This window comes from Bradyrhizobium sp. AUGA SZCCT0105 (assembly GCF_018129565.1).
Classification (GTDB): Bacteria; Pseudomonadota; Alphaproteobacteria; order Rhizobiales; family Xanthobacteraceae; genus Bradyrhizobium.
Genome location: NZ_JAFCMK010000001.1, coordinates 1,191,838 through 1,249,508 on the forward strand (window position 1 = coordinate 1,191,838; position 57,671 = coordinate 1,249,508).

The 57,671-nt window shown below is 64.5% G+C and carries 47 protein-coding genes (2 of these 47 only partly in view); 28 read left to right on the plus strand and 19 right to left on the minus strand.

What is annotated here, in order from left to right:
* The 6 genes from JQ573_RS05545 to JQ573_RS05570 form a co-directional block, all read left to right on the plus strand.
* Nucleotides 1-44, plus strand: the final stretch of a protein-coding gene (locus JQ573_RS05545) for an ABC transporter ATP-binding protein (RefSeq protein ID WP_212311357.1). 1,033 nt of this gene lie to the left of the window's left edge; only the last 44 of its 1,077 coding nucleotides appear in the window; the start codon falls outside the window, past its left edge; the stop codon is at nt 42-44.
* Nucleotides 41-1,045, plus strand: a complete 1,005-nt coding sequence (locus JQ573_RS05550) for an ABC transporter ATP-binding protein (RefSeq protein ID WP_212311356.1) — start codon at nt 41-43, stop codon at nt 1,043-1,045. The genes JQ573_RS05545 and JQ573_RS05550 overlap by 4 nt, the downstream gene beginning before the upstream one ends.
* 71 nt (nt 1,046-1,116) lie before the next feature.
* Nucleotides 1,117-2,664, plus strand: a complete 1,548-nt coding sequence (locus JQ573_RS05555) for an ABC transporter substrate-binding protein (RefSeq protein WP_212311355.1) — start codon at nt 1,117-1,119, stop codon at nt 2,662-2,664.
* 3 nt (nt 2,665-2,667) lie between these two features.
* Entirely contained in the window at nt 2,668-3,624 is a 957-nt protein-coding gene (locus JQ573_RS05560) for an ABC transporter permease (protein WP_212311354.1), read from the plus strand.
* Nucleotides 3,621-4,505, plus strand: coding sequence for an ABC transporter permease (locus JQ573_RS05565; protein ID WP_212311353.1), 885 nt, complete (start codon nt 3,621-3,623; stop codon nt 4,503-4,505). The genes JQ573_RS05560 and JQ573_RS05565 overlap by 4 nt, the downstream gene beginning before the upstream one ends.
* Before the next feature lie 17 nt (nt 4,506-4,522).
* Complete coding sequence (locus JQ573_RS05570) at nt 4,523-7,828, plus strand: carboxyl transferase domain-containing protein (RefSeq protein WP_212311352.1); 3,306 nt, start codon at nt 4,523-4,525, stop codon at nt 7,826-7,828.
* Between the two features lie 342 nt (nt 7,829-8,170).
* Here the strand turns inward: JQ573_RS05570 and JQ573_RS05575 are convergent, their stop codons facing one another.
* Nucleotides 8,171-9,805, minus strand: coding sequence for an NAD(P)/FAD-dependent oxidoreductase (locus JQ573_RS05575; protein ID WP_212311351.1), 1,635 nt, complete (start codon nt 9,803-9,805; stop codon nt 8,171-8,173).
* A gap of 235 nt (nt 9,806-10,040) precedes the next feature.
* On the opposite strand from JQ573_RS05575, the gene JQ573_RS05580 reads away from it, so the two are divergent.
* The 9 genes from JQ573_RS05580 to JQ573_RS05620 all read left to right on the plus strand — a co-directional run bounded on the left by JQ573_RS05580 (nt 10,041) and on the right by JQ573_RS05620 (nt 20,764).
* On the plus strand, nt 10,041-11,264 hold the full coding sequence (locus JQ573_RS05580; RefSeq protein ID WP_212311350.1) for a cytochrome P450: 1,224 nt from the start codon (nt 10,041-10,043) through the stop codon (nt 11,262-11,264).
* A 120-nt stretch (nt 11,265-11,384) separates the two neighbouring features.
* Complete coding sequence (locus tag JQ573_RS05585; RefSeq protein ID WP_212311349.1) at nt 11,385-12,986, plus strand: GMC family oxidoreductase; 1,602 nt, start codon at nt 11,385-11,387, stop codon at nt 12,984-12,986.
* A 17-nt stretch (nt 12,987-13,003) separates the two neighbouring features.
* Nucleotides 13,004-13,453 (plus strand): hypothetical protein, encoded by a 450-nt coding sequence (locus JQ573_RS05590; RefSeq protein WP_212311348.1) that lies wholly within the window; start codon nt 13,004-13,006, stop codon nt 13,451-13,453.
* A gap of 91 nt (nt 13,454-13,544) precedes the next feature.
* Entirely contained in the window at nt 13,545-14,567 is a 1,023-nt protein-coding gene (locus JQ573_RS05595) for a S1C family serine protease (RefSeq protein WP_212311347.1), read from the plus strand.
* Nucleotides 14,568-14,796: 229 nt separating this feature from the next.
* Nucleotides 14,797-15,654 (plus strand): DUF3800 domain-containing protein, encoded by an 858-nt coding sequence (locus JQ573_RS05600; protein ID WP_212311346.1) that lies wholly within the window; start codon nt 14,797-14,799, stop codon nt 15,652-15,654.
* 111 nt (nt 15,655-15,765) lie between these two features.
* A complete protein-coding gene (locus JQ573_RS05605; protein ID WP_212311345.1) occupies nt 15,766-17,373 on the plus strand; it encodes an RNA-directed DNA polymerase in 1,608 nt (535 codons plus the stop codon).
* Between the two features lie 495 nt (nt 17,374-17,868).
* A complete protein-coding gene (locus JQ573_RS05610; protein WP_212311344.1) occupies nt 17,869-19,308 on the plus strand; it encodes a DUF1254 domain-containing protein in 1,440 nt (479 codons plus the stop codon).
* Nucleotides 19,309-19,351: 43 nt separating this feature from the next.
* The gene (locus JQ573_RS05615; protein WP_212311343.1) at nt 19,352-19,789 is read left to right on the plus strand and encodes a DUF2721 domain-containing protein; all 438 of its coding nucleotides are present in this window, start codon (nt 19,352-19,354) and stop codon (nt 19,787-19,789) included.
* Nucleotides 19,790-20,053: 264 nt separating this feature from the next.
* On the plus strand, nt 20,054-20,764 hold the full coding sequence (locus tag JQ573_RS05620; protein WP_249131227.1) for a hypothetical protein: 711 nt from the start codon (nt 20,054-20,056) through the stop codon (nt 20,762-20,764).
* A 750-nt stretch (nt 20,765-21,514) separates the two neighbouring features.
* Here the strand turns inward: JQ573_RS05620 and JQ573_RS05625 are convergent.
* From JQ573_RS05625 to JQ573_RS05645, 5 genes are all read right to left on the minus strand, one after another.
* Nucleotides 21,515-22,294 carry an alpha/beta fold hydrolase gene (locus tag JQ573_RS05625; protein ID WP_212311342.1) on the minus strand — a complete coding sequence of 260 codons (780 nt, stop codon included), beginning with the start codon at nt 22,292-22,294 and terminating at the stop codon, nt 21,515-21,517.
* A gap of 4 nt (nt 22,295-22,298) precedes the next feature.
* Complete coding sequence (locus tag JQ573_RS05630) at nt 22,299-23,594, minus strand: O-acetylhomoserine aminocarboxypropyltransferase (protein ID WP_212311341.1); 1,296 nt, start codon at nt 23,592-23,594, stop codon at nt 22,299-22,301.
* Between the two features lie 45 nt (nt 23,595-23,639).
* Complete coding sequence (gene pncB / locus JQ573_RS05635) at nt 23,640-24,944, minus strand: nicotinate phosphoribosyltransferase (protein WP_212311340.1); 1,305 nt, start codon at nt 24,942-24,944, stop codon at nt 23,640-23,642.
* Nucleotides 24,945-25,005: 61 nt separating this feature from the next.
* A complete protein-coding gene (locus JQ573_RS05640; RefSeq protein ID WP_212311339.1) occupies nt 25,006-28,539 on the minus strand; it encodes a molybdopterin cofactor-binding domain-containing protein in 3,534 nt (1,177 codons plus the stop codon).
* Nucleotides 28,539-29,006, minus strand: a complete 468-nt coding sequence (locus tag JQ573_RS05645) for a (2Fe-2S)-binding protein (RefSeq protein ID WP_176532812.1) — start codon at nt 29,004-29,006, stop codon at nt 28,539-28,541. The genes JQ573_RS05640 and JQ573_RS05645 overlap by 1 nt, the downstream gene beginning before the upstream one ends.
* 277 nt (nt 29,007-29,283) lie before the next feature.
* Here JQ573_RS05645 and JQ573_RS05650 point away from each other — a divergent pair, with 277 nt between their 5' ends.
* From JQ573_RS05650 to JQ573_RS05685, 8 genes are all read left to right on the plus strand, one after another.
* Entirely contained in the window at nt 29,284-30,732 is a 1,449-nt protein-coding gene (locus JQ573_RS05650; protein WP_212311338.1) for a 6-hydroxynicotinate reductase, read from the plus strand.
* Nucleotides 30,729-31,739: a UPF0280 family protein gene (locus JQ573_RS05655; protein ID WP_212311337.1), complete on the plus strand. Its 1,011-nt coding sequence runs from the start codon at nt 30,729-30,731 to the stop codon at nt 31,737-31,739. The genes JQ573_RS05650 and JQ573_RS05655 overlap by 4 nt, the downstream gene beginning before the upstream one ends.
* Before the next feature lie 16 nt (nt 31,740-31,755).
* Entirely contained in the window at nt 31,756-32,340 is a 585-nt protein-coding gene (locus tag JQ573_RS05660; protein WP_029078203.1) for an amino acid synthesis family protein, read from the plus strand.
* A gap of 28 nt (nt 32,341-32,368) precedes the next feature.
* Nucleotides 32,369-33,583, plus strand: coding sequence for an ABC transporter substrate-binding protein (locus JQ573_RS05665; RefSeq protein ID WP_212311336.1), 1,215 nt, complete (start codon nt 32,369-32,371; stop codon nt 33,581-33,583).
* Nucleotides 33,584-33,767: 184 nt separating this feature from the next.
* On the plus strand, nt 33,768-35,657 hold the full coding sequence (locus JQ573_RS05670) for an ABC transporter permease (RefSeq protein WP_212311335.1): 1,890 nt from the start codon (nt 33,768-33,770) through the stop codon (nt 35,655-35,657).
* Nucleotides 35,654-36,445, plus strand: coding sequence for an ABC transporter ATP-binding protein (locus tag JQ573_RS05675; RefSeq protein WP_092124897.1), 792 nt, complete (start codon nt 35,654-35,656; stop codon nt 36,443-36,445). The genes JQ573_RS05670 and JQ573_RS05675 overlap by 4 nt, the downstream gene beginning before the upstream one ends.
* Nucleotides 36,442-37,146, plus strand: a complete 705-nt coding sequence (locus tag JQ573_RS05680; protein ID WP_212311334.1) for an ABC transporter ATP-binding protein — start codon at nt 36,442-36,444, stop codon at nt 37,144-37,146. Before JQ573_RS05675 ends, JQ573_RS05680 begins: the two co-directional genes overlap by 4 nt.
* A gap of 15 nt (nt 37,147-37,161) precedes the next feature.
* The gene (locus JQ573_RS05685; RefSeq protein WP_092124899.1) at nt 37,162-37,617 is read left to right on the plus strand and encodes a MarR family winged helix-turn-helix transcriptional regulator; all 456 of its coding nucleotides are present in this window, start codon (nt 37,162-37,164) and stop codon (nt 37,615-37,617) included.
* 197 nt (nt 37,618-37,814) lie between these two features.
* On the opposite strand, the gene JQ573_RS05690 is transcribed toward JQ573_RS05685, so the two are convergent.
* From JQ573_RS05690 to JQ573_RS05700, 3 genes are all read right to left on the minus strand, one after another.
* Complete coding sequence (locus JQ573_RS05690; RefSeq protein ID WP_212311333.1) at nt 37,815-38,483, minus strand: hypothetical protein; 669 nt, start codon at nt 38,481-38,483, stop codon at nt 37,815-37,817.
* Between the two features lie 2 nt (nt 38,484-38,485).
* The gene (locus JQ573_RS05695; RefSeq protein WP_212311332.1) at nt 38,486-39,886 is read right to left on the minus strand and encodes a selenium-binding protein SBP56-related protein; all 1,401 of its coding nucleotides are present in this window, start codon (nt 39,884-39,886) and stop codon (nt 38,486-38,488) included.
* A 378-nt stretch (nt 39,887-40,264) separates the two neighbouring features.
* A complete protein-coding gene (locus JQ573_RS05700) occupies nt 40,265-41,461 on the minus strand; it encodes an amidohydrolase family protein (protein ID WP_212311331.1) in 1,197 nt (398 codons plus the stop codon).
* A 168-nt stretch (nt 41,462-41,629) separates the two neighbouring features.
* On the opposite strand from JQ573_RS05700, the gene JQ573_RS05705 reads away from it, so the two are divergent.
* On the plus strand, nt 41,630-42,403 hold the full coding sequence (locus JQ573_RS05705) for a ferredoxin--NADP reductase (RefSeq protein WP_212311330.1): 774 nt from the start codon (nt 41,630-41,632) through the stop codon (nt 42,401-42,403).
* Nucleotides 42,404-42,561: 158 nt separating this feature from the next.
* Here the strand turns inward: JQ573_RS05705 and soxA are convergent, their stop codons facing one another.
* The 8 genes from soxA to JQ573_RS05745 all read right to left on the minus strand — a co-directional run bounded on the left by soxA (nt 42,562) and on the right by JQ573_RS05745 (nt 50,122).
* Complete coding sequence (gene soxA, locus JQ573_RS05710; protein WP_212311329.1) at nt 42,562-43,335, minus strand: sulfur oxidation c-type cytochrome SoxA; 774 nt, start codon at nt 43,333-43,335, stop codon at nt 42,562-42,564.
* Nucleotides 43,332-43,652: a thiosulfate oxidation carrier complex protein SoxZ gene (soxZ, locus tag JQ573_RS05715; protein WP_212311328.1), complete on the minus strand. Its 321-nt coding sequence runs from the start codon at nt 43,650-43,652 to the stop codon at nt 43,332-43,334. Before soxZ ends, soxA begins: the two co-directional genes overlap by 4 nt.
* Nucleotides 43,652-44,116 (minus strand): SoxY-related AACIE arm protein, encoded by a 465-nt coding sequence (locus JQ573_RS05720; protein WP_212311327.1) that lies wholly within the window; start codon nt 44,114-44,116, stop codon nt 43,652-43,654. Before JQ573_RS05720 ends, soxZ begins: the two co-directional genes overlap by 1 nt.
* A gap of 3 nt (nt 44,117-44,119) precedes the next feature.
* On the minus strand, nt 44,120-44,569 hold the full coding sequence (soxX, locus tag JQ573_RS05725; protein ID WP_409334634.1) for a sulfur oxidation c-type cytochrome SoxX: 450 nt from the start codon (nt 44,567-44,569) through the stop codon (nt 44,120-44,122).
* Entirely contained in the window at nt 44,562-45,833 is a 1,272-nt protein-coding gene (locus tag JQ573_RS05730; protein WP_212311326.1) for an NAD(P)/FAD-dependent oxidoreductase, read from the minus strand. The genes soxX and JQ573_RS05730 overlap by 8 nt, the downstream gene beginning before the upstream one ends.
* Before the next feature lie 57 nt (nt 45,834-45,890).
* Entirely contained in the window at nt 45,891-48,098 is a 2,208-nt protein-coding gene (locus JQ573_RS05735; protein WP_212311325.1) for a xanthine dehydrogenase family protein molybdopterin-binding subunit, read from the minus strand.
* A gap of 10 nt (nt 48,099-48,108) precedes the next feature.
* Nucleotides 48,109-48,558 (minus strand): (2Fe-2S)-binding protein, encoded by a 450-nt coding sequence (locus JQ573_RS05740; RefSeq protein ID WP_212311324.1) that lies wholly within the window; start codon nt 48,556-48,558, stop codon nt 48,109-48,111.
* Nucleotides 48,559-48,712: 154 nt separating this feature from the next.
* Complete coding sequence (locus JQ573_RS05745; RefSeq protein ID WP_212311323.1) at nt 48,713-50,122, minus strand: MFS transporter; 1,410 nt, start codon at nt 50,120-50,122, stop codon at nt 48,713-48,715.
* Between the two features lie 679 nt (nt 50,123-50,801).
* On the opposite strand from JQ573_RS05745, the gene JQ573_RS05750 reads away from it, so the two are divergent.
* From JQ573_RS05750 to JQ573_RS05765, 4 genes are all read left to right on the plus strand, one after another.
* A complete protein-coding gene (locus tag JQ573_RS05750; RefSeq protein WP_212311322.1) occupies nt 50,802-52,544 on the plus strand; it encodes an iron ABC transporter permease in 1,743 nt (580 codons plus the stop codon).
* A 20-nt stretch (nt 52,545-52,564) separates the two neighbouring features.
* On the plus strand, nt 52,565-53,596 hold the full coding sequence (locus JQ573_RS05755) for an ABC transporter substrate-binding protein (RefSeq protein ID WP_249131228.1): 1,032 nt from the start codon (nt 52,565-52,567) through the stop codon (nt 53,594-53,596).
* A 15-nt stretch (nt 53,597-53,611) separates the two neighbouring features.
* On the plus strand, nt 53,612-54,715 hold the full coding sequence (locus JQ573_RS05760) for an ABC transporter ATP-binding protein (RefSeq protein WP_212311321.1): 1,104 nt from the start codon (nt 53,612-53,614) through the stop codon (nt 54,713-54,715).
* Nucleotides 54,716-54,835: 120 nt separating this feature from the next.
* Nucleotides 54,836-55,999 carry a GGDEF domain-containing protein gene (locus tag JQ573_RS05765; RefSeq protein ID WP_212311320.1) on the plus strand — a complete coding sequence of 388 codons (1,164 nt, stop codon included), beginning with the start codon at nt 54,836-54,838 and terminating at the stop codon, nt 55,997-55,999.
* A 27-nt stretch (nt 56,000-56,026) separates the two neighbouring features.
* Here the strand turns inward: JQ573_RS05765 and JQ573_RS05770 are convergent, their stop codons facing one another.
* Nucleotides 56,027-57,007: a tripartite tricarboxylate transporter substrate binding protein gene (locus tag JQ573_RS05770; protein WP_212311319.1), complete on the minus strand. Its 981-nt coding sequence runs from the start codon at nt 57,005-57,007 to the stop codon at nt 56,027-56,029.
* Between the two features lie 96 nt (nt 57,008-57,103).
* On the minus strand, nt 57,104-57,671 hold the 3' portion of the coding sequence (locus JQ573_RS05775; RefSeq protein WP_212311318.1) for an IclR family transcriptional regulator. Its footprint extends 221 nt past the window's final position; the window shows 568 of its 789 coding nt (coding positions 222-789); its start codon lies off the right edge, out of view — the gene reads right to left on this strand; it ends in the stop codon at nt 57,104-57,106.

Here is a 57,671-nt window from a genome sequence, read left to right on the forward strand (position 1 = left end):
ATCCGCCCGATGTGCCGATGGCTGCGAAGGTCGCGACGCAATGACCGCAGCATCCGCTGAACAGCGCGACGAGCCCATCGTCTCGGTGCGCGACCTCCAGGTCCGCTTCCAGACCTCGGACCGCCGCGCGACCGTGAAGGCGGTCGACGGCGTCAATTTCGACGTCCGCCGCGGCGAGACCTTCGGCATCATCGGCGAGTCAGGCTCGGGCAAGACCACGATCGGCCGCGCGCTGGTGTTTCTGCTCAACCCCAGCGCGGGCGCCATCCTGCATGACGGCATCGATCCGACGGCACTGTCGCGCCGGGAATTTCAAAATCATCGCCGCGACTACCAGATCATCTTCCAGGATCCGAACGCCGCGCTGAACCCGCGCATGACCATCCTGGCGTCGGTGCTGGAGCCGCTGGAACTCGCTCGTGTCGGCAGCCGCACTGATCGCGAGCGCCTAGCGCGGGAGGCATTGGAGCGGGTCGGCCTGCCGCAGGAGTTCGGCGAGCGCTATCCGCACCAGCTGTCCGGCGGCCAGAAGCAGCGCGTCGTGATCGCCCGCGCGCTGACGCTGAAGCCGAAACTGATCGTCTGCGACGAGGTGGTGGCCGCGCTCGACATGTCGATCCGCGGCGACGTGCTCAATTTGTTTGCCGATCTGCAGCGCGATCTCGGCCTGACCTATGTCTTCATCACCCATGATCTCGCCGTGGTCTCGCATATCAGCGAGCGCGTCGCTGTGATGTATCTCGGTCAGTTCGTCGAGCTCGGGCCCACTGAAGAGGTCGCCAAGCGGCCGTTGCATCCCTACACGATCGCATTGCTTTCCGCCGAGCCACGGCCGCTGCCGTCGGCGATGCGGCAGGAGAGCCGCATCGTGCTGCAGGGCGAGGTGCCGAGTCCGATCGATCCGCCGTCAGGCTGCCGCTTCCGCACCCGCTGCCCGCACGCGCAGCCGCTCTGCACCGAGCGTGTGCCGGAGTGGCGCGAGCTGAAGCCCGATCACTGGGTGGCCTGCCATTTCGCCGTCCGCCCCGATTTTTCGAACAACTAGAGCATGATCCGGAAAAGTGTGAAGCGGTTTTCCGACAAGATCATGCTCCAAACCAAACTGGAGACAACGCCATGACGATGACGACACGACGCGAGGCCATGGCGCTGATCTCGGGCGCGCTCGCGAGCACCACGCTCGGTGGCCGCGCGTTTGCGCAAGCCGCGCCGAAGAAGGGCGGCACCTTGCGGATATCAGCGCCGGCCAATCCGTCGAGCCTCGATCCGGCAACCGGCGGCGCCGGCTCCGACCACGCCTTCCTGTTCACGATGTACGACACGCTGGTCGAATGGGATTTCGAGACGCTGAAGCCGAAGCCGGGGCTCGCCGAAAGCTGGAAGTTCACCGATCCCAATACGCTGGTGCTCAACATCCGCTCAGGCGTCAGCTTCCATGACGGCACGCCGCTCGATGCCGAAGCCGTCAAGTTCAACCTCGATCGCAACCGCGGCGATGCGAAGTCGAACATCAAGGCCGATCTGCTCTCGGTCGACGCGGTCGAAGTCACCGGGCCGCAGCAGGTCACCTTGAAGCTGAAGACGCCGGATACGGCGCTGCCGGGCATTCTCTCCGATCGCGCCGGCATGATGGTGTCGCCGACGGCACTGAAGGCGGCCGAGGGCGGCGTCGTGACGCGCAAGCCGGTCGGCGCCGGCGCCTATGCCTTCGTCAGCTGGGCCGACGGCGAGAAGATCGTGGTCAAGCGCAACGAGAAATACTGGAAGCCGGACCGGCCCTGTCCTGACAGCATCGAGTTCTCGATCATTCCCGAGCTCACCACCGGCGCGCGCTCGGTCACCGCCGGGCAGAACGATCTGATCTATCAATTGCCGCCGCGGCAGAAGGCGATCATCGAGCGCGCCTCGAGCGTCAAGGTGGTGCACGGCCCGACGCTCTACGTGCTCCAGATCTTCCTCAACTGGGCCAAGCCGCCGTTCGACAACGTCAAGGTCCGCCAGGCGCTCAACTTCGCGATCGATCGCGAGTCCTTTGTCAAGGCCGCGCTCGCCGGCCTCGCCGAGCCCGCCTACATGAACCTGCCGAAGGCGCATTGGGCGTATGACGCCGAAGTCGCAAAACTCTATCCCTATGATCCCGACCGAGCGCGCAAGCTGCTCGCCGAGGCCGGCTTCAAGGAGGGCACCCAGATCGAGCTCGGCGGCTATCCGGACCAGGATTCGGTTCAGCGTCAGGAGATCCTGATCGAGCAATTGCGCAAGGCCGGCATCGGCGTGCGTTTCGTCAATGCCCCGATCGCGGAAGCTTCCGCGGCCTTCTTCGGTGCGGAGAAGAAGGGGGCGGGGCTGCTCTCGGCCTGGACCGGGCGGCCCGATCCGAGCCTGACCTACTCGCTGATGTTCACCAAGGACGCCTACTACAATGCCGGCCGCGCGCCGGTGCCTCCTGAGCTCGAAGCCGCGATCAAGGACTCGCGCGCATCGGAAGACATCGAGGTCAGGCGTAAGGCCTTCGCCACCGTGCAGCGGCTGGTGATGGAGAACGCCTTCGTCGTGCCGCTGGCGTTCCAGTTCGAGCTGGTCGCCATGAACAAGAAGGTGCAGGGCTATCGGCCCAATCTGCTGGGCAAGCCGAAATACGACGACGTCTGGCTCGAAGGCTGAACCATGGCACGACGGTCACCAGTCAAGGTCATCGGCAGCCGCCTCGTGCAGGCGCTGCCTGTGATCCTGCTCGCGACCTTCATGGTGTTCGCGCTGCTCAAGCTGGTGCCCGGAGACATCGCCGTGACGCTGGCGGGCGACAACGCGACCGATGCGCGGATCACCGAGATCAGGCAGATCTACGGCCTCGACCGGCCGTTCCTGGTGCAATATGGCGCCTGGCTCGGCCATGTCGCGCAGGGCGATCTCTCGCAATCGCTGTTGACCGGCGAGAAGGTTGCCGTCTCGATCGGCCGCGCCTTCCCGAATACGCTCTTGATCGTCGTGATCGCGCTGCTGCTGGCGCTGGTCACGGGCATTCCGATGGGCGTGATGGCCGCGATCAAGCCGAACGGCGGGGTCGACAAGCTGATCAGCATGATCGCCTCGCTCGGTGTCGCGGTGCCCGGTTTCTGGCTTGCGATGATCCTGGTGGCGGAGTTCTCGCTGAAGCTGAACTGGCTGCCGGCGACCGGCGCAAAATCCTTCAGCGCCTCGCCGATCGATGCGATCCGGCACGCACTGCTGCCTGCGATCGCGATCGCGGCCTATGGCATGGCCGAGGTCGCGCGCCAGCTGCGCGGTGCGTTGCTGGAGGTGCTGTCGTCGCAATATGTCCGCACGCTGCATGCCAAGGGGCTCTCGATGTCGCGGATTCTCTGGCAGCACGGCCTGAAGAATGTCGGCGTCAATCTGCTCACCATCATCAGCCTGCTGGTGAACCGCATGCTGGCGGCGACCGTCGTGATCGAGGCGGTGTTCGCCATTCCCGGTCTCGGCAGCCTGATCGTGCGCGGCGCGATCCAGCGCGATTTCCCGATCGTGCAAGGCGTCGTCTTCACCATGGTGGTCGTCGTGATCGCGGTCAATCTGATCACCGATCTCCTCTGTGCCGCGGTCGATCCGAGGATCGAGCAATGACCGACACCGCGCTCGCTCCGCTGAAGATGCCCGCAAAGCCGACCCGGCTTCGCCGTTTCCTGCGTTGGCTCGCCGGCGATCTCCGCGCCGCGCTGTCGATCCTGGTGCTTTCGGTGCTCGTGGTCGTCGCGATCGGCGCGCCCTGGATCGCGCCCTATGCGCCGACCGCGCAGGACGTCAACAACATGCTGGCGCCGCCGGGCCCGCTGCATCTGCTCGGCACCGACGATCTCGGCCGCGATATCTTCTCGCGCCTGATCTACGGCGCGCCGGCCACCGTCTATGCCAGCCTGCTTGCGGTCGGCGTCGCGGTTCTGATCGGGCTGCCCGTCGGCCTGATCGCCGGCTATTTCGGCGGCTGGATCGACGACATCATCAGCCGGATCATCGACACCTTCCTGTCGTTCCCCGCCATCGTGCTGGCGATCGCGGTCACCGGCGCGCTCGGCATTGGGCTTACCAACGGCATGATCGCGATCGGCATCACGATGTTTCCGGCGCTGGCGCGCATCGTCCGCGCCCGCACGCTGATCGTGCGGCAGGAGCTCTATGTCGACGCGTCGCGGGGTTTTGGCGCGCCGACCTGGCATGTGCTGTGGCGCCACGTGCTGCCGAATACGCTGCAACCGGTCATCGTGCAGGTGACGCTGCTGCTCGCCGCGGCGCTGCTGGCGGAGGCCAGCCTGTCGTTCCTCGGCCTCGGCATCCAGCCGCCGGACCCGAGCTGGGGCGCCATGCTGGCGCGCGCCTATCAATATATGGAAATCGCTCCGGAGCAGATGTATGCGCCGGGCCTTGCCATTCTCGTCGTCTCCCTGGCGTTCAATGCGCTCGGGGAATCCTTGCGTGTTGTGCTCGATCCGACCATGAAGGATCGTTGAGCTCAGGTGAAACCGTTATGTCGTTCAAGAAACTGCTGATTGCCAACCGCGGTGAGATCGCGATCCGCATTGCCCGCGCCGCGGCCGAGAGCGGTATCGCGACGCTCGCGATCTATCCCGCCGATGATGCCGCCTCGCTGCACGTCCGATCCGCCGACGCGAGCCACGAGATTCCCGGCCGCGGCGCGCGGGCCTATCTCGACATCGAGGCGGTCATCGCGGCGGCCAGAGCCACGGGCTGCGACGCGTTGCATCCGGGCTACGGCTTCCTCAGCGAGAACACCCAGCTGGCGCGGCGCTGTGCCGAGGAGAAGATCACCTTCGTCGGGCCGTCGCCGGAGGCGCTCGATCTGTTCGGCGACAAGGCCAAGGCAAAGGCGCTGGCCAAAAAGTGCGACGTGCCGATTATCGCCGGCACCTCCGGCGCAACGACACTCGACGAGGCAAAGGCCTTCTTCACCTCGCTCGGCGCGAATGCCGCCGTGATGATCAAGGCGATCGCGGGCGGCGGCGGGCGCGGCATGCGGGTGGTCGAGGATTTGGCGAAGCTCGATGAAGCCTATGCGCGCTGCCAGTCGGAGGCCAAGGCGGCGTTCGGCAACGATGCGGTCTATGTCGAGCGGCTGATCCGCAAGGCGCGTCATATCGAGGTGCAGATCATCGGCGATCGTCATGGCGCGATCAGCCATCTCTGGGAGCGCGAATGCACCATTCAGCGCCGCAACCAGAAGCTCATCGAGGTGGCGCCGAGCCCGTCGCTGAGCGAGAGCCTGCGTGCGCGCATCATCGAGGCGGCAAAGCAGCTCGCCTCTGCCGCGCGCTACGACAATCTCGGCACCTTCGAATTCCTGGTCGATGACGAGGCGGAGGAAAGCAAGGGCGAGGGCGCCTTCGCCTTCATCGAGGCCAATCCGCGGCTGCAGGTCGAGCATACCGTCACCGAGGCGGTGCTTGGCATCGACCTCGTGCGTTCGCAGCTTGCGGTCGCCGCCGGCGCCACGCTGGCTTCGCTCGGGTTGGCACAGGCCGCCGTTCCGCTGCCGCGCGGCTATGCGATGCAGCTGCGCGTCAACATGGAGGTGATGGACGAGAAGGGGGTGACAAAACCGACCGGCGGCACGCTCAATGTGTTCGACCTGCCGTCCGGACCCGGCGTCCGCGTCGATACGTTCGGCTATTCCGGCTACCGGACCAGCGCCGCGTTCGACTCGCTGCTCGCAAAAGTCATCGTGCATTCGCCGAGCCCGAAATGGACCGACGTGGTGCACAAGGCGGCGCGCACCCTGCGCGAATTCCGCATCGGCGGCGTCGCCACCAACATTCCATTCCTCGGCGCAATCCTGGCGCACCAGAGCTTTGCCCGGAACAAGATCAGCACCAACTTCATCGATACTCATGTCGCGGCGCTGGTCGGCACGGCCAGGGATCTCGCCGCGCCATTGGTCGAGGTCAGCGAGGTAGCCACGGCCACGGCCGTCGCCACGGTGGCGCCCGAAGGATCACTCCCGGTGCCGGCGCCGCTGCAGGGCACGATCGTCGCGATCGAGGTCGCGGAGGGCGATCTGGTTCGTCCCGGCCAGCAGATCGCGGTGCTGGAATCGATGAAGATGGAGCATCTCGTCACCGCGCCGCATGGTGGCCGGGTGACCAAGATCGCGGGCGGCCCCGGCGTCACCCTGATGCATGGCGAGCCGATCCTGTTCCTCGAGCCGGCCGAGGTCGACGGCCATGCTACGGCAGAAGAGGCTGCGATCGATCTCGATCATATCCGCCCGGACCTCGGCGAGCTGATCGCGCGCAAGGCGATCACGCTGGACGAGAACCGTCCGGCCTCGGTGGAGCGCCGCCGCAAGACCAACCAGCGAACCGCGCGCGAGAACATCGCGCAGCTCGTCGATGAGGGCTCGTTCGTCGAATACGGTTCGCTTGCGATCGCGGCGCAGCGCCGCCGCCGCAAGGTCGAGGACCTGATCAAGAACACGCCGGCCGACGGCCTGATCGCCGGTGTCGCCACCGTCAACGCCGGGGATTTCGGCGCTGACGGCGCGCGCTGCATGGTGATCTCCTACGACTACACCGTGCTCGCCGGCACCCAGGGCCATATGAACCACAAGAAGATCGACCGCATGCTCGGTCTTGCCGAGCAGTGGCGCATGCCGCTGGTGTTTTACGCCGAGGGCGGCGGCGGCCGTCCCGGCGATACCGACCGGCTCGGCATGACCGGCCTCGACGGCCCGTCCTTCGTGCAGTTCGCCAAGCTGTCGGGGCTCGTGCCCGTGATCGGGGTCGTTTCGGGCTATTGCTTCGCCGGCAACGCCGCGATGCTCGGCGTCTGCGACGTCATCATCGCCACCAAAAATGCCTCGATCGGCATGGGCGGTCCGGCGATGATCGAAGGCGGCGGGCTTGGCGTCTACCATCCCGCCGAGGTCGGCCCGGTCTCGTTCCAGTCGCCGAACGGCGTGATCGACATCCTGGTCGAGGACGAGGAAGAGGCGACCACGGTCGCGCAGAAATATCTGTCCTACTTCCAGGGCGCGGTGCAGGACTGGAAGGCGCCGGACCAGCGGCTGCTGCGCCGGGCGATCCCGGAAAATCGCCTCAGGGTCTACGACATCCGCAACGTGATCGACCTGATGGCCGACGAAGGTTCGGTGCTGGAGATCCGCAGGGATTTCGGCGTCGGCATGATCACGGCTTTCATCCGCATCGAGGGCAAGCCGTTCGGCCTGATCGCCAACAATCCAAAACATCTCGGCGGCGCGATTGACGCTGCGGCCGGCGACAAGGCCGCGCGCTTCATGCAGCTGTGCGATGCCTTCGACATCCCGATCGTCTCGCTGTGCGACACGCCGGGCTTCATGGTTGGCCCCGAGGCCGAGAAGACCGCGATCGTGCGCCACGTCGCGCGGATGTTCGTCACCGGCGCCAGCATCACGGTGCCGCTGTTTGGAATCGTGCTGCGCAAAGGCTACGGTCTCGGCGCCCAATCGATGATCGGCGGCGGCTTCCACGCCTCGTTCTTCACGGTGGCGTGGCCGACCGGCGAATTCGGCGGCATGGGCCTCGAGGGGTATGTCCGCCTCGGCTTCCGCAAGGAGATGGAGGCGATCGCGGACCCGGTGGAGCGCGAAAAGTATTTCCAGACCAAGGTCGCCGAGCTGTACGCCAACGGCAAGGCAGTCTCGATCGCCTCGGTGCTCGAGATCGACGAGGTGATCGACCCCGCCGATACCCGGCATTGGATCATGGCCGGCCTCCGCTCGGTGCCGAAGGTAGAGCCGCGGACGCATCGTAAGCGGCCGTGTATTGATGCGTGGTAGCGAGGGCGAAGCTGCGTCCCCAACCCAACTGTCATCGCCCGGCTCGACCGGGCGATCCAGTACGCCGCGGCCGATCGGCTCGATAACCACTGTCTCTGGAATACTGGATCACCCGCATGCGCGGGTGATGACACCGCATTTTTCGACGTCTTGAATTGCCAACCATCCCATCGTCGTCCTGGCGAAAGCCAGGACCCATTACCCCAAATATTGATTGTTGCGCGACGCTGGGGCCGCGATCCCGTTCATCACTGAATGCGGTGGTTATGGGTCCTGGCCTTCGCCAGGGCGACGGCGGTGGATGGGTAGGCGCCTCGCTTCATCGAGAGAGCGATCCCAAGCTCACCCCAACCTCAACTCCGCATATCCCTTCGCCGCCACCTCATCGCACCGCGCGCGATACGCCGGCGCGCTGCCGCTGTAGCGGGCGACGATGCGCCTCTGCTTGCCTTCGATGTTGCGGTTGATGCCGGTCATCCAGGAATCGACCTCGTTGGACAAAAGTCCGACACCGAGCGCCTTGACGTGATCGGTCCAGCCCGCGGTGCCCTCGGGGGTGGCGTCGAGGAAGGTCAGGCCTTTCTCCTGTGCGAAGCGGAGCAGGCCGGTGACCCAGTCGACGCTGTATTCGATGCTGCGCGGGATGTTGCCGAGCGCGGTGTGCGGGCCCATCAGCATCATCATGTTGGGAAAGCCGTCGACCATCAGCCCGAGATAGGTTTCCGGGCCGTGCGCCCACTTCTCCTTCAGCCGCGCGCCCTGCGCGCCGCGGAGATCGATCTTGTCGAAGCTGCCGGTGATGGCATCGAAGCCGGTGGCGTAGATGATGATGTCGAAGGCGTAGTCCTTGTCGGCGGTCCGGATGCCCTCGGGCGTGATCCGCTCGATCGGCGTCTGCTTCAGATCGACGAGCTCGACATTGTCGCGGTTGTAGACCTCGTAATAGAAGGTCTCGAGCGGCAGCCGCCGCGTGCCGAAGCCGTGATTCGTCGGGATCAGCTTCTCGGCGACCTCCGGATCCCTGACGCGCTCGCGGATCTTGCGCGCGACGAAGTCGCTGATCGTCGCATTCGCCTTGCGGTCGATCAGGATGTCCTTGAAGTTGCCTTGCCAGATGCCGAAGCCGCGCTCGCCGTAGAGCTTCTCGTAGAACGCCTCGCGCTCGGCGTCGCTGACCTCGAATGCGCCGCGCGGATCGGGCGTATGCACGAAGCAGGCGAAGGTCTCCTTGCAGCGCGCAAAGATCTCGGGATAGCCGGCCTTGATCCTGCGTTGCGTCTCCGCATCGATCTTGCCGTTGTGCAGCGGCGCCGCCCAGTTGGCGGTGCGCTGGAACACGGTGAGGTGGCCGACCTCGCCGGCGATGGTCTGGATGGTCTGGATGCCGGTCGCGCCGGTGCCGATCACGGCGACGCGCTTGCCGGCAAAATCCACCTTCTCCTTGGGCCAACGCGCGGTGTGAAACGACTGGCCCTTGAAGTCGTCACGGCCCTCGACGCGCGGCAGGGTGGGCGTCGACAACGGGCCGATTGCGGAGATCAGGAATCGGCAGCTATGGCGCGCGCCGTTCTCCAGTGTGACCTGCCAGCTTCGCGTGTCGTCCTGGTAGATCGCGGACGTGACGCGGCTCTCGAACTGGATGTCGCGGCGCAGATCGAACTTGTCGGCGACATAATTGCAGTAGCGCAGGGTCTCGGGCTGGCCGGCGAAATGCTCCGACCATTCCCATTCCTCGAGCAGCTCCTTCGAGAACGAGTAGCCGTAGGAGTAGCTCTCCGAATCGAACCGCGCGCCGGGATAGCGGTTCCAGTACCAGGTGCCGCCGACGCCGGTGCCGGCCTCGAACACGCGCACCGAGAGGCCGAGCTCGCGCAGCCGGTAGAGCTGGTACATGCCGGACAGGCCGGCGCCGATGATGATGACGTCGTAGTCCAGCGCAGCCGACTGCGGGCTGTTGTCCTGGCGCAATGCGGCCACCTGTCGTCGCTCCCTGATGGGTTGATTGCCGGCAAGGCTAGCCGGTCTTCTTGCCGCCGACAAACATCGAACAGCGGGGCTGCCATCGCGATTTGCCGGGTGCGCCGGCCTCTCCGCATTCCGCGCGGCGGATGCTCCGCCCTGCGGCTTTACTCAGCCGCGGGATTTCCTCTATCGTCGGCCCGACAAGGACGATCGCCCGCCAAGCGGCGACGGAACCAGTGGGAGTGAAGCGATGGGAGAGGCGCTGCGCACGCCGACGTCAACAGACGTCAGCAACCCCCGGCTTTATCAGGATGACACCTGGCGGCCGCTGTTCGCGCAGCTCCGCCGCGACGACCCCGTGCATTATTGCGAGGCCTCGGCCTACGGTCCGTACTGGTCGGTGACGCGCTACGACGACATCTTCGCGGTCGAGCTGGACCATCAGAACTATTCCTCGGCCTCCGAGCTCGGCGGTATCCAGGTCGCTGACCAGCCAAAGGGGCAGGAGCGGCCGAGCTTCATCCGCATGGACCCGCCCGGCCACACCGCGCAGCGCCGCACGGTCGCGCCGATCGTGGCGCCGTCGAACCTCGCCAATTTCGATGCCTTGATCCGCCAGCGCACCGCGGCCGTGCTCGACGCACTGCCGCGCAACGAGACCTTCGACTGGGCCGAGCGGGTCTCGGTCGACCTCACCAACATGATGCTGGCGACGCTGTTCGATTTTCCCGCTGAGGACCGCGCCAAGCTGACCTGGTGGTCCGATGTCGCGATCGCCAATGTCGAGTCCCCCGACGCGGTGGTGCATTCGGAGGCTGAACGCACCGCCGAGCTGGTCAAGATGGGAGAATATTTCCGCAAGCTTTGGGACGCGCGGATCGATGCGCCACCGACATTCGACCTGATCTCGATGCTGGCGCATTCGGAAGCGACGCGGAATCTGGAGCCGCGCGAGTTCATCGGCACGATCGGGCTTTTGATCGTCGGTGGCAACGACACCACGCGCAACTCGATGTCCGCCGGGCTGATGGCGCTGTGCGAGAATCCGGGGCAGTTCGAGCTGGTCCGCGCGAGGCCGGAGCTGATCCCGAACCTGGTCTCTGAGACCATCCGCTACCACACGCCGGTGCTGCACATGCGCCGCACCGCGCGCAACGATGTCGAGCTCGCCGGCCGCCGGATCAGGAAGGGCGACAAGGTGGTGATGTGGTACATCTCCGGCAATCGCGACGAGGACAAGATCGAGCGTGCCGATGAATTCATCATCGACCGCGCCAAGCCGCGCCAGCACCTCGCCTTCGGCGCCGGTGTCCACCGCTGCGTCGGCGACCGCCTCGCCGAGCAGCAATTGCGCATCCTCTGGGAGGAGGTGTTGGCGCGCGATCTGCGTTTTGAGCTGATGGGCCCGCCGCAAAGGCTCTATTCCAATTTCATCCGCGGTATACGAAGCTTGCCGGTGAGAATCGTGAATTGAGCTGCATCACCGCGTCATTGCGAGCGAAGCAAAGCAATCCATCGTGCGTCATGCGCAGAAGCATGGATTGCGTCGTCGCTCCGCTCCTCGCAATGACGGGAGAATCGCCAGGAAACAAGAATGAAGAACGATCCCGTTGACGTCCTGATCATCGGCGCCGGCGCCTCCGGCGCCGCAATAGCGTGGAGCCTCGCCGATACCAAGATGCACATCCTCTGCCTCGATCAGGGCGGTTGGATGAACCCTGCCGAATATCCGAGCACCGGGCGCGACTGGGAGGCGAAGTTCTACGGCGAGTGGTCGTCCAGCCCGAATGTCCGCAAGCGGCCCGAGGACTACCCGATCAATGACGACAATTCGCCGATCAAGGTCGTCAATTTCAACGCCGTCGGCGGCTCGACCGTGATGTACACCGCGCACTGGCCGCGGCTGCATCCGTCCGACTTCAAGGTGAAGACGCTCGACGGCGTCGCCGACGACTGGCCGATCGACTACGACGCGCTCACGCCTTTCTTCGAGGAGAACGATCGCATGATGGGCGTCTCGGGGCTGTCGGGCGATCCGCTGTCGCCGCTCAGCCATCCACCGATGCCGCAGCAGCCGCTCGGGCTATCCGGCCCGCTGATCGGCAAGGCCATGAACAAGCTCGGCTGGCACTGGTGGCCGTCGGACACGACGGTTGCGACGATGGACTACGAGGGCAGGGCGCGCTGCATTAACCTCGGCCACTGCACGCCGGCCTGTGCCCAGGGCGCCAAGGCCTCGACCGACATCACCTATTGGCCGCACGCGATCCGCGCCGGGGTCGAGCTCAAGACCCATTGCCGGGTGCGGGAGATCCTGACCAACGAGCAGGGCATGGCCTCCGGCGTCGTCTACTACGACAAGGATGGCGTCGAGCAATTCCAGCCGGCGGAGGTCGTCATCATCGCCTGCAACGGCGTCGGCACGCCGCGGCTGCTGCTCAATTCGGTGTCGGGAAAATTCCCGAACGGTCTCGCCAATTCGTCGGGCCTGGTCGGCAAGAACCTGATGTTCCACCCCTACGCGCAGGTCTACGGCTTCGTGAAGGAGCCGACCGACAGCAACCGCGCGCCGCCGACCTGCCTGTGGAGCAAGGAGTTCTACGATACGGATCTGTCGCGCGGCTTCGTCCGCGGCTACGGCATCCAGTTCGGTCGCGGTGCCGGGCCGGTGTTCGAGGCGGTCGCGAGCGAGCAGAAGGGCATCCTGCCCTGGGGTGGGGATCATCACCGCGTCTTCCGCAAGCTCAACGGTCATCGCCTCGCGGTGTCGGCGATCTGCGAGGATCTGCCGGAAGAGCATAACCGCGTCACGCTCGATCCTGTGCTGAAGGACAGCCACGGCATCCCGGCGCCGAAGATCGACTACACGATCAGCGCGAACAGCCGGAAGATGATGGACCACGGCCTGGCGCGGGGCCGCGAGATTCTCGAGGCCGCGGGCGCCACCGACATCTGCATCAACGATCCGATCCCCTGGGGCGGCTGGCATCTGCTCGGCACGGCGCGGATGGGCACCGATCCTGCGCGCTCCGTGGTCAACGAATGGGGCCGCTCGCATGACGTGAAGAACCTGTTCATCGTCGACGGCAGCATCTTCGTCACCTCGGGCGGCGTGAACCCGACCTCCACCATCCAGGCCCTTGCGCTCTACATCGCCGACCAGATGAAGCAGCGCCTCGCCAATTTGTTCGACTGAGACCGCCAGAGACCGACATGTCCGATAGCAAGCAACTGACCGCAGCCCAGCGCGCCGATCTGCGCACCGTCGCCGCGATGATCGTTCCCGAAAGCGCCGAGTACAGGGTGCCGGGGGCGGATGATGCCGCGATCCAGGCCGACATGCTCGCAACGCTGGGCCGCGATACGGCGCTGGTCGCGCAGGCGCTGGATCATCTGGCGCAGCTTGCGGGCAAGCCGCTTGCCGAACTCGACGAGGCCAGGCGCGATGCGGTGGCGCGGGAGTTTCGCAGCCATGGCGGCGCTGCCGCCGCCACGCTCGTCCGCGTCGTGCTGCAATGCTACTACCGCGACGACCGCGTGCTGCGCTCGCTCGGGCTCGAGCTGCGTGCGCCGTTCCCCAAGGGCCACGTGCTGCCGGACGGCGACTGGTCGCTGCTCGATCCGGTCAAAGCGCGCGGCGGCACGCTGCGGCGGGCGCCCTAGCCGATCGGGCAGGTGCAGGGCGGGGCCGGGGCGTAACCACTTGCGGCGGCGGGAACCGGTCACCATTTGAGGTGACCAAAGGACTCTCGCCATGCTGGATTTTACCTCAGATACCGCCGCTGACACGCCGTCATCGCGGGCGGCTGATGCTGCTCAAACCGATGACCGGGTGTTGCTCGACGCCTATTCCAATGCCGTGATCGACGTCACCGACCGCGTCGGTCCCGCCGTGGTCCGCGTCGAAACCGGGCCGAAAGTGCGCAATGCGCGCGAGCGCGGCGGGCTCGGTTCGGGCATCGTCATCTCGCCCGACGGGTTCGTGCTGACCAACAGCCATGTGGTCGGATCGTCGAAGGAGATCCGTCTGCGCGACACCGAGGGCTTCGTCACCGACGCCCATGTGCTCGGCGTCGATCCCGACACAGATCTCGCGCTGCTGCGGGCCGACGGCGCGCGCGATCTGCCCTATGCCTCGCTCGGCAACTCCAAGTCGTTACGGCGCGGCCAGCTCGTGGTCGCGATCGGCAATCCGCTCGGCTTCGAATCGACGGTGACCGCCGGCGTGGTGTCGGCGCTCGGCCGCTCGATCCGCTCGGTCAGCGGGCGGACCATCGAGGACGTGATCCAGACCGATGCCGCGCTCAATCCCGGCAATTCCGGCGGGCCGCTGGTATCGTCGAACGGCGAGGTGATCGGCATCAACACCGCGATCATCAACGGCGCGCAGGGCATCTGCTTTGCGGTCGCCAGCAACACCGCGCAGTTCGTGCTGTCGGAGATCATCCGTCACGGCTATGTCCGCCGCGCCTATATCGGCGTCGCCGGCCAGACCGCGCCGGTGCCGCGGCGCCATGCGGTGCTGGCCGGCGTCGAGAACAAGATGGGCGCGCTGTTGATGCAGATCGAGCCCGACAGCCCGGCCGCACGCGCCAGCCTGTTGCCGGGCGACGTCGTGATCAAGCTCGATGGCGTCGAGATCCACGGTGTCGACGATCTGATCCGCGCGCTCGATCACAGCCGGATCGACCGGACCCTGTCGATGGACGTACTGCGCCTCGGCCGCCTGCGCGCGATCGACATCCACCCGATCGGGAGGAAGCCCGCGAAGCAGTGAGGGGCGCCGAGTTTGCCATGCAGGAGGTGCACCCTCTCTCCTTGTGGGAGAGGCGCCAAGCTCCGCGATTCACATTATTGACAGCAGTATCAATATCTTAATTTATTTGGCCGGAGCAGGTGCCCTTTGGTGTCCTAAACAACTTCCCCGGTTTATCTGTTCACAGGCACAGCCACATTACCGCTTACGGATTGATCCGCCATCGAGTGACACGCCATAGTTGCGCGCCATGGCGACTCAAGCTCCAGACCCCTACTACGTCGCTTTCATCGACGAGGCGGGCGACACCGGACTGAAAGCGGTGCGCCCGATTGACCCCGTTGGCGCGACGGAATGGCTATGCCTTGGCGCGGTGCTGATTAGAGCCAAGCATGAATCCGAGGTGACTGACTGGGTTCGAACGATCCTATCCAAGGCGGGATGTAGTCGTGGTGATCTGCATTACCGGCATCTATCGGCCTCCCAGAAGAGGATCGCATTAGGCGAGATCGCTCAGCTTCCGTTGCGCGGCTTTGTGCTTGCTTCGAACAAAAAGAACATGCGCCGCCATAGCAATGAACGAGCCGAGCGCAGAGGAGCCCAGCAATGGTTCTACAACTACTGTCTACGTCTGCTTTTGGAGCGCGTAACAGACTTCTGCTTTCGGCACGCCGCAAAGGACCGTGAAAAGGGGCGTTTCCTGAAACTCGCGTATAGCGAGCGCAGCGTCCATTCCTATGCGCAAACGGCCGCCTATCACGAGCTTCTAAAAGTGCAGGCGAAAGCGGGCGCTCTCGTCCTTCAGAAGCGCAGGATCATGTGGGAAGTGCTGGACTGGCGTCTTGCCCAGCCCGTTTCGCATCTGGCAAGTCCAGGTGCCCAGCTTGCTGACCTCGTAACCAGTGCCTTCTACCAAGCTGTCAATACGCTTCCACCAACCAAATGGAACATTGAATTTGCGAGACTGGTGGAGCCGATCATGGCTAAAGAAAATGGGTCCTGCATGGACTACGGCGTAGCCCTACAGCCGACGCCAACGTGGAAGGCGAAGTTGAACGATCAGCAAAAGCAAATATTCGAATTCTATGGGTACAAGTTTTGGCCGTGAAGAGAGAGGCGAAACCCTTCGAAATCCAGGCGCCCGCATTTCCGAAGGACTCCATGCTTCAACGGCGGCAAGATAATTCGATGGCTCCCTTACCAAAATGCGGAATCTTTCATGTCGCTGAAGCAGGATTTACTCCGAGTTGGCTACTTCCCGGAGAACTTGCCCCCGCCATTCCACACCGAGCAGATAGCCCAATTCTACGCGGATAATCCCTCAAGCTATTTATCAGATCCGAAGCAGCCGCTTAGATCGGCGATTTACAATGCATCCAAACGCGGCGCGTCCCGCCGCACGTTCTCAGCTATTCATCCCATTACGGCTCACGATTTAGCAGAATTCTTGCAGCTGCACGCTCCCGAACTCGACAAGCTCTTCGCAAGTAATCCGTCGAGCTTGTCGGTGCCCACCCATACTCCGCAAGGAGAACGAGCTATCGAAATCTCGTCGCACAACCAATTGGAAGTTGAACGTCTGAATAGATTGGCCGGTTACAGATTTATAGCCAAAACCGACATCTCCCGGTTTTATCACTCGATTTATACGCATTCTGTTTCTTGGGCTTTTCACAGCAGGGACGTCGCCAAGAAAACGCGGAAGTTCGACGCTAAGGACGTCTACTTCAATCGACTCGATTTTACGTTACGACAAGGACAAGACGGTCAAACGATTGGTATCCCGGTTGGTCCTGACGCTTCGCGCTATGTAGCCGAATTAATCTGTACAAGTATCGATACTGACTTCCACTCTCGATTTGTCGACGCTGAGGTCGGCTTTATTCGGCACGTTGATGACGTGTGGATCGGGGCGCAGTCGCATTCGGATGTCGAACGAGCGTTGTGGACATATCGAAATTGCCTGCGCGAGTTCGAGCTAGATATCAATGAAAGCAAGACTCGCATTTACGGTCCCAATTTTCGTTTTACCGATGCATGGCCGTCCGATGTCGCAAATCGCCTCGAGGTTGCCTTGGGGGCGCCGAATCACCGGCGAGATGAGCGCCTAAGAGCTGCGCTTGAGTATGCGTTCGAGTTATCACTCGCTGATAGCGACGATGGGATACTGAAGTATGCAATTCGGCAACTTGATCGGTCGGACCATCAGTGGGACGAGTGGGCAACCCTTCAGCCATTCTTGATGCGTTCGGCAGTTCATTTCGGCCACACACTCGACTATGTCGTCCGTGTTCTAGTCTGGCGTAAACTGACGAAGGACGATCTAGACGAAGAGCGATGGTCCAGACTGATTAGGTCGATGCTGGATCATCATGGCCGGCTTGGCAATGACAGTGAGGTCTGTTGGCTGCTATTCGCGGCAAAACTCCTTCAAGTCGAAGTTCCAGACGCAATCGCAATCGCAATTGTTCGAAATTGTGGGGCGCTTTCCATTGTTTCGGTAATGAACTTTCTTGGCTATGGGAGTAAGTCAGTCTTCAATGCGATCTTTGAGCTGATAAATACGGAAAGCGCTGATGGAGCAATGTGGCCGGTATTCCTAGAGTGGTCGTCTAGCGGGTGGCTTCGAAACTCAGAAGTGAAGAACCTCCTTACGAACGATACTTTGAAGGCTATGTCCGAAAAGCAGGTATTTGTTTTTGATGCGGAGCGTCTTACGCGCGTTTTTAGCGGCATCGAGGAGTCCAAGTTTAGCGACATAGCTCACGCTATCGAGTTTCGGGTGAGTTCTTACGATGCGGAGCCTGAGGAAGACGTGGTCCTATAGCTCTGCTGGCTGGCTCAGAAGGCTGATGATCTCCAACATCGGTTTCCTCGCCGAAGCTTGACATTTTAAGAGTTGCGGAATCTTCCTCGCGCTGGTGGCTTCGTGTTTCCGACCGATCCCACAGACGTTGACTTAACTGGCCGTGTCTATCGCAAGTGGGTGATCCGCGTAGAGACGCCCCTGTTGATCTGGTTTTCGCTCGGCGCGGCCATCGCTTTTGTCATTCATCCGAAATAGTTTTGCCATGCTAGCGGTGAGCCTGGTGCAGCACTACCGAATGTCGGGATTGGCCGATAGCTTACGGTCTGCATGACCGCCGGGAACGTCGGCTCTGCGAAGTGAACCGGAAGTCCTGAGGTCCGACCGCCAAGGGCGGCTTGTGACCCTGAGCGGACATCGCCCACGGAAGAAGTGCGCCAGCACCCGTTGATATAAATCAAGGGCAATGGAACTCGGCCCGCTACTCTCGTCTGAACGAGGCTGGGAGAGCAAAACATGTCAATCGACCGTCGTCAGGCACTTGCCGGGCTGAGTGCTGCTGTTTCGACCCTTGCGATGTCTCGCGCCGCAAGCGCCCAGTCCGATGGTCCCGTGATTCGGGCGTTGGAAGCCGGTGAAGACTTCTGGCTCGCCCAGGACGCCTATATCTACGGATACCCGCTCCTGACGATGGAGATGACCCGCCGGATCATGACCAATGTTGCGTCGCCTGAGGGCACGCGCGGGCCGATGGGACAGTTTATCAAGCTCCGCAAGTACCCGGATGCCACCTTCAAGGATGTAACGGCACCCAATGCCGATACCCTCTACACGTCAGCATGGATCGACGTCGGCGACGAGCCCTGGGTCCTGAGCATGCCGGACATGAAGGACCGCTACTTTCTCTTCCCGATGCTCGATGGCTGGACCAATGTCTTCCAGGTACCGGGCAAACGCACGACCGGCACGACCGCGCAGACCTATGCGATCACCGGACCCGGCTGGAAGGGAACGCTGCCCGCCGGCGTCAAGGAATACAAATCGCCAACCAGCATCGTGTGGATCCTCGGCCGCATCTACTGCACCGGCACGCCGGAGGATTACGCAACGGTGCACGCCGCACAGGATCAATTCAAGTTGGTGCCGCTCAGTGCCTACGGCAAATCGTATACGCCACCGACGGGCAAGGTCGATCCTTCTATCGACATGAAAGTGGCGGTACGCGACCAGGTTAACGGCCTAGACGCTGTTGCGTACTTCACACTTCTTGCGCAACTGATGAAGCGCAATCCACCCGCGGCCGCAGACGCGGCTGAAGTTGCCAAGTTCGCAAAGATTGGTCTCGTTCCGGGCAAGGACTTTGATGCACGCGAATTCGATGCCGCATTCGCCAAGCGCATCCCCCAGATCGCCTTCGACCGCATCATGCTGCAGTTCAAGGTCAACAAGGCGATCCGGAACACGAATGGCTGGGCTTTCGATCAGGAAGCCGGCGTCTACGGCACCAATTATCTCAACCGCGCCCTCGTCACTGCGATCGGGCTTGGGGCCAATCGGATTCAGGATGCCTGCTATCCGACATCGCAAAAGGACGCCGACGGCAAGGACTATGTCGGCAGCAACAAGTACGTCATGCGTTTCCCAAAAGGACAGCTGCCGCCGGTCGGAGGCTTCTGGTCGCTGACGATGTATGACGAAAATTACTTCTTCGTCGCCAATCCCATCAACCGCCAGTCCATCAGCGCCCGCCAGAAACTCAAGACCAATCCGGACGGGTCGGTCGATCTCTACATCCAGCAGGGCAGCCCGGGTCCTGACAAGGAGGAAAACTGGTTGCCCGCACCTGCTGGCAAGTTCGTGCTGATGCTGCGCATGTACTGGCCGAATGAAAAGTCACCGTCGATAATCAACGGGAGCTGGAAACCGCCGCCGGTACGGAAGGTGACCACCACCTAGCGCCATTTCGACTTACCTCGATGACATGAAGGAGGCAGGCGCGATGCTGTTTCCCGATACGCCGTCTGTTGAGCAACTATCGCAGGTGATCGTTCAGGTTACTGCGCCTTCCTTTCTTCTCGGGGCTGTTGCAGGGTTTGTTTCCCTGCTCATGTCCCGCATGAACCGGGTGATCGACCGCATCCAAGTTCTTAATGCCCTTCCGGATGGCGAAGGTGCCAAGACCGTACCCAAGAAGGATATCCCTAAGTTGAACCGCCGTGCCGAGTTGCTGAACAAGGCGGTGCAGTACTCCGGGATCAGCGCGATACTGACTTGCCTGCTGGTGATCGTGGCCTTCATCAGCGCATATTATCAGCTGCGCCACGAATACGGCGTTGCGGTGCTGTTTGTTGTTGCGCTCAGCTTTTTCACGGCAGCACTGACAAACCTTGTCCGTGAAACGAGAATTTCCGTGCACGAATACGAAGCGATCCGGTAGTACGCGCGCACTGGCCCGGAGTGGACCGAACCTTGAAATGCGATCGGGTCCGCTTCTGGCCCAAAGCTGACGGTCCGGATGACCATCGAGAACGTCGGCTCTGCGGAGTGAACCGGAAGTCCCGAGGTTCGATCGCTATCGGCGGCTTTTGACCCCAAAGCTGACATCTATGACCGGGCAACTTTGACCTAAGCCATTAACCCGTCCAATAGGGTTTTCTCTTATCACGCCAGGGGCGGCGTTTCCTGACTTGGGCTTGGCAAAATGAGGGCTCTGCTCGCATGGCTGGTGATCGCCTCCGCGGCAGCATGTCTCTGCATCGACGCAGCCGCACTCGCTGACGTTCCCTATTCCTTTTCTGATCATCCTTCGCAGGACGGCCGCTGCCTCGGCGACCATGGCGTAGGCGAGATTGATCGCTCAGAGAAAGCCTGTCTGGAACAGGTTGGCGAATTGGCCCGACGCGTAGGTCCTGGTTTGCAGTTGACGTTCAGGAACGGGAAGACGCGAGTTTATCTGAACGAGGAAGCGAAGTGTCAGAGCACTGACGCCGATGGCTGCGTCAAATATCAACTGACCGGCTATTTTCCCGAGCACGATCTGTTGCTGATCGAAGTCGATTATTGGGAAGGTGTGAGTTGGCGGCTTGTATGGGCGGACACGGGCGACGATACAGGCATCGTTGCACCTCCGCACTATTCTCCCGACAAGCGCTGGCTGGCCTCCGTTGCCTCGGGGGAAGGTCCCTCCGGACCTCCCAACGGAATGGATATCGTTCCGAGTAAGCCAAATTCATCTCTCAAGGAATGGCACTATCGCACTCCCGACGATGGGCAATGGCTCTACGAATTCATTGGTTGGGACGGGAATACCAGGGTCAATCTTCTTGCGTCATCACTGGGAGCGCCGCAACGAACGTCGCCGACCTCTATCGAGCGCCGAAAGGGAGATTGGCATCTGAGAGAGCCACAATAACCGGCGCGTTTCGCACCTTCGGCTGTTGGCCCGAAGCTGCCACCGCCGCGTCCGTCAGGGAACGGTCACTATTTCTCCCGGAATGCGATCTGTTTGGCGTGATCGCTGTTCACCACCAGTATGGCCACCGCCACCCCTCATAGAGCCGCCAAGACGACACCAGGGGCGGCCCATATGGATCGACCCGGTCGTCTTCAGGGCGATAGCGATATCGTGGAACAATATAATAATCCCACGGAGTCGGCGTTATCACGGGCGTCGAGATCACGACCCTCGTTCGTTCATGAACGACTTGTGCCTTCCGCGTCCCGGCTTCAGCACCTGACGTCCCGAGGTTACACAGCACCAGGGCCGTTCCGAGAGCGCACGCGACGGTCATTATCTTCATCTTCATGCATCGGCCTCCTGAGCTGAGAGTGCAAAAGGACTCAACGCAAGGCAAGCTAATTCGCTCTTCGCGACGGACGCCTACGCTGTCGGACTGGGCGTTCGCGGTATTTCGGAATAATAGAAGATATCGCTGAGTTGCCCGACGTGTCAAGTTGCTTGTCAGAAGGCCGGCGGCCGCCCTGCTACTTTGCATGGGGTTGTTTTCGATATTTTGGGGGAGTGGCCGCTAAGGCACTTCGAACGCGAAAGCATCTGAGCGGCCTCAGGGAGCTCTATCCGCGGAGACAAACCCCTCATCTGGCGCGCTGCGCGCGCCACCTTCTCCACAAGGGGGAGAAGGGAAGAGGGATTTCGGCACCGCTACTGCAACGCCGCCAGCAGCTCGTCGGGCTGCTCGACCATCATCATGTGGCCGGCGCCTGGCAGCACCACGGTGCGGGCATTCGGCGTCGCCGCGGCGAGCGCCTTGCCGGCCTTGGCGGGGGTCATCATGTCGCGCTCGCCGAGGATGAAGGTCGCGGGCACCTTGACCGCGGCCGCAGCCGCGAGCGCGTTCTGGTAGGCGTTGCAGGCGTTGAGGTCGTTGTAGAGCACGCCGGGCTTGGCCTCCTGCAGCACCCGCTGCGCGCCCTGGTGCATCCAGAGGCCGGGCGCGAGGCTGCCGCCGAGCTCGGCCTTGAAGCCGAGGCCCCAGATCGAGACCATGTCGATCGCGGCGGTGTCATTGGCCTCGGCAGCCTTCAACAGATCGGGGCCGACCGTCATGGTCGCGGCGGTGCCAATCAGCGCAAGGCCGGACACCTTGTCGGGATGCCGTACCGAGGTCTCGATCGCGATCAGCGAGCCCATCGAGTGGCCGATCAGCCGCGCCTTCGACGCGCCGGCCGCCGTGATCAACGCCGCGACCCAGTCGGCCATCTCGGCGACGGTCGCAAGCGGCTTGCCGGCGGAGCGGCCGTGGCTGGGCAGATCCGGCGCCAGCACGGAATAGCCGTGATGGGCGAACCAGCGGCTGTGCAGCGCCCAGGTCGAGGAATCGAAGCCGGCGCCGTGGATCATCACGACAGCCGGCAGCGATGCATCGAACGGCTTGCCGCCGGTCGCGATGAAGGTGTCTGACCCGTTGACGGAAAGCTGCATGGCCCTAAGTCCTTTGCGAGGCGCGGAGCGCCTGGCCGAGATCGTCGATGATGTCCTGCGCGGTCTCGATGCCGACCGACAGCCGCACCAGCTCCTCGCCGATACCGGCGGCCTTGAGCTGCTCGGCGTCCATCTGCTGATGCGTGGTGCTGGCGGGGTGGATCACCAGCGTCTTGGCATCGCCGACATTGGCAAGGTGGCTGATCAGCTTCAGCTGCTCGATGAACTTCTTGCCGGCGGCGCGGCCGCCCTTGATGCCGAAGCTGACGATCGAGCCGGCGCCGCGCGGCAACAGCTTCTTCGCCAGCGCGTAGTCCGGATGCGTCTCCAGCGACGGATGCAGCACCCAGTCGACCGCCTTGTTCGTGGTGAGGAAGTCCAGCACCGCATGGGTGTTGCTGATGTGGCGATCCATGCGGACGCCGAGCGTCTCGATGCCCTGCAACAGCTGGAAGGCGTTGGTCGGCGACAGGCAGGCGCCGAAATCGCGCAGCCCCTCGGTGCGGGCGCGCATGATGAAGGCGGCCTTGCCGAACTGCTCGTCGAAGACGATGCCGTGATAGCCGGCATAGGGCTCGGTGAGCTGCGGGAATTTGCCGGACGCGCGCCAGTCGAACCGGCCGCCGTCGACGATGACGCCGCCGATCGCGATGCCGTGGCCGCCCATCCATTTGGTCGCCGAATTCATCGTGATGTCGGCACCGAGCTCGATCGGCTGGCTGAGATAAGGCGTCGCGAAGGTGTTGTCGATCAGCAGTGGAATCTTCGCATCATGCGCGATTTGCGCGACCGCGGGGATATCGAGCACTTCGAGGCCCGGATTGCCGATGGTCTCGCCGATCACGAGCCGCGTGTTCGGCTTGATCGCGGCACGGAATTCGTCCAGCGCGCGCGGCTTCACGAAGGTCGTGGTGATGCCGAAGCGCGGCAGCGTGTGCGCCAGAATGTTGATGGTGCCGCCATAGAGCGAGGCGGAGGCGACGATGTGGTCGCCGGCATTGAGCAGCGTCGCGATGGCAAGATGCATCGCGGCCATGCCGCTCGCGGTGCAGATCGCGCCGACGCCGCATTCGAGCGCGGAGATGCGCTCTTCCAGCACTGATGTGGTCGGATTGGAGATGCGCGTATAGATGTGGCCGGCGCGTTCAAGGTTGAACAGCGCCGCGGCATGGTCGGCGTCCTGGAACACGTAGGACGTGGTCTGATAGATCGGCACCGCGCGAGCGCCGGTTGCGGGATCGGGGCGCTGGCCGGCGTGCAGGCTCAGGGTTTCGAAGGCAGGCGGCTTGGGTGCGGGCATGCGAAACTCGTCGTGTCAGTCGATCGGAGTGATCGGTGCGTTGGTTTAGACGTGAACTGCGGTGCGAACGCGGCCGACATTGCCGAACACGCGCAGATAGCGCTCGACTTCGGACGGGATGCCGGTCGCCTTCTCCGGATTGTCGGAGAGTTTGACGGCCGGTCGGCCGTCGACCGACGTCACCTTGCACACGATCGAGATCGGGTCGAGCTCGGCGGTGCCGTCCGGCGCGCAGCCGACGAAATCGTTCGTGAGGTTGGTGCCCCAGCCGAAGCTGACGCGCACGCGTCCCTTGAAGTGATGGAACGTCTCCTCGATCGAGCCGACATCCATCGCGTCGGAGAACACCAGGAGCTTCTCCTTGGGGTCGCGGCCCTTATGCTTCCACCACTTGATGATCTCTTCGCCGGCGGTGATCGGCGGCGCGCTGTCGGGACGAAAGCCGGTCCAGTCGGCGACCCAATCCGGTGCATCGCGGAGGAACGGCTTGGTGCCGAAGGCATCGGGCAGCGCGATCAGCAGGTTGCCGCCATAGGCGTGGCGCCATTGGTCGAGGATCCGATAGGGCGCCCAGCGCAGCTCCTGGTCGTCGTCGGCGAGTGCCGCGGCCACCATCGGCAGCTCGTGCGCGTTGGTGCCGATCGCCTCGAGGTCGTTGTCCATCGCGAGCAGCACGTTCGACGTTCCGGTGAAGGACGGGCCGAGGCCTTCCTTCACCGCCTCGACGCACCAGCGCTGCCACAGGAAGCCGTGGCGGCGGCGCGTGCCGAAATCGGACAGCCGCAATCCGTCCAGCTTGCGCAGCCGCTCGACCTTGGCCCACAGCTTGGCCTTGGCGCGGGCGTAGAGCACGTCGAGCGCGAAGCGGCCGTAGGTCTTGGTCGCCGCGCGCGAGCGCAGTTCGTTGAGGATCGCGAGCGCCGGGATCTCCCACATCGTGGTGTGGGTCCACGGCCCGTGGAAATGCAGCTCATACTGGCCGTCGACCTTGTGCAGCTCGTATTCGGGCAGGCGGAAGGTCGAGAGCCAGTTGATGAAGTCGGGCGAGAACATCTGGGTCTTGCCGTAGAACGTGTTGCCGGCGAGCCAGATCAGTTCCTTCTTGGTGAAGCGGATGGTGCGGGCGTGGTCGAGCTGGGCGCGCAGCTCGCCCTCGTCGATGACCTCGGCCAGCCGGATATGGGTCGAGCGGTTGATCACCGAAAAGGTCGTCTGCGTGTCCGGGTAGCATTCCCGGATCATCTGCATCATCAACAGCTTGTAGAAATCGGTGTCCAGCAGGCTGCGCACGATCGGATCGAGCCGCCAGCCGTGATTATAGGTCCGGGTTGCAATATCTGTGACCGCCATGCCGGAACTGTAGCCTGCCGAACGGCGCCCGCCCAGTGGGTTTCGGGCGGAACATGGCAGGTCAGCGGGCTATATCCCGCCGGATACGGCCGACGGCTGTGGCAACATCGCTCCAGGCCGGCCTGCCCGGGGCGAATTGCTGCCGCAGGAAGTCGACGAGCTCGGCGACCTGGCCGTCGCTCATGCTGTCCTTGAAGGCCGGCATGTAGCCCAGATCGGTCACGGCCGGCTTGGCGATGCCGTGCAGGATCACCTGGATCAGATTGTCGGGGGCGTCGCTGTGCAAATTGCTGTTCAGCGCCAGCGACGGCCGGCTCCCGAACAGCGGCGGGCCGCCGACCTCATGGCAGACGGCGCAGGCGCCCTGATAGATCCGGGCACCGGTGGAGGCCGCGGTGGCGACGGCGGTGGCGGTTTCGAGCTTGCCGGCCACGGCATCGTGCGCGGACCGGTCGGCGGTCTCGTTGAACGAGGCGAGGTAGACCGCCATCGCGCGGATGTCCTGGTCGGGCAGTATAGTGAGCTCCTGCACGACCGGCGCCATCGGTCCCGCGGCAACGCCATGCAGGCGGGACTCGCCGGTGCGCAGATAAGTGTACAGCTCGTCCTCGCTCCAGGGGATCGGCGCCTTCGACAGCGACGTCAGCGCCGGCGCCTCCCAGCCCTCGGCGAAGCCGCCGGCGAGATAGGCCGCTTGCCGTTCGGCGCCCAGCGCATTGCGCGGCGAGTGGCAGGCGCTGCAATGGCCGAGACCCTCGATTAGATAGGCGCCGCGATTCCAGATCGCCGACTTCGATGGATCGGGTTGGAATGTGCTGGGCTGATGGAACAGCGCATTCCATCCCGCGAGCAGCGGGCGCAGGTTGAACGGAAAGGCCAGCGCGTTCGCCGACGTCTCGGCGCGCACCGGCGCCTGCGCCATCAGATAGGCGTACAGCGCCTGCAGGTCGGCATCGGTGGTCTTCGCAAAATGCGTGTAGGGAAACGCCGGATAGAGATGGCGCCCGTCGCGATGAATGCCCTCGCGCATCGCGCGCTCGAACGCGGGATAGGACCAGGCGCCGATGCCGGTGTCGATATCGGGCGTGATGTTGGTCGTGTAGATCGTGCCGAACGGTGTCTCGAGCGGCCGACCGCCGGCGTTCAGGGTGCCGTGCTCCGACGTATGGCAGACCGCGCAGGCGCCGAGCGCGGCGAGCTCCTTGCCCCGCGCGATCGTCGCGGCGGAATAGACCGAGGCATCGGGCCGCGCGATCGGCGCAATCGCGCGCCACGGCAGCACCGCCGCGCCGATTCCGATCGCCGCGGCGCAGAGCGCGGCAATGCCGGCGAGCACACCACCGCGCTTTACAAACGGATTTTGCCATCTGCTGAGGTCAGCCGCATGCGTGGGTGGTGCAAGCGGTACGGGCGCCACGGGATGCTCGCCGCGCAAGCCCTTCAAAATGCGTTCCGGCGTGAACGGCGGCTCGCGAAAGCGCACGCCGGTCGCATCATAGATCGCATTGGCGATCGCAGCGGCGCTCGGCACCGAGGCGGACTCGCCGACGCCGAGCGGCGGCTGGTCCTGCCGCGGCAGCATCAGCACATCGATCTCGGGCAGATCGGGGAATTTGATGATGGGATAGGCGCCCCATTCCCGCGCTGTGACAGCGCCGCGCTCGAACGAGACTTCTTCCATCAGCGCGCGGCTGGTCGACTGGATGACATTGCCTTCGATCTGGTGCCGCACGCCCTCCGGATTGATCATCAGCCCGGAATCCTGGCCGGCGACGACGCGGGTCACGCTGACGTCGCCGGTCGCCTTGTTCACGGCGACGTCGGCGATCCATGCCGACCATGCCGCGCCGTAGCCGGGAAACTTGCTGTGTACGTAGAGCGCATAGGCAAAGCCGCGGCCGCGCACGATATCGCCCTCGGCCTCGGGCTCCTGCCGCACCGGACGCGGCGTCCAGCCGGCGCGCTCGGCGACCGCGTTGACGAGGTCGATCGCGCGCTTATCCCTGAGATAGCGCAGCCGATATTCGATCGGATCGACCTCGGCCTCGGCGGCAAGCTCGTCGATATAGGATTCATGCGCGAACGTATTGGGCAGCGCCGAGACGCCGCGAAGCCATGAGGCGCGCACGATCGGCGGCATGTCGTTGGCGACGACGCGCATGTTCTCGTAGTCGTAGGGCGGGATCGCAGTGCGGTCGCCCATCTCGAACACGGCGGCTTCAGGTGCGATCCGCCCGGTGAGCAGCAGCGCCAGCGTAGGCGCGCCGTTGGAGGGATAGCGCGTGACGAAGTCGTAACCGGCGACACTGCCATCGGCGTTGAGGCCGCCGTTGACATCCATCAGCTGCGCGGTGCCCTTCGGCTCCCACGCGTGTTCCTGCTCGCGGGTAAGCTGGACGCGCACCGGGCGGCCGACCGCGCGCGACAGCAGCAGCGCATCGGCGGAGACATCGTCGGCACAGTTGCGGCCGTAGCAGCCGGCGGCCTCCATCCTGACGATGTCGATCTCGGATTCGGGCCGCTGAATTAGTAGCGCCAGATCGCCGCGCAGGATGTGCGGGTTCTGCGTGCCGGACCAGACCCGGATCGCTCCGTCTGCGTAATCGGCGACCGCGCAGGACGGGCCGATCGAGCCGTGCATCTGGTAGGGCCAGACGTAGGTCCGTTGCATCGGCTTGGCCGCCGCCTTGATCGCGGCATCGACGTCGCCTCTGTCGATCAGCTGGCGCGGCGTCGAGGGATTGGCGCGCAGCGCCTTCTCGATGTCGGAAAGATCGGTCAGCGCCGGTCCCGGCTTCCAGCTCACCTTGAGCTGCGCGGCGGCCTTGATCGCGTTCTCCTCGCGCTCGGCGACGACGCCGACGAAGTCGCCGATCCGCACCACCGCGACGAGGCCGGGAACATCCCGCACCGAGGCTTCATCGACCGCGATCAGGCTGGTGCCGACGAACGGGCCGGCATCCACGCCGGCGTAGGGCGGCCGGACGACGCGGCCATGCAGCATGCCGGGCACGCGCACATCGTGGACATAGACCAGCTCGCCGGTGGCCTTCGCCGGCAGGTCGACGCGCGGCACCGACTTGCCGACGACGGAATAGGCGCTCACGGCCTTGACGGGAACGTCGTCGGCGAGTTCGAGCCGGATGGTCTCATCCGCGATCAACTCGCCATAGCTGACGCTGCGGTTGTCGTGACCACGGATCAGGCCGTCCTCGATCGTGAGGTCGCCAGCCGGCAGTTCGAGCCGCTCCGCCGCGCGCGCGAGCAAAAAGTGCCGCGCCTGCGCGGCCGCCCTGCGCAGGGGAATGGCGGTGATCTGGATGGTCTCGCTTGCGATCGTCGCGCCCTGGTTCGGCACCACGGCGGTGTCGCCGAGGATCACGACCACGCGGACAAAGGAGACGTCGAGCTCTTCGGCGACGATCTGTCCGAGCGCGGTGCGGATGCCGGTGCCGAGATCGACATGGCCGTTATAGGCACTGACCGAACCGTCGGCCGTGATGGTGATGAAGGTCTCGAACGCGCCTTCCGCGCCGAGCACCGCAGGGCGAACGACGGACAGCGAGCCGCGCTTGCGTTGCTCCGAACCGGCCATCAATCGCGCGCCTCGAGCACGTGGCCGGCGGCACGCATCGCCGCGCGGATGATTTCGATATGTGCGCCGCAGCGGCAGAGATTGTAGCGCAGCGCTTCCAGCACCTCATGCTCGGAAGGATGGGGATTGCGCGTGAGCAGCGCCTTGGTGGTGATGATCATGCCGTTGAGGCAATAGCCGCACTGCGCGGCCTGTTCACGGATGAAGGCATCCTGCACCGGATCGGGATGCTCGCGGCTGCCAAGCCCTTCGAGCGTGACGATGTTGCGCCCCGCGCAGCCTTCGATCGGAATCACGCAGGCGCGCGCGGCGACGCCGTCGATCAGCACGGCGCAGGCGCCGCACTCGCCGAGCCCGCAGCCGTATTTCGGTCCGTTCAATGCGAGATCGTTGCGCAGCACGTAAAGCAATGCGGTGTCGGGAGCGGCGTCGACATCATGATTCCTGCCGTTCACGGTCAGGCGCATCGCTCCGGTTCTCCCCTGATGTTTGCGCTGCAATGTCAGCGTCAAATCCGCCGATGAGGATAACGTTTGTATACAAACGTGCAAGCGGCGGCATGCCGCGCTGCAGCGCGTGCACGCTTTATGAACAGGGTGCGCAAGCGAATGGCAGCGTTTGATTGCAAAGGCCGCTTGACAGGTCCCGGGCTCGCGCGCAGGATCATTCGTATACGAACGATATAGTCGGGGAGGCGGAAGCGCAGTATGATCGACCGCCACCACAAGTCCAGGCTTGGTCACGATGGCTGACACAATGACCGTCGCCGCCGGCGACAAGATCCGCTGCGATGCCTGTCCGGTGATGTGCTACATCAAGCCGGGCGCCGCCGGCGCGTGTGACCGTTATGCCAATCACGACGGCACGCTGGTGCGCGTCGATCCGCATGTCGTGCTGGAGCGTACGGTCTCGCACGGCGGCAAGCTGGTTCCGTTCCAGGCGAGCGGCGACTGGGACGGCAAGATCGTCCGTCAGCCCGAACTCTTCGTCACCGCGATCGGCGCCGGAACCACTTATCCGGACTACAAGCCGGCGCCCTTCATCGTGTCGTCGGAGGTCGACGGCGTCGACATGATCACCGTGGTGACCGAGGGCATTTTCTCCTATTGCGGCGTCAAGGTGAAGATCGACACCGACCGCTATCTCGGTCCGGAAACCGCTGTTGTCCGCGCCGACGGCGAGGCGGTTGGTCATGTCACGACCAGCGAATATGGCTCGCAGATGCTCTCGCTCGGCGGCGTGCATCATCTGACCGGCGGCTCCAAGAAAGAGGGCCGCGTCACCTGCGATACGCTGATGGATCTCTCCAACTGCAAGGCAGTGGAGCTGACCATCGACGGCAGCGCGACCGTGGTAGTGCAGGCGGGCAAGCCGCCGATCGTCAATGGCATAGCCGAAGAGCGGATGCGGGTCGGCTGCGGCTCGGCGACCATCGGCATGTTCGCCAAGCAGTGGCACGGCAAGGTCGACGAGGTCGTGGTGGTCGACGACCACATCACCGGGGTGCTCAGCGAGCACCAGGCCGGCAAGCTGCTCGACATCGCCGACACCGGCATCAAGATGAAGGGGCGCCGTTCGACGCCCGGCCGCTACTTCCAGGTCGCCGATCCCGGCACGGGATGGGGCGGTACCAACATCTCCGATCCGCTGTCGATCCTGGGTCCCTTCAATGCGAAGGAAGCGCGGCCGGGGCTCACCATGCTGATGGTCTCGACCACCGGCGAGCATGCTTCCTATTACGTGCTGGACGAAGCGCTGAAGCCAATCGAGACCGAGATGCCCGCCGATCTGAAATTCTCGGTCGAGCGCATCCGGGAGAATTGCGAGCCGGCGCTGTGCACCGTGCTGTTCATGGGCGGCGCGGGCGGTTCGCTGCGCGCCGGCGTGACCGACAACCCGGTGCGGCTGACCCGCTCGGTCAAGGACGCGCTGACGCGGGTGACCAGCGGCGGCGCGCCGGTCTATGTCTGGCCGGGCGGTGGCATCACCTTCATGGTCGATGTCACGCAGATGCCGGCCGGCGCCTTTGGCTATGTGCCGACCCCGGCGCTGGTGGCGCCGATCGAATTCACGATGAAGCTGTCGGACTATGCGGCGCTCGGCGGCCATATGGATTTTGTCCGGCCGCTGTCGTCGCTGCGGGACAGCGCCGAAGTCCGGCCGATGCCTCATCTTCCCGGGCGGCGCGCATGACGAGAGCGTTTTCCAGCGAAGTGGATACCGGTTCGCGCAAAGAAAACGCGTCAAAACTAGAATCTAGAGCCCCGTTCCGATTCAATCGGAACGGAAAAGGCTCTAGGCTCCCGCAAATCGCGCTTCTTCCTGACGGCAAGCGGCTGCATTTGCAGGACGGCCCGATTGATCTGGTCATCGAGGCCAAGGGCAGGGACGCGGACGTCGGTGCCGCCTATCAGGCGGCTGCAGCGCGCTTCACCGGTTTGCTCGACGAACTCTGCGTGGAGCTCGCCGAGCTGCGCAGCGCGGCTCATCCGAAGCACAGCGCGCTGAAAGGCGTGGTCGCGCGGCGCATGCATGCGGCGGTCGCGCCGTTTGCTACCAGTTGTTTCATCACGCCGATGGCGGCAGTCGCGGGCTCGGTCGCTGAGGAAATCCTCGGCGCGATGCTGCAGGCGGCGGCGCTCGACCGCGCCTATGTCAACAATGGCGGCGATATCGCGCTGCATCTCACAGGCAACGAACATTTCACGGTCGGCCTGATGGACCGGCCGGACCGCCATGGCGTGATGCGCACGATGTCCGTCGATAGCGACATGCCGGTCCGCGGCATCGCGACCAGCGGCCGCCATGGCCGCAGCTTCTCGCTCGGGATTGCCGATGCCGTCACCGTGCTGGCGCGGACGGCGTCGCAGGCCGATGCCGCCGCGACCGTGATCGCCAATGCGGTCGATCTGCCCAACCATCCCGCGATCCTCCGCGTTCCGGCGAGCGAGCTGCAGCCGGACAGCGACCTCGGGTCACGGCTGGTGACCCGCGACGTCGGGCCGCTCGCGGAACATGAGATCGAGCTTGCGCTGGAGGCAGGGGCAGCGCGGGTGCGCGACCTCCTGACGTCGGGATTGATCGAAGGCGCGGCATTGCGTCTACTGGGCGAAACGCGAATTGTCGGTGCAACTGGGAACGGGACGCCGGCGTCGCACACGTTTCAGGGACGAACGACAGACAACATGCTGCAGGCATGACCGGGAGCGAGGCAAGATGAGCGCCGTCATTCGCAAGATCGTCACCGTGGTCGAGGAGACCCATCTGGAGATGGGCAAGACCATCGCACCGCCGACCCGGCGCGCTGCCGCGATCGCCGTGATCGAAAATCCCTTTGCCGGCCGCTATGTCGAGGATCTGTCGCCGCTGATCGCGATCGGCGAGGAACTCGGCGAATTGCTTTCCAAGCGGGCGGTCGCCGCGCTCGGCATCGACGGCGCCAAGGCGCACAGTTACGGCAAGGCCGCCGCCGTCGGCGAAAATGGCGAGCTCGAGCACGCGGCAGCGATCTTGCATCCGAAGATGGGCGCACCGGTGCGCAAGGTGCTCTCGAAGGGCGCGGCGCTGATCCCGTCGTCGAAGAAGCGCTCGGGTCCCGGCACCACGCTGGACATTCCGCTCGGGCACAAGGACGCCGCCTTCGTGCGCAGCCATTTCGACGGCATGGAGGTGCAGATCAACGACGCGCCGCGGGCCAACGAGATCATGGTCGCGGTCGCGGTGACCGACAGCGGACGGCCGCTGCCCCGCGTCGGCGGGCTGACGGTTGACGAGGTCAAGGGCGAAGACGGATTGCGATAATCTCTTTGAAGAAAAACTGGAGGACGGGATGCGTGGTTATTTCGTAGGGGCGGGATTGGCGATCGCGGTCGCGACCATGGCAACGAGCGCCATGACAACACACGCGTTGGCGCAGAGCGAGATCAAGATCGGCGAGATCAACTCTTATTCCTTGCTGCCGGCGTTCACCGAGCCCTACCGCAAGGGCTGGCAGCTGGCGGTGGAAGAGATCAACGCGGCCGGTGGCATCAACGGCAAGAAGCTCGTCGTCATTTCCAAGGATGACGGCGGCAAGCCGGCGGATGCGCAGACCGCGGCGAACGAACTGGTGTCGAGCGAAAACGTCGCGATGCTCACCGGCACGTTCCTCTCTAACATCGGCCTCGCCGTCAGCGACTTCGCCAACCAGAAGAAGGTGTTTTTCCTGGCGGCAGAGCCTTTGACCGACGCCATCACCTGGTCGAAGGGCAACCGCTACACGTTCCGCCTGCGTCCCTCCAACTACATGCAGGCGGCGATGCTGGTGGAGGAAGCGGCGAAGCTCCCCGCGAAGCGCTGGGCGACGATCGCGCCGAACTATGAATACGGCCAGTCGGCGGTCGCGGTGTTCAAGAAGCTGATGTCGGAGAAACGGCCCGACATCCAGTGGGTCGACGAGCAGTGGCCGCCGCAGGGCAAGATCGATGCTGGCCCGGTGGTGCAGGCGACTGCCGCGGCGAACCCCGAGGCGATCCTCAACGTCACCTTCGGCGCCGACCTCGTCAAGCTCGTGCGCGAAGGCAACACCCGCGGCCTGTTCAAGGGGCGCACGGTGGTGAGCTTCCTGACCGGCGAGCCGGAATATCTCGATCCGCTGAAGGACGAGACCCCGGGGGGCTGGATCGTCACCGGCTATCCCTGGTATTCGATCAAGACGCCCGAGCACGACGTGTTCCTGAAGGCCTACCAGGCCAAGTACAACGACTATCCGCGGCTCGGTTCGATCGTCGGCTACCAGACCATCAAGGCCGCGGCGGCGATCCTCGCGAAAGCCGGCTCGAGCGATCCGGAGAAGCTGATCGCGGCCGCGGAAGGCATCTCGGTGCCGTCGCCGTTCGGCGAGATCACCTTCCGCAAGATCGATCACCAGTCGACGCTGGGGGCCTTCACCGGCAAGACCGCGCTGAAGGATGGCAAGGGCATCATGGTCGATACCGCCTATCGCAAGGGCTCGGACTATCTGCCCAGCGATGCCGAAATCGAGAAGCTGCGGCCGAAGGATTGAGGCTTCTCCTCGTCGCGTAGGGTGGGTTGGCCGAAGGCGTAACCCACCGCCTTTATTACGTGAGCCGACGGCGGGTTACGCTTGCGCTAACCCGCCCTACGAACTGGCGCTTGAATTCGACCTCTCCCCGCAAGCGGGCGAGGTGAAGGAAAGTGACGCTTGTGATCTCCAACGCGGACCGCCCATGGCCTTCTATGTCGTCCAGTTCCTGACCGGTCTTGCCAGCGCGGCGTCGCTGTTCCTGGTCGCTTCGGGTCTGTCGATCATCTTCGGCGTGACGCGGATCGTGAATTTCGCGCATGGCGCGTTCTACATGCTCGGCGCTTATGTCGCCTTCACCCTGACCGAGCGCTTCTCGGGCGCGTTCGGCTTCTGGGGCGGCATCGTGCTTGCCGCACTCGCTGTTGCTGTGATCGGCGTGTTGGTCGAGATGGTGCTGCTGCGCCGGATCTATCATTCGCCCGAGCTGTTTCAGTTGCTCGCCACCTTCGGCCTCACGCTGATGGTCGAGGATCTCGTGGTGCTGATCTGGGGGCCGGACGATCTGGTCGGCCGCCGCGCACCCGGCTTCAAGGGTGCGATCGATTTCTTCGGCCAGAATATTCCGAGCTACGATCTGTTCCTGATCGTGCTCGGGCCGGTCGTGCTCGGTGTGCTCTGGCTCTTGTTCCAGCGCACCCGCTGGGGCGTGCTGGTGCGCGCGGCGACGCAGGACCGCGACATGGTCGCAGCGCTCGGCGTCAATCAGAAATGGCTGTTCACCAGCGTGTTCGCGCTCGGCGTCTTTCTCGCTGCACTCGGCGGCGCGCTGCAGATTCCGCGCGATGCGGTCAATCATGCGATGGATCTGCGCGTCATCGTCGAGGTCTTCGTCGTGGTCGTGATCGGCGGCCTCGGCAGCATCATCGGCGCCTTCGTTGCGGCGGTGCTGGTGTCGGAGCTCAACGCCTTCGGCATCCTGATCTTCCCGAAGATCTCCATCATCCTGGTGTTCCTGGTGATGGCGGTGGTGCTGATCGTCCGTCCATGGGGACTGTTCGGCAAGCCGGAAGCGCCGGCGCGGCGCACACCGGGCCTCACCGTCAATCCGTGGCGGCCGCTGACGATGAACGAGCGGCTTGCCGCGATCACGGTGCTCGTGGTCGCCGCCGCGCTGCCGTTCGTTGCCGGCAATTACGTGCTCACAGTCGGCTCGGAGATCGCGATCTTCGTGATCTTCGCGGTCAGCCTGCACTTCCTGATGTCGGTCGGCGGGCTCGCCTCGTTCGGCCACGCCGCCTATTTCGGCCTCGGCGCCTATGGCGTGGCGCTACTCGCCAAGATGGCCGGCTTGCCGATGATCGCCTGCCTGCTGCTCGGCCCGCTGCTCGGGCTGCTCGGCGCGGCCGTATTCGGCTTCTTCGCGGTGCAGCTCTCGGGCGTCTATTTCGCGATGCTGACGCTGGCCTTTGCCCAGATCGTCTGGTCGATCGCGTTCCAGTGGGTGTCGGTCACCGGCGGCGACAACGGCATTCTCGGCGTCTGGCCGGAAAAATGGGCGGCGAGCCCGTCGCATTTCTACTGGCTGTCGCTCGGCGTCGCCGCGCTTGCGGTCGTGATCCTCCGCATCATCGTGTTCTCGCCGTTCGGCTTTGCGTTGCGCGCCACGCGCGACTCTCCGCTGCGCAGCGAAGCGGTCGGCATCGACGGCAAGCGGATCCAGTGGACCGCCTTCGTGATCGCGGGCACGGTCGCCGGTCTCGCCGGCGCGCTGTTCGCCTACCTCAAGGGCAGCGTGTTCCCCGACAATATGGGCATCTCGCTGTCGGTCGATGCGCTGGTCATGGTGCTGCTCGGCGGCGTCGAAACGGTGTCGGGCGCGGTGGTCGGCGCGATCGTCTACAAGGCGCTCAACATCTGGCTGGTCAGCCAGACCGATCTCTCAAAACTCGTGCTCGGCGGCTTCGTCGTGCTGATCGTGGTTGCCTTCCCGAAGGGCATCGTCGGCACGCTGGATGCCCTCATGCATCGCCGGCGCAAATCCGCCTCGTCGGCGTCGCCTCTGCTCACCTCCCGCATCGAGACCGCCGAATGAGCATGGTTCCCACATTGCTGTCGGTCGAGGGGCTGACCAAATCCTATGGCGGCGTGCACGCCGTGCGCGGTGTCTCGTTTGAACTGCGCGCCGGTGAGATCCTGGCGCTGATCGGACCGAACGGCGCGGGCAAGAGCACCTGCTTCGACATGCTCAACGGCCAGAACATTCCCGATAGCGGCCGCATCCGCGTGCTGGGAGCTGAGACCACCGGCAAGAAGCCGCGCGTGATCTGGCGGATGGGCGTCGGCCGCACCTTCCAGATCGCGGCGACATTCCCAACCATGACGGTGCGCGAGAATGTGCAGGTCGCGCTGGTCTCGCACGGCGGGCAATTGTTCAACCTGTGGGCCTCTACCGCGAGGCAGGCGCGCGACGAGGCCGGGCGGCTGCTCGATCTGGTCGGCATGGGCGCCTATGCGGAGCGGCCCTGTGGCGAGCTCGCCTATGGCGATGTCAAGCGGCTGGAGCTTGCGATCGCGCTCGCCAACCAGCCGAAACTGCTGCTGATGGACGAGCCGACCGCCGGCATGGCGCCGCGCGAGCGCGTCGAGCTGATGCGGCTGACGGCGCGGATCGCCCGCGAGCAATCGATCGGCGTGCTGTTCACCGAGCACGACATGGACGTGGTGTTCGAGCATGCCGACCGCATCCTGGTGCTCAACCGCGGCAGCCTGATCGCCGAAGGCTCGCCCGAGGAAGTGCGCGGCAATGCCCAGGTGCGGGCGATCTACCTCGGCGAAGGCCTCCTCTACGACGCCCGGCACCGCGAGGGAGCATCGGCATGAAGCTCACGGTGAAGGACCTCAACAGCTTCTATGGTCCGGCGCATATCCTGTTCGACATCGCGCTCGAGGTCGGCGAGGGCGAAGTGGTCGCATTGCTCGGGCGCAACGGCGCCGGCAAGTCGACCACGTTTCGCTCCATCGTCGGCCTGGTCGAGAACCGCTCGGGCCGCGTCATGTTCGAGGGGAGGGACGTCTCGGAGCTGCCGACGCACGCGATCGTGCGCGGCGGGCTCGGCTACGTGCCGGAGGAGCGGCGCATCTTCACCGACTTGACGGTCGAGGAGAATCTCGAGGTCGGCCGCCAGCCGAAGCGGCCGGGCGCGCCGCAATGGGATCGCGAAAAACTGTTCAAGCTGTTTCCCAATCTCGGCGAGATGCGCGGCCGGCCCGGCGGGCGCATGAGCGGCGGCGAGCAGCAGATGCTGACGATCGCGCGCACGCTGATGGGCAATCCGTCGCTGGTGCTGCTCGACGAGCCCTCTGAAGGGCTGTCGCCGAAGATCGTCGAGCAAATGGTCGATGCGATCCTGGCGATGAAGAAAGAGGGCGTCAGCATCGTCGTGTCAGAGCAGAATCTGCATTTCGCCCGGCTGATCTCGGATCGCGCCTACATCATCGAACGCGGCCGGATCTGTTTTGGCGGCACCATGGCGGAACTTGATGCGCGTCCGGATGTCCGCGACGCGCATCTGTCGCTGTAAAGGACGGGGTGGACAATGGCGAGGAGCGCTGCACAGAAGCGAAGCGTCAAGGCGGCCAAGCCCGGTTACGTGCTCGATGAGCAGATCGGCTTCATCCTGCGCCAGGTATCGCAGCGTCACGCCGTGATCTTCGCCCGCGAGATCGGCATCAACCTGACCCCGACGCAGTGGGCGGCGCTGTCGAAGTTGTCGGAGGTCGGGCCGTGCTCGCAGAACCAGCTCGGGCGGCTCACCTCGATGGATGTTGCGACCATCAAGGGCGTGATCGATCGCCTGACCGCGCGCGGCCTGACCGAGACCTCGCCCGATCCCGACGACGGCCGCCGGCTGATGGTGAGCCTGACGCGTGCCGGCCAGCAGATGGCCGACAAAGCCGCGCCGAATGCGCTCGTGATTTCCAGGGAGACGCTGGCGCCGCTCGACGCCAAGGAGCGCGAGACGCTGATGGCGCTGCTCGGCAGGCTTCGCTGACCTTACCTTCCCCTGGAGGGGGAGGGTCGGATCGCAGCGAGCGAAGCGAGATGCGAGAGCCGGGGTGGGGTGATCTCTCCCCACGGGCAGAGTCTGTATGGAGAGACTGTTCACCCCACCTCGGTTCGCATTTCATGCGAACCGATCCTCCCCCTCCAGGGGAGGATGAAGAAAGTGGCTACCGTGTCGCATCCGGACTATGTCGCAACACCAAGCACCAGCGCGACGGCGCCGACCAGCACCAGGCTGACGGCCCAAACTGTGTCCAGATTGAACCAGCTCCGGGCCACGAATTTGAGGCCGAGGTATCGGTAGACCAGCCATGCCAGACATCCGCCGGCGGCGATCATTGCGCCGGCATGGACGATGGAAACCAGCACGGCCATCGTGAGGCTGGTGTCGATCAGGGAGCTGGCGGCGGCGTGGCCTTGGTCCGGTTCGGCCTCGCGGCATAGTCCGAGATAGATCGGCACCAGCATCAGCGCCGCGCCATGGGCGATCGCCACCGCGAACGACCACAAAGCGAGTTGCGTCGGTGGTATCCGCGCCAGGGCTCGCGGATGGCGCCGGTCGATCAGCCGATAGATGCCGAAGGCGATCACAAGCAGGCTGGCGCCGATCCGGATCGTGCGCTGCCATTCGACGAGGGTGATCAGCAGCGCAAAGGGAAGGATCACGAGCAGCATCGCCAGCAGGTGACCGATTGCGAGCGGGCCAAGCGCGGCCAGCAGCGCGCGCGAACTCCTCTCCATCAATCCGGCCGAAACCGCGAGCGGCCAGCCCATGCCCGGGTTGATCCCGTGGTAGAGGCCGCTCGCAATCACCGCCAGCCACAGCCAGGCCGCTGTCCAGTCGGCTGCACTCACATTCAGGCCGATGGATAGCAGAACGAATCCGTCGAGCAGTCACCGCCGTCGAGCCGGATCTGGTGCGCGCGGTACCCGTCGGGGAGGCTGACCCAATAGTCCTTCGCCAGTTCGAGGCCGCCGCCCGGGCTTGCATTCGCCATCACCTCGGCGCCGGGAATGCCTTGCGGATAGAATTGGTCGTCCCAGGTCGAGTAAAGCGAGTTGGTCCAGTAGACCCGCTTGCCGTCGCGGCTGATCTCGACCATCTGCGGACCGCCGGCAAATGCCTGTCCGTTGGGATGCGGCGTGCGGCGGGTGATTCCGCCGATGCGCACCGATCCGGCGAGCTTCGGCTTGTGCGGATCGCTGACATCGTATTGGCGCATCTCGCCGGTGGCCCAGCAGGAGACGTAAAGGAATTTGTCGTCCATCGACAGGTCGATGTCGGTCACCAGCGGCGGCACGGCGCCGAAACCCTGCAGCAGTGGCGGCAACTGGTCCTTCGGCGCGGGTTCGGGTGGGATCGTCGCCGTCTTCTCGATGTGAAACTTGCCGCCCTCGCGCCACCAGGTCCAGATCGAGCCCTCGAGGTTGGTGGTATCGACCACGACGCCGACGAAGCCGTATTCGCGAACCGGATCGTGCGCGGGGCGCACCTCCAGCGCCATTTGATGGTTGGCGCCGAGATCGATGGTCTGGACATTGCGTCGCGCCCGCAGATCCCAGAAGTGGATGCGATGGCCGTATTTGTTCGAGAGCAGGTCCTCCGGTACGATGCCGTTCTCGAACTGCGGCGGCAGCGCCCATTCGCTGCTCACCATGTAGTCGCGCGGCAGGTTCCACCAGAAGTCATAGTGCTTGGTCTGGGGACCGCGATCGATCTCCCAGCGTCCGAGCACCTCGAAGGTCTCGCAGTCCATGATGAAGACGCCGGGCGGTCCATCGGTGCCGTCCTTGCCGCCGCCGCCGAGCGTAGAGACGTAGATGCCGTCCGGGCCGCAGTGGATGGTATGCGGCCGCGAATAGCCGGTCTTCCTGAAGACCTCCTCGGGCTCGATGATCTTGTGGATCCTGGCCTGCGTCGGATCCGGCTTGGTGTCGATGATGTAGATCCGCGACGACCGCATGCCGGGAACGATGAGATAGCGGCGTTCGATGAAGGCATGTCCCGCAAGCGGGGACAATGCCGAGGAACATGCGTTCCAGCCGAAATGGTGAAACTCGTCGCCCTTGTTGGGCATTGTCACGGTGTGGACGATCTTGCTGTAGGTCGGCGAGCCCGGCTTGACGTCGATGACGGCGAGCGCGTCCGGCTTGGAAAAGTCCGGGCTGAGCAGCACGGTGTAGGCGAAGTTCTCGGCCGGAGCTTCCATCGCAAGCTTCGGCGACGCGTGAAACGTGGGATCTGGCCTCATCGTCATCGTGCTGCCTCCTGTTTGCTGGTGTGGACCAACGGCACGGCGGCATGCGGCAGGAACTTAATCGTCGCGTGGCTCTTGCGAGCGCCGCCGGCTACGTTCGCGTGGCGGCACGATACACCTCAATGATGACGGGTGGAAACAAGGTTCGGTTACGGAGGCGGCGCGGCAAAGACGCGCGGTGCCGTGCCGTGATCCAGCAGCGTCTTCAAGACGTTGAGCAAGCGCCGTTTTATTGTCCCCTACGGACCAATCTCTCACCGTCACCCTGAGGAGGTCGCGAAGCGACCGTCTCGAAGGGTCGACGGCCCGGCTGGTGGCCGTGCATCCTTCGAGGCTCGCTTCGCGAGCGCCTCAGGATGACGGGTCGTCTGTCGTAACCTACTTCGCCACGATCTCCGGCACCTTGCCGGCGGGTGGCGTGTTGCGGCTGCGCTGGGTGCGGACGATGCCGTCGATGATGGTCATGCCGATGCCCGGGAGATCGCCGAGCTGAACGCTCTCCAGGATGTTCTTGCCCGGCGAATGCTGCGCCTTGTCCATCAGCACGAAATCCGCGGAGCGGCCGACCTCGATCAGGCCGCAATCGAGCTCGCGCATCCGCGCGGTGTTGCCGGTCGCAAGGCAGAACGCCAGCTCGGCCGGCAGCTCGCCAAGCGAGGACAACAGCGAGACCATGCGCAGGATGCCGAGCGGCTGCACGCCGGAGCCGGCCGGTGCGTCGGTGCCGAGGATGACGCGACGCAAATCGCCCATCTCGCGCGCGGTGCGCAGCGTGAACAGCGCCGAACGCTCATTGCCGTTGTGCACCAGCTCGAGACCGCGTTTGCAGCCCTCGCAGATGCAGCGGATCTGGTCGTCGGGCAGGGCGGTGTGGCCGCCATTGATGTGGCCGACCACGTCGGTGTCGGCTTCCAGCACCACGTCCTTGTCGATCAGGCCGGAGCCGGGAATCGAGGGGCCACCGGTGTGGATCGTGCTCTGAATGCCGTATTTGCGCGCCCAGCCGACCATCTTGCGCGCCGTCGGCCCGTCCTTCACACCACCTAGCCCGACCTCGCCGAGCAGCTTGACGCCGGCCGCGGCCATTTCCTTGAAATCGTCCTCGACCATCTCGCATTCGATCACGGGCGCGCCGGCATGCACCTTCACGCCGCCTGGCCGCAGCGTCCAGAATGCGCGCTGCGCGAAGATCGCCATCGCCTTCAACCCGACCACGTCGCGCGGCCGGCCGGGCATATGCACTTCGCCGGCGGAGATCATGGTGGTGACGCCGCCATGCAGATAGCTGTCGATCCAGTTGGTCTGGTTCTGCCGCGGCGTCCAGTCGCCGGCGACGGGATGGACGTGGCTGTCGATCAGGCCGGGCGCGACCGTCGTGCCGTTGGCATCGACGATCGTGGTGGCGCCTTCGGTGTCGACATCCTTGAAGCGGCCGATCGCGGTGATCCTGCCGTTCTCGGCGACGATGGTATCGGCGTCCAGGATCGGCCTCTCCAGGGCTCCCGACAGCAGTAGCCCGATATTGCGGATCACCAGCTTGCTGGGGCCGGTGGCCTGGGGCGCGTCGTGAGCCATGGGTGTTTTCCTTTTTTCTTTCCGAAATTACCCGGGAATTTGAGCCCGGCTTGACTTTTCGATCAAGCCGGATTATTCGTTTGTATACGAATGATCGTATACAAACGATCCGGCCGGTCAACTGGTTCAGGCCCTTGCCCGCCGCAGCACAAATCGGGGATTGGTGCGATGAGCAATTTCAACCAGGAAAGCGTCCTCAGCGTTCATCACTGGACCGACACGCTGTTCTCCTTCAAAACCACACGCAATCCGTCGTTCCGCTTCCGCAACGGCGAGTTCACCATGATCGGGCTCAAGGTCGGCGAGAAGCCGCTGCTGCGGGCCTACAGCGTCGCCAGCGCGAATTATGAGGACACGCTCGAGTTCTTCTCGATCAAGGTTCCGGACGGCCCGCTGACCTCGCGCCTCCAGCACCTGAAGGAAGGCGACGAGATCATCGTCAGCCGCAAGGCCACCGGCACGCTGGTCATCGACAACCTCGAGGACGGCCGCAACCTCTATCTGATCGGCACCGGCACGGGGCTTGCGCCGTTCCTCAGCGTGATCAAGGATCCCGAGACCTATGACCGCTTCGAGAAGGTCGTGCTGCTGCACGGCTGCCGCCGCGTCAAGGAGCTCGCCTATGGCGAGATGATCACCGAGAAACTGCCGCAGGACGAACTGATCGGCGATCTTGTGCGCGACCAGCTGATCTACTACCCGACCGTGACCCGCGATCCGTTCCACAACCGCGGCCGCATCACCGACCTCATCACCTCGGGCAAGCTGTTCGCCGACATCGGCCTGCCGGCGCTCGATGCCGCACATGACCGCGTCATGATCTGCGGCTCGCCGGCGCTGGTCGCCGACACCCGCACGCTGCTGGGCGGCCGCGGCTTCGTCGAGGGCAATCACGGCGAGCCCGCGCAGTTCGTGGTGGAGAAGGCGTTCGCCGAGCGGTAATCGTCGCGTCTGGAACTACTATCTCCTCGTCCTGACGGGTCGTGAAATGTTCGTCATTGCGAGGAGCGGTAGCGACGAAGCAATCCATCTTCCGGTACAGCCAGAAGCAATGGATTGCTTCGCTTCGCTCGCAATGACGTGGATGGCGTCGTGTGCAATCACGGCCTGACCGCCGGCGTCTCGACCGGCATGCCGCGCGCCCGCGACATCAGATAGAGCTCGAGCTCGACCAGCTCGGGCGACCCATAATCATAGGCTTGCGCGCGGATGCCGGTGATGCAGGCGCGCAGCCGCCGCTGCAACGATCCGAGCGACTGCCATTCAAGCCGGTACAGCGGATAGCCGGTCGGCTGTCCTTGCGTGATCGCGCTTCCCGCGAGCTTCTTGTCCCAATTGTCGTCGTGGCAGTTGGTGCAGCCGAGATTGAGCTGGCCCTGCCGCTGCATGAACAGCGCGTGGCCCTTCTCGACGAATGGCGCCAGTTCCGGATCGTCTGTGGCCGCGATCGGCATTCCCCGTGACTGCTGCGCGACATAAGCGGTCAGCGCCAGCAGCTCGCGGCTTTCATAGGCGAACGGCGAGGCCTGCTGGTGGTTGGTGCGGCAAAGATTGATCCGCGCTTCGATGTCGACCGGCTTGCCCAGCGCCTTCTCGAAGGCCGGATAGTGCGCCGCGACGCCCTTCATGCTGACCCGCGCATCGTTATGACAATCGGCGCAGGCCTTGTCCGCGCTGCCGGCCTTGCGGGTCCACAGCGCCTCGCCGTCGAGCACGAACAGCATGCCGGGATTGGCGGTGTCCTCGTCCTGCATCGCCCTGGTATCCGGGCTCATGAAGCTGTAGCCGGAGCGGCGCTCGGATAGCGGAATCTCCGCGGCGAGTGCCGCGCCCGCCATCGCCGTCAGCAGCGCGATGCAGACCGCAATCTTCATTCGACCGTGATCGAAGCCTGCGCGGTCTCCGAAAATCCCTTGTCGCCGATCCACTCGAACTCGAACTTGCCGCTCTCGGTCACCATGGTGAAGAAGGTGATGAACGGATTGGCCGCGATCGCGGGAAACAAATCGGCGCGAAACACCTCGGTGCCGTTGAAGCGGCAAATGAAGCTCGTGATGATGTCGCGCGGCACCATGTCGCCCGACGCCGTGTGGCGATAGCCGGTCTCCATGATGTGCGACATCAGCGTCTTGATCTCGATGACGCTGCCGCGCCTGGCCTTGGCCGGCACGTTGATCAGGGCCGACGGCATCAGATCGCCTCCTCGGTGCAGGCGGCGAGCGTCACCACGACGTCAGCGGTTGCCGACCAGAACGTGTCGTCGGAGAGCCGCGCGATCGCGGTCACCTTCTGGCTGTCGGCGAGGCGGATGCGGGTCGATATTTGCGCGCGTCCGGCGCGCGGCCCGAGATAGAAGTTGCCGATATTCGGCTGCGGGTTCTTCTCGTTGAAGACGTGGATGCTCTTCACATACTCGTCCGCCGTCATTGGGCTCGTGACGCTGACCGTCATGGGCACCGTGTTGCCGTTCTCGACCAGCGGCGGGATGTCGAGCTTGACCTTGCCGGTCCGCACATTGGCTTCGCCGACGACATTGCGGATCGCGGCCGACAGCATCGCCGGCGTTGCGTCGACAGGGCGCACGATCACCAACACTGCGGCGCCTCCGGCGAGGCCCAGAACCGTGCGGCGTGTGGTGTGGTTTGAATTCGCCATGCTCTATTCTCGCAACGTTATCAGGTAGGCCACGATATCCTCGATCTGCTCCGCCGACAGGATCGGCTTGCCGCGCCATGAGGCGCCGACACGCGTAAGCCCGCCGACGCGATAGTAGGACGGCATGATCGTCGCCGTATTGAGGTGTGATGCATCGACCAGCCGGAGCCGCAACTGTCCTTCCGACCAGCGGCGGCCGCTGCCGGTGAAGTTCGGCGCGAGGTCGCCCTGGAATGCTTGTTCGGGAAATGGGCCGCTGTGGCAGAGGATGCAAGTGGAGGAACGCTCGACGATCAGTGCACGGCCGCGCGTGGCGTCGCCTTTGGTTCCCGTCAGCGAGGCGGGAATCGCATCGCCGACCACGGTGTAGGGCCGCAGTTGCTCGGCGCCGACGGGCGCGCAGGCTGCGAGTAGTGCCGCGGCGAGCAGCGTTGCGAGAGCGAGCCTAGCCAAAGGCGTCTCCCGTGATGCTCCTGAACCAGTCGATCGCCTGGTCGGCCTCGCGCTGGCGAACCTCGCGCGGCGCGTCGACCGGGCTCGTGGTCACCTCGGCCTCGGCATACTGATCCTCCTTGGGCTGATAGATGCCCTTCAAAGAGAACGCGTAGCCCGGCGCGACTGTGTTGTAGCAGGCGCCGTCGAGCCGCGGTGTCTCCGGCGCCTTGCCTGCGAGCGAATTGACGATCGCGGCCGCACAGGCGCGGCCTTGCGCCGCCGCAGCGGAAGCGGATTTCGGAATGCCGCCCGCGATCGCGGCGTCGCCGATCACGTAGATATTGGGCACCAGCTTCGAGGCAAAGGTCACGGGATCGATCGGGCACCAGCCGGTATGGTCGGCGGCGCCCGCGATCTCCGCGATGCGGCCGGCCCGCTGCGGCGGAATCACATTGGCGACTGCGGCGGTGTAGTTGCCGAAGTCGGTGACGATCTCGTTGGTCGCCGGATTGACCGACGTCACCCGTCCGCCTTGCGATAGCGCGATTCGCTCGATCATCCCGGGATAGAGTTCCGCCCAGGCCTTCTCGAACAGCTTCTGTTGCGAGTAATTGTCCTTGGCGTCGAGCATCAGGATCTTCGACTTCGGCTTCTTCGCCTTGAGGTAATGCGCAATCAGGCTGGCGCGCTCGTAAGGCGCCGGCGGACAGCGCAACGGCGCGGCCGGCACCGCGATCACGACGAGGCCGCCATCGTCCATGGCCTCGAGCTGCTTGCGCAGCAGCAGGGTCTGCGCGCCGGCCTTCCAGGCATGCGGCATCTTCTCGGCGGCGGCCTCGTCATAGCCGGAGAGGGCGTCGAAGCGCATGTCGATGCCGGGGGCGAGCACAAGCCGGTCATAGGATAGCGTTGTGCCATCGGAGAGCGTGATGGTGCGCGCCTGCGCATCGACCTTGGTGGCCACCTGTGCGGCGACCGTGATGCCGTCGGCCGCAACCTTGTCGTAGCTGAACTGCTGCGCCGAGAGTTCACGCAGGCCTGCGATCATCTCGTTGCTGAACGGGCAGGCGGTGAAGACCTTGCTCGGCTCGATCAGTGTGACCTGGAGTTTTGCATCAAGCCGCCGCAGCGCCCGCGCGCAGACCGCGCCGCCAAAACCGCCGCCGATCACCGCGATGCGCGGCGCGCCTTGCGCCAGCGCCGGACGCGCCAAGGCCGTCGCTGCGACGACAGCGGCGCCACGGACCACATCCCTGCGCGTCGGATGACGCGTGACGGCCATGCACGAGAATCCGGAAAAAGGAAGCGGCGGCCGGTCCGGCCGCCGCTTCTGGTTTGATCAGGCGAAAGAGATGTTCTGGTTGCGCAGCGGGAAAGTGCGGATGCGTTTTCCCGTCGCGGCGAAATAGGCGTTGAGCACCGCCGGCGCGGCAACGCCGATGGTCGGCTCGCCGACGCCGCCCCAGAACCCGCCGCTCGGCACCATCACCGATTCCACCTTCGGCATTTCGTTGATGCGCATCGAGTTGTAGGTGTCGAAATTGGTCTGCTCGATGCGGCCGTCCTTCACGGTGCAGCCGCCATAGAACAGCGCGCTGAGGCCATAGACGAAGGAGCCCGCGATCTGCCGCTCCACCTGCGCCGGGTTGACGACATAGCCGGGATCGGTGGAGGCGACGATACGATGCACCTTGATCTTGCTGCCGTCGGTCACCGAGATCTCGGCGGCGCCGGCAACATAGCTGCCATAGCCCATCACCTGCGCGATGCCGCGATAGACGCCCTGCGGCGCCGGCGTGCCCCAGCCGATCTTCTCGGCCACGGCGTTGAGCACGGCGAGATGCTTGGGGTGCTTGCCCATCAGCTTGCGGCGGAATTCGAGCGGGTCCTGGCCGACAGCTTGGGCCAGCTCGTCCATGAAGCACTCCAGGTAGATCGCGTTGTGATTGACGTTGACGCCGCGCCAGAAGCCCGGCGGGACGTGCGGGTTGCGCATCGCATGCTCGACCAGCAGGTTCGGCACCGAATAGCCGATCGCGGCCTCGCCGGATTGCGCGACGCCCTGGAACGCGGCGGGGTCCATGCCGTTCTGCAGCGCTTCCGGGCGCACCGAGAACAGGATGGACTGACCCGACAGCCGGTAGTGCAGCGCGACCAGATTGTTGTCGGCATCGAATGCGCCGGTCAGCTTGCACTGCGTGATCGGGTGATACTTGCCGTGCTGCATGTCCTCCTCGCGCGACCACAACAGCTTGATCGGCGTGCCCGGCATCTGCTTGGCGATCGCCACCGCCTGTCGGACATAGTCGGTCATGCCGCGCCGGCCGAAGCCGCCGCCGAGCATCAGCTTGTGCACGTCGACTTTATCGGCCGGCAGGCCGGAGGCCTCAAGCGCCGCCGCGAACGCCGCCTCGCCATTCTGCGTGCCGCACCACACCTCGCATTTGTCAGGTGTGTAGAGCACGGTGGCGTTCATCGGCTCCATCGTGGCGTGGTTCTGGTAGGGATAGCTGTAGACCGCCTCGACCTTCTTGGCCGCACCGGCAATGGCTGCCTTTGCATCGCCGTTCTGGTTGCCGACATAGGCCGGCTGCGCATTGTCGAGCCCTTCGGCAAGCCACTTCGCAATCGTCTCGCTGGAGACCTTTGCATTGTCGCCTTCGTCCCAGACGATCGGCAGCGCGTCCAGCGCGGTCTTGGCGTGCCACCAGGTGTCGGCGACGACGGCAACGGCGCTGTCGCCGACCGGCACCACCTTCTTGACGCCCTTCATGCGGGCGATCTTGGCTTCGTCAAAGCTCTTCAGCTTGCCGCCGAACACCGGGCAGTCCTTGATCGCGGCGTTCAGCATGCCCGGCAGCTTGACGTCGATGCCATAGGTCATCTTGCCGGTGGTCTTGTCGACGGTGTCGAGCCGCTTCAGGCCTTTGCCGGCGATGGTCCAGTCCTTCGGGTCCTTCAGCTTGACGTCGGCCGGTGGCTCGAGCTTGGCGGCGGCTTCCGCGACCTTGCCGTAGGTCGTTGTCTTGCCCGAGGGCGTGTGGGTGATGACGCTGTTCGCGGCTTTGCACTCGGTGGCCGGCACCTTCCACTCGTTCGCCGCGGCCTGGATCAGCATCACGCGCGCGGTGGCGCCGCCCTTGCGGACATAGTCCTGCGAGGTGCGGATGCCGCGGCTGCCGCCGGTGGAGAAATCGCCCCAGGCGCGCTTGCGGGCGACGCTCTGGCCGGGCGTCGGGAATTCGGTCGTGACCTTCGACCAATCGCATTCCAGTTCTTCGGCGACGAGCTGGGCAAGGCCGGTGAGCGTGCCCTGGCCCATCTCGGAGCGGGCGATGCGGATCACCACGGTGTCGTCGGGCCGGATCACGACCCAGGCGTTGACTTCAGGGGCACCGTCCGCGGCGCGCACCACGGAGGGGCCGCCGAACGGCAGATCGAGGCCGAGCGCGAGACCGGCGCCGGCGGTTGCCGTGCTGATCACGAAGGCGCGGCGGTTGAGCCTTGAAGAGAGCTTTGGCACGTGTTGGTTGACTTGCAGATTCATGGCTGCCTCCTCACGCGTTCGCGGCAGCATGGATCGCCTCGCGCACCTGCTGGAAGGTGCCGCAGCGGCAGATATTGGTGATGGCGTCGTTGATGTCGTCGTCGGTCGGCTTCGGATTCTCTTTCAACAGCGCCGCGACGGCCATGATCATGCCGCTCTGGCAATAGCCGCATTGCGGCACGTCGCTCGCGATCCAGGCGAGCTGCACCTTGTGCATCACGCCGCCCGCCGCGAGCCCCTCGATGGTGGTGATGTCCTTGCCGGCCACTTCGTTCACCGTCACGCCGCAGGAGCGCATCGCGACCCCGTCGACATGCACGGTGCAGGCGCCGCACTGTGCAATACCGCAGCCGTATTTGGTCCCTGTCAGTCCGACGTTCTCGCGAATCGCCCACAAAAGTGGCGTGTCGTCCTCGACGTCTACATTGATCGTCTTGCCGTTGATTTTGAGGTTTGCCATCGCGATCCCCTGAATGGTCCGATCCTCCGATCGGACTTCGGGGCGATGTTGGCCTTGAAACTGGAACGGTTCAAATCAAGAAAATGCGCTTGCAGTGCGGAAGAAAGTTGATGGCGCGGTGTATGGTCGCGCCCCTGCGCGCGCAACATGCCTGTCATGTCTTTTGCGGTGAGGCGACGGCCAAACGCAGGAAGCTCATGACGCTGCCGAGCGCGGCAAATCCGGCACCCAGCGCCAGCGCGACGGTGGCGCCCTCGCGATCGGCGAGTGCGAAGCAGAGCGCGGCCAGCGCAGCGCCGGCGGTCTGTCCGGTCAACCGCGCGGTCGCAACGATGCTGCTGGCGCTGCCGCTGCGATGCGACGGCGCGCTCGACATGATCGCCTTCATGTTGGGGGTCTGGAAGAAGCCGAAACCGATGCCGCAGATCATGGTGCGCCAGACGATGTTGGCGATGCCGGGCTCGGTCGGCAGGGTCGCGAGCAGCACCATGCCAACGCCCAGCAGCAGCATGCCGATGCCGCCGAGGATGCCGGCCGGATAGCGATCCGACAACCGGCCGCCGATCGGCGCCATGAAGGCGACCACCAGCGGCCAGGGCGTCATGAAGAAGCCGGTCTCGACCTGCGAGCGGTGCAGAATGTCCTCGAAGTAGAACGGCAGCGACACGAAGGCGAGGCCCTGCACAGCAAATGAGCAGACGGCGGTCGCGGCCGACAGCGCGAAGATCGGACGGCGGAACAGGTCGATCGGCAGCATCGGCGCCGGATGATCGGCATGCCGCCGGGTCAGGATCCAGCCGAACAGGAGGGCGCCGGCAAACTCCGAGATGACAAGCGCAGGCGCCGCCTTGTGGGCGGCGCTGCCGATGCTGATGATGAAGAGCCCGAGGCAGGCGCAGGCCAGCGCCGCACCGGCGAAGTCGAAGGCGTGGGTGGCGCGCGGCGTCTTCGGCAGCGTCTTCATGCCGATCAGCAACGCGACGATGCCGAAGGGAATGTTGACGGCGAACAGCCAGGGCCACGGTCCGAGCGCGAGGATGCCGGAGGCGATGGTCGGCCCGAGCGACATGGCGCTCGCGACCACGAGCGCATTGTGACCGAAGCCGCGGCCGAGCATCCGGCTCGGATAAACGAAGCGGACCAGCGCGGTGTTGACGCTCATCAGGCCGCTGGCGCCGAGCCCCTGCAAGGTGCGCGCGACCAGGAGGCTCGGCAGCGACCACGCCAGCGCACAGCCGAGTGACGCCAATGTGAACAGCAGGAGGCCGCCGATGTAGATCCGCTGGTGGCCGACGATTTCGCCGAGCGCACCGAGCGGCAGCAGCGTGGCGACCAGGGCGATCTGATAGACGTTGACGACCCAGACCACTTCCGCAGGGCTGACATGCAGATCGCTGGCGATCGCGGGTAGCGCGATGTTGGCGATCGCGGTATCGAGCGAGGCCATCGCCAGCGCGGTGAAGATCGCGGCTACTGCCCAGCGCCTCCGTTCCCAAGGCAATCCATCCGGCAATCCATCGGTGATCGGCGCCGTTGCCGCGGTGGTCGGGGTCTTCTCGAGCATGCCTGAAAATGTCTCCGAGACCGCCATGTACTACGGCGGCATCCCATTCCCCAGCCGCGCCATTGCATGATGCATATGCGAAGCGGCCTTGCCGGACGCGCAGGCCGGCTGCGGCCGTGGGGGCGGTCTCGGGGTGAGGGGCGGAACGAAGAGCAAAGCTCGGGCAACCCATGTCGCTAGAATGCGGAGCTGCGTCTCCACTTCAACTGTCATCGCCCGGCTCGACCGGGCGATCCCAGTACGCCGCGGCTTCTCGATTCAAGCGCCGGCGTCTCTGGAATACTGGATCGCCCGGTCGAGCCGGGCGATGACACCGAGATGAAGTACGTCGTATCGCGCGAGAACCATCCTCATCGTCGTCCTGGCGAAAGCCAGGACCCATCACCCCCAATGCTGGTTGTCGCGTGACGCCGGGGCCGCAGCTCACTCTCACAACGCAACCCAGTGGTTATGGGTCCCTGCTTTCGCAGGGACGACACTCAGTTTGCAGCGCGTGAGCGCGATCAATCGAATTCGTGCTCCCGCGCTGTGTCACATTAGCGCGCCGGAGCGACTTTCGGATAGCTTGCGTCACGGTCGCGATCGACTACGCTTGGCATACAAGCAGGCGCGACGTCAGATCGGGCCGCAAGAGGGGACGCGCGCATTGCACGGACAGACCGACCGGCGCAGCGAAGCCATGCGAAGCGCCAGGGAGGGAACCCGGCGCCGCGCATTCACCGGCCTCTGGGTCGCGGCGCTGCTGGCGATCCTCGGCTTCCTCGTCATCTATCCCGTCTTGATGCTGCTGCTCGGCGCGCTCACCGACACCAACCCGGTGGTCGACGGCATCCGTCTCAGCCTGAGCCATCTGTCGATCGCGAATTTCCTCGCCGTGCTCGCCAATCCGAATGTCGGCGAGGCGTTGCTCAACACGCTGATCGCCTGCGGCGGCGGCACGGTGATCGCGGTTGCGATCGGGCTGTTCTTCTCCTGGATCGTGGTTCGCACCAACACGCCGTTCAAGGGCTTCATCGCCGCGGCCAGCGTCCTGCCGCTGTTCGCGCCGCCGCTGGTGGCCGGCGTGGCCTGGGCCATCCTCGGCTCGCCGAAGACCGGGCTGATCAACACGATGTTCAAGTGGATGGGATCCGACCTGCGCATCGATCTCTATTCGATGTGGGGCCTGGTGTTCGTGTTCGGCATCTACTACGCGCCCTATGTCTACATGTTCACATCGTCGGCGCTGCGCAACATGGACCCGAGCCTGGAGGAGACCGCGGAAATCTCCGGTGCCAGCGCGTTCGCCACCCTGTTCACGGTGACGTTTCCGCTGATCATGCCGGCGATCGTCTCGGGCATGCTGCTGTCGTTCATCGTGATGCTTGGCATCTACGGCATCCCGGCCGTGCTCGGCGCGCCGACCAATCTGAGCGTGCTCACGACCTACATCTTCAAGCTCACCAACTGGTCGCCGCCGCTCTACAACACCGCAGCGGCGGTTGCGATCATCCTGATGATGGTGACGGGGCTCCTGGTCTATCTGCAGCAGAAATTGCTCAGCGGGCGCAGCTACACCACCGTTGCGGGCAAGGCGTTCCGGCCGCGCAGCCTCGATCTCGGGTCATGGCGCTGGCTCACCTTCGCGCTCGGGGTCGTCTATCTCATCATCGTCGTGGTGCTGCCGTCGCTGGCGCTGATCGTCGCCGCCTTCCGCAAGTTCATGTTCATCCGCGACGCCGCGAGCCTGTTCGACATGCGGCAATACTCGCTGACGCATTTCGAGAGCATCTTCGACAATCCGCTGACGATGAAGTCGATCTACAACGCGATCGAGGTCGGTGTCATCACCGCTGTCGTCGGCGGCGCGCTCGCCTTTGCGATCGGCTACACGATCCATCGCACCCGCGCCGCCGGACGCGGCGCCATCGACCTGATCTCGACGCTGCCGGTCGCGATCCCCGGGCTCGTGGTCGGCGTCGCCTATCTCTGGGCCTGGATCGGCGTGCCCGGCGGGCTCTACGGCACGATCTGGATTCTCGCGCTCGCCTTCATCGCGCGCTTCATGCCCGATACGGTGAAGGCGCTGTCGACCTCGTTCCTGCAGATCCATCGCGAGCTCGAGGAGGCCGCCTGGGTCTGCGGCCGGGGCATGCTCGGCACCATCAGGACGATCGTGCTGCCGCTGGCGCGGCCGGGCGTGCTGGCGTCGATGACGCTGCTGTTCGTGCTGGCGATCCGCGAGCTCGGCTCGTCGTTGTTCCTCTACACCAGCAACACCATGGTGATGTCGGTGTTGCTGCTCGACTATTACGAGGGCGGCAACATCGGCAAGACCGCGGCCTTCAGCCTGGTGCAGACCGTGCTGCTCGGCGTCCTGATCGGCGGCGCCAACTGGCTGTCGCGTGGGGCGGCGCAGGGCAACGTGGCGCGGACCGGATAACAATAAGGGGAGGATTGGCGATGGACAGACGAACCTTCACCACACTGGCCTTGACACTGGCCTTGGCGAGCGTCGCAACGCTGGCGCCGGCCGCGCGGTCGCAGGAGTTCGGCTCGGCCGAATTGATCGCGGCCGCGAAGGCCGAAGGCAAGCTCGTATTCTACACGGCGAATTTTGCCGAGATCGAGCAGCAGGTGATCAAGGCGTTCAACAAACGCTTTCCCGAGATCACGGTCGAGATGGTGCGCGCGCCCGGCGGGCAGCTCATTACCCGTGTGAAGACCGAAGCCGCGGCCGGCAAACTGATCGCCGACGTCGTCGACCACTCCGATCGCGCGCTGATGCAGCCGCTGGAGGATCTGTTCCAGGACTATGCGCCGCCGAACGCGGCCGATTACAGCAAGGACGCGCTGATCTCGCCGAAGCTGTGGCCACGCGCCACCATCGCCTGGTCGATCGGCTACAACACCGAGCTGGTGAAGGATCCGCCGAAATCGTGGATGGACCTGACCAAGCCGCAATATGACAAGCTGATCGGGCAGGTGTTCGCGCAGTCCGGCGGCACCACCTGGACCCGGATCATGTTCGAACGCCAGGTGCTCGGCGATGACTACTGGGCCAGGCAGGCCGCGACCCATCCCGTGCTCTATCCCTCCGGGGCGCCGACGGCCGACGCGCTGGTGCGCGGCGAGATCGCGATCGCGCCGCTGCTCTACAACGTGATCTACCAGAAGAAGAAGGACGGTGCGCCGATCGAGATATTCTTTCCGCCCGAGGGTGCGCCGGTCAATCCCTATGCAAGCGGCATCCCGAAGACGGCCGCCCATCCCAATGCGGCAAAGCTGTTCCTGAACTGGTGCCTGTCGAAGGAAGGACAGACCTTCATGATCAAGGAGCTCGGCAATCTCACCTCCTTGAAGGAGCCGCCGGCCTTTCCGGAGGGGTTCGATCCCAAGGTGGTCAAGCTCTGGTACCCGAAGTTCGACGAGTATGTGAAGCTGCATGCGGCGTGGGTGGCGGAGTGGGACAAGACGTTCGGTTACCGGCAATAGGCTGATGGTGCAGCGATGACGGCAACGCTCGAGGTCAGCGATCTCAGGAAGCAGTTTGCGATCGGCCGCCCGGCGATCGATGGCGTCAGCTTTGGCGTGCCGGCCGGCGAGATCGTGGTGCTGCTCGGGCCGTCCGGTTGCGGCAAGACCACGACGCTGCGCTGCGTCGCGGGGCTCGAGCATCCGACCGATGGCGAGATCAGCATTTCCGGGCGGGTGGTGTCGTCACCGGCGCGCGGCATTCTCGTGCCGCCGCGCTTGCGCAACCTCGGCATGGTGTTCCAATCGTATGCGGTGTGGCCGCATATGACGGTGCGGCAGAATGTGATCTATCCGCTGAAGCACCGGACGATCGGGCGCACCGATGCCGCGCGCATGGTCGACGACGCGCTGGCGCTGGTCGGGCTGTCCGACTATGCCGACCGGCCGGTGGTGGCGCTCTCAGGCGGCCAGATGCAGCGCGTCGCGCTGGCACGCAGCATGGTGTACCGGCCGCAACTCTTGCTGCTTGACGAGCCGCTGTCGAATCTCGATGCCAAACTGCGCCTGCGGCTGCGCGACGACCTCCGCGTCATCCTCAAGCAGACCGGCATGACCGCGCTCTATGTCACCCATGATCAGGCCGAGGCGGTCGTGCTCGGCGATCGGATCGGCGTGATACGCGACGGCAAGCTGTTGCAGATGGACACGCCCGACGTGATCTACAATCGTCCGGCCGATCTGTTCGTCGCCAATTTCACCGGCGCGACCAACGAGCTCGCCGGCACGCTGGTCGCGTGCAACGGCGGCTATGGCGTGGTCGATTTCGGCGATGGCCGGCGAGGCGAGGTCGCGCTGTTCCAGACGCTGGCTCCCGACGAGAAGGTGCGGGTGGCGCTGCGGCCCGAGAACATCGCGATCGGCCGGCCCGATGGCGCCAACACGTTTGCGGCAAAGGTGCTAGACCGGCGCTACCAGGGCACGCAGACCGCCTACGGCCTCGAGCTGTTCGGCAAACGGCTGGAGGCGATCGAGCTCGGCACCGCCGCGCGCCATCAGGTCGGCGTCGAGGCACAGGTCGCGCTGCCGCGCGAATGCCTGTGGGCTTACCGTGACAATGGGCCGGCGTCGCATGATTAGTGGCGCCGCGGGACGCAGTTAATATTTCCTGAACGCGACGCAATCGATTCAATTTTAGAGATCTGGACCCCGGTGCCTTTACGTCCATCCGATATGCTGCCGGTCGTATCGGGGGAGACCATGCAGTTCGGAAGATTCAGGTCTGGCGCCGCATCGATCTCCGATGCTGTCTATCTGGAGGTTATCGGCAATCTCTATGGGACCACGGTTCCGATCCTGATTGCAGGCGGTTGTCTGGCGATTGTCGGCGCGATCTCGGTCAGCGCGACCGGGGACCGCCTCTCCGCGGCGCTGACCATCGCTGGCGTCGTCGTCGCCGTGGTACGGCTGCTCGGCGTGCTCGCATTCCGGACCGAAACACGCCGCAGGCCGCTGCGCGACCGGGCTGAGGCCGTGGTCTGGGAATGGCGCTACGCGGTCGGCAGCGTCGCCGCGGCCTTGATCATCGGGTTGTTTGCCGGCCGGAGCCTGTTCGTCGGTGACGCAATCTGTCTGGTCATGGCGGTCGGCATTGCCTTTGGCTTCAGCGCCGGGATCGTGGCGCGGCTGTCGTTGCGGCCGTTGGTGGCGATCCTGGATTTCGCGGCGGTGGGTCTACCTGCGGTCGTCGCGAGCTTCATGAAGGGGTCGGATGTGCCGCATGTCGCGCTCAGCGTCATGTTCCTGGTCTTCATCGTCGCGGGCGTCGAGATGGTTCGTCTGTCCTACGACAACACGCTGAACCAGATGTCGCTGAAGCGGAAGTTCGAGCAGCTCGCGCGGCTGGACCCCATGACCGGCCTGCTCAACCGCTCGGTGCTTGCCACCGACCTCGCCGGGATCATCGCGCAACGCGGCAGCGCGATGGTCGCGGTCCACGCCATCGATCTCGATCATTTCAAAGCAGCCAATGACCGCTTTGGCCATCCGGTCGGCGATGCCCTGCTGCGGCAGGTGGCGGCAAGGTTGTCGTCGCTTGCCGGCCGATCCGATCTCGTCGTCCGTATGGGCGGCGATGAATTCATTCTGCTGCAGGGCGCGCCGCAGTCCCGCGGCGATGCCGAAGCCATGGCGCAGCGAATCTTCGACACGGTCAGCGCGCCCTATCAGGTAGGCGATCATGAGATCGTCATCGGGGCCAGCATCGGCATTGCCCTGTCGCCGGACCACGGCAGGACGGTTGAGGCGCTGCTGTCCCGGTCCGACGCGGCGCTGTATCGGGCGAAGGAGCGTCGCGGCGGCTACGTCTTCGCGGCCGAGCCGGCACGCGTCGATGACGATCGCAGCCGCCAGCGCGCCGCCTGACGTCCTTGGAATGATGCAAACCAAAATCTACTGCAGCGCCATTCCCGAGGTCTTGATCACGGTCGTCAGCTTCTGCTGATCGGCCTTCATCAGCGCGGCGAGCTCATCGAGCGACATCGGCTTGCCCGGAATGTTGGCGAGCGACAGCTGGCGCTGCACGTCGGGATTCTGCAACGCCTTGTTGATCGCCGCGTTGATCTTCGCAAGCAGCGGCGCCGGCGTCGCGGCCGGCACGTAGATGCCGTACCAGGGAACGTAGGCGGCCTCGGCAAAGCCGGCTTCCGCGATGGTCGGGACGTCGGGCAGGTCGGGGACGCGCTTGTCGGTGAAGACCGCGAGCGGCTTGACGCTGCCGGCCTTGATGTGCGGCAGCGCGAGCTCGAGCGAGACGATCTCGAAATGCATCAGGTTGGTCATCAGGTCGATCAGCGCTTGCGGCTGGCCCTTGTAGCCGACATTGGTAAGCTTGATGCCGGCGGCCTGAAACAGTTTTTGCGCACTGAGGTCGATCGACGATCCCGTGCCGGGATTGCCGAAATTGAACTCTCCGGGCTGCTTGCGGGCCAGCTCGACGAATTCACCGATGCTCATCACCGGCATCGACGGGTGCACTAGCGCCACGCTCTGATTCCACACCGCGAGGCCGACGCACCTGAAATCCCTTGCCGCGTTCCAGCCGGCGTCCTTGTAGAGATCCGGGTTGACCAGCAGCGCGGGGCCGGTGACGACCCAGGTGTAGCCATCCGGCTCGCTGCGTGCGACGGCTGATGTGCCGATATTGCTGTTGCCGCCGGGCCGTGCCTCCACCACGACGGTCTGCTTCCAGTCGCGGCCGACCTGCTCGGTCACGGCGCGCGCGACGATATCGACGATGCCGCCGGCAGGGTAGGGCACGATGATGTGGATCGGCCGGCTCGGATAATTGTCCTGCGCGTTGGCGCCGGCGCTAACCAGCAGGCCGGATGCGATGGTCGCGAGCAGTCGAATGGCGGTTGCGATGCCGCGCATATCCCCCTCCCCATATCTGCCGCATCGTCTGCGTGATGCGTACCTTTAATGCGTGATCTCTTCGGAAAACCGCTTCACACTTTTCCGGATCATGCCCTAGTCGTTGGCCACCAGCGAGCGGATGCTGCGGGCGAGCCCGAGCATGCGCGGCCCGCATTCGCGCTCGATCTGCTCGGCGCTGAAGCGGAACGAGGGGATGCCGCAATTGACCGACAGGCACTCGCCGGCGGGCGTGCGATAGAGCGGGGCGGCGACGCCGAAGATCTCGCGTCGCCATTCGCCGAGCGAGACCGCGAAGCCGCGCTCGTTGCAGAGCTCGACGTCCGGCAGCGTGCGCCGTTCGACGTAGTCGAGCTCCTCTGGGCGCTCGGCCTTCACGCGCGCGACATAGGCGTCGCGTTCGTCCTTCGTGAACAGCGACAGCAAAGCGCGCCCGACCGCAGTCGGCGCCAGCGAGGAGACAAAGCCGACGTCAGGCACGTGCGGCACCGCGTCCGTCGTGCGCAGCGTTTCGACATAGATGAAGTCGAGCCCGAACGGCATCGCGATCGACACCGTGCCGCCGGTATAGGCCGCGAAGTCGCGCATCAGCGGACGCGCGAGCTGGCGGACCTTGAGCGACGACAGCACCGGATAGGCGGCGGCAAGTACGCCGAGCCCGAGC

Bases quoted from the DNA above. Each gene is read 5' to 3' on its own strand.
- JQ573_RS05550 (WP_212311356.1), top strand. From the start codon at position 41: ATGACCGCAGCATCCGCTGAACAGCGCGACGAGCCCATCGTCTCGGTG.
- JQ573_RS05555 (WP_212311355.1), top strand. From the start codon at position 1,117: ATGACGATGACGACACGACGCGAGGCCATGGCGCTGATCTCGGGCGCG.
- JQ573_RS05560 (WP_212311354.1), top strand. From the start codon at position 2,668: ATGGCACGACGGTCACCAGTCAAGGTCATCGGCAGCCGCCTCGTGCAG.
- JQ573_RS05565 (WP_212311353.1), top strand. From the start codon at position 3,621: ATGACCGACACCGCGCTCGCTCCGCTGAAGATGCCCGCAAAGCCGACC.
- JQ573_RS05570 (WP_212311352.1), top strand. From the start codon at position 4,523: ATGTCGTTCAAGAAACTGCTGATTGCCAACCGCGGTGAGATCGCGATC.
- JQ573_RS05580 (WP_212311350.1), top strand. From the start codon at position 10,041: ATGGGAGAGGCGCTGCGCACGCCGACGTCAACAGACGTCAGCAACCCC.
- JQ573_RS05585 (WP_212311349.1), top strand. From the start codon at position 11,385: ATGAAGAACGATCCCGTTGACGTCCTGATCATCGGCGCCGGCGCCTCC.
- JQ573_RS05590 (WP_212311348.1), top strand. From the start codon at position 13,004: ATGTCCGATAGCAAGCAACTGACCGCAGCCCAGCGCGCCGATCTGCGC.
- JQ573_RS05595 (WP_212311347.1), top strand. From the start codon at position 13,545: ATGCTGGATTTTACCTCAGATACCGCCGCTGACACGCCGTCATCGCGG.
- JQ573_RS05600 (WP_212311346.1), top strand. From the start codon at position 14,797: ATGGCGACTCAAGCTCCAGACCCCTACTACGTCGCTTTCATCGACGAG.
- JQ573_RS05605 (WP_212311345.1), top strand. From the start codon at position 15,766: ATGTCGCTGAAGCAGGATTTACTCCGAGTTGGCTACTTCCCGGAGAAC.
- JQ573_RS05610 (WP_212311344.1), top strand. From the start codon at position 17,869: ATGTCAATCGACCGTCGTCAGGCACTTGCCGGGCTGAGTGCTGCTGTT.
- JQ573_RS05615 (WP_212311343.1), top strand. From the start codon at position 19,352: ATGCTGTTTCCCGATACGCCGTCTGTTGAGCAACTATCGCAGGTGATC.
- JQ573_RS05620 (WP_249131227.1), top strand. From the start codon at position 20,054: ATGAGGGCTCTGCTCGCATGGCTGGTGATCGCCTCCGCGGCAGCATGT.
- JQ573_RS05625 (WP_212311342.1), bottom strand. From the start codon at position 22,294: ATGCAGCTTTCCGTCAACGGGTCAGACACCTTCATCGCGACCGGCGGC.
- JQ573_RS05630 (WP_212311341.1), bottom strand. From the start codon at position 23,594: ATGCCCGCACCCAAGCCGCCTGCCTTCGAAACCCTGAGCCTGCACGCC.
- pncB (WP_212311340.1), bottom strand. From the start codon at position 24,944: ATGGCGGTCACAGATATTGCAACCCGGACCTATAATCACGGCTGGCGG.
- JQ573_RS05640 (WP_212311339.1), bottom strand. From the start codon at position 28,539: ATGGCCGGTTCGGAGCAACGCAAGCGCGGCTCGCTGTCCGTCGTTCGC.
- JQ573_RS05645 (WP_176532812.1), bottom strand. From the start codon at position 29,006: ATGCGCCTGACCGTGAACGGCAGGAATCATGATGTCGACGCCGCTCCC.
- JQ573_RS05650 (WP_212311338.1), top strand. From the start codon at position 29,284: ATGGCTGACACAATGACCGTCGCCGCCGGCGACAAGATCCGCTGCGAT.
- JQ573_RS05655 (WP_212311337.1), top strand. From the start codon at position 30,729: ATGACGAGAGCGTTTTCCAGCGAAGTGGATACCGGTTCGCGCAAAGAA.
- JQ573_RS05660 (WP_029078203.1), top strand. From the start codon at position 31,756: ATGAGCGCCGTCATTCGCAAGATCGTCACCGTGGTCGAGGAGACCCAT.
- JQ573_RS05665 (WP_212311336.1), top strand. From the start codon at position 32,369: ATGCGTGGTTATTTCGTAGGGGCGGGATTGGCGATCGCGGTCGCGACC.
- JQ573_RS05670 (WP_212311335.1), top strand. From the start codon at position 33,768: ATGGCCTTCTATGTCGTCCAGTTCCTGACCGGTCTTGCCAGCGCGGCG.
- JQ573_RS05675 (WP_092124897.1), top strand. From the start codon at position 35,654: ATGAGCATGGTTCCCACATTGCTGTCGGTCGAGGGGCTGACCAAATCC.
- JQ573_RS05680 (WP_212311334.1), top strand. From the start codon at position 36,442: ATGAAGCTCACGGTGAAGGACCTCAACAGCTTCTATGGTCCGGCGCAT.
- JQ573_RS05685 (WP_092124899.1), top strand. From the start codon at position 37,162: ATGGCGAGGAGCGCTGCACAGAAGCGAAGCGTCAAGGCGGCCAAGCCC.
- JQ573_RS05695 (WP_212311332.1), bottom strand. From the start codon at position 39,886: ATGACGATGAGGCCAGATCCCACGTTTCACGCGTCGCCGAAGCTTGCG.
- JQ573_RS05700 (WP_212311331.1), bottom strand. From the start codon at position 41,461: ATGGCTCACGACGCGCCCCAGGCCACCGGCCCCAGCAAGCTGGTGATC.
- JQ573_RS05705 (WP_212311330.1), top strand. From the start codon at position 41,630: ATGAGCAATTTCAACCAGGAAAGCGTCCTCAGCGTTCATCACTGGACC.
- soxA (WP_212311329.1), bottom strand. From the start codon at position 43,335: ATGAAGATTGCGGTCTGCATCGCGCTGCTGACGGCGATGGCGGGCGCG.
- soxZ (WP_212311328.1), bottom strand. From the start codon at position 43,652: ATGCCGTCGGCCCTGATCAACGTGCCGGCCAAGGCCAGGCGCGGCAGC.
- JQ573_RS05720 (WP_212311327.1), bottom strand. From the start codon at position 44,116: ATGGCGAATTCAAACCACACCACACGCCGCACGGTTCTGGGCCTCGCC.
- JQ573_RS05730 (WP_212311326.1), bottom strand. From the start codon at position 45,833: ATGGCCGTCACGCGTCATCCGACGCGCAGGGATGTGGTCCGTGGCGCC.
- JQ573_RS05735 (WP_212311325.1), bottom strand. From the start codon at position 48,098: ATGAATCTGCAAGTCAACCAACACGTGCCAAAGCTCTCTTCAAGGCTC.
- JQ573_RS05740 (WP_212311324.1), bottom strand. From the start codon at position 48,558: ATGGCAAACCTCAAAATCAACGGCAAGACGATCAATGTAGACGTCGAG.
- JQ573_RS05745 (WP_212311323.1), bottom strand. From the start codon at position 50,122: ATGCTCGAGAAGACCCCGACCACCGCGGCAACGGCGCCGATCACCGAT.
- JQ573_RS05750 (WP_212311322.1), top strand. From the start codon at position 50,802: ATGCGAAGCGCCAGGGAGGGAACCCGGCGCCGCGCATTCACCGGCCTC.
- JQ573_RS05755 (WP_249131228.1), top strand. From the start codon at position 52,565: ATGGACAGACGAACCTTCACCACACTGGCCTTGACACTGGCCTTGGCG.
- JQ573_RS05760 (WP_212311321.1), top strand. From the start codon at position 53,612: ATGACGGCAACGCTCGAGGTCAGCGATCTCAGGAAGCAGTTTGCGATC.
- JQ573_RS05765 (WP_212311320.1), top strand. From the start codon at position 54,836: ATGCAGTTCGGAAGATTCAGGTCTGGCGCCGCATCGATCTCCGATGCT.
- JQ573_RS05770 (WP_212311319.1), bottom strand. From the start codon at position 57,007: ATGCGCGGCATCGCAACCGCCATTCGACTGCTCGCGACCATCGCATCC.